At 52.5% G+C, this 57,293-nt stretch carries 56 protein-coding genes (2 of these 56 cut by a window edge); 38 read left to right on the top strand and 18 right to left on the bottom strand.

From position 1 onward, the window contains the following. The 4 genes from Q7T66_RS08990 to Q7T66_RS08975 all read left to right on the top strand — a co-directional run. On the top strand, positions 1-280 hold the end of the coding sequence (locus tag Q7T66_RS08990; protein WP_304932998.1) for a polysaccharide deacetylase family protein. It extends 521 nt beyond the left edge of the window; only the last 280 of its 801 coding nucleotides appear in the window; the start codon falls outside the window, past its left edge; its stop codon occupies positions 278-280. 64 nt (positions 281-344) lie between these two features. Further along, complete coding sequence (locus Q7T66_RS08985; protein WP_304932997.1) at positions 345-1,535, top strand: beta-ketoacyl-[acyl-carrier-protein] synthase family protein; 1,191 nt, start codon at positions 345-347, stop codon at positions 1,533-1,535. Continuing rightward, a complete protein-coding gene (locus Q7T66_RS08980) occupies positions 1,532-2,338 on the top strand; it encodes a beta-ketoacyl synthase chain length factor (protein WP_304932996.1) in 807 nt (268 codons plus the stop codon). Before Q7T66_RS08985 ends, Q7T66_RS08980 begins: the two co-directional genes overlap by 4 nt. Positions 2,339-2,403: 65 nt before the next feature. Continuing rightward, positions 2,404-3,027: a hypothetical protein gene (locus Q7T66_RS08975; protein ID WP_304932995.1), complete on the top strand. Its 624-nt coding sequence runs from the start codon at positions 2,404-2,406 to the stop codon at positions 3,025-3,027. A gap of 85 nt (positions 3,028-3,112) precedes the next feature. On the opposite strand, the gene Q7T66_RS08970 is transcribed toward Q7T66_RS08975, so the two are convergent. Beyond that, positions 3,113-4,108 carry a hypothetical protein gene (locus Q7T66_RS08970; RefSeq protein ID WP_304932994.1) on the bottom strand — a complete coding sequence of 332 codons (996 nt, stop codon included), beginning with the start codon at positions 4,106-4,108 and terminating at the stop codon, positions 3,113-3,115. Positions 4,109-4,280: 172 nt separating this feature from the next. Here Q7T66_RS08970 and Q7T66_RS08965 point away from each other — a divergent pair, with 172 nt between their 5' ends. Beyond that, entirely contained in the window at positions 4,281-4,982 is a 702-nt protein-coding gene (locus Q7T66_RS08965) for an alpha/beta hydrolase (RefSeq protein ID WP_304932993.1), read from the top strand. A 65-nt stretch (positions 4,983-5,047) separates the two neighbouring features. Further along, on the top strand, positions 5,048-6,376 hold the full coding sequence (locus Q7T66_RS08960) for an NAD(P)/FAD-dependent oxidoreductase (RefSeq protein ID WP_304932992.1): 1,329 nt from the start codon (positions 5,048-5,050) through the stop codon (positions 6,374-6,376). Positions 6,377-6,423: 47 nt separating this feature from the next. On the opposite strand, the gene fabG is transcribed toward Q7T66_RS08960, so the two are convergent. The 10 genes from fabG to ilvA form a co-directional block, all read right to left on the bottom strand. Further along, positions 6,424-7,143, bottom strand: a complete 720-nt coding sequence (gene fabG / locus Q7T66_RS08955) for a 3-oxoacyl-ACP reductase FabG (protein WP_304932991.1) — start codon at positions 7,141-7,143, stop codon at positions 6,424-6,426. Next, positions 7,140-7,628, bottom strand: coding sequence for a 3-hydroxylacyl-ACP dehydratase (locus Q7T66_RS08950; RefSeq protein ID WP_304932990.1), 489 nt, complete (start codon positions 7,626-7,628; stop codon positions 7,140-7,142). Before Q7T66_RS08950 ends, fabG begins: the two co-directional genes overlap by 4 nt. Next, positions 7,625-8,356: a cyclopropane-fatty-acyl-phospholipid synthase family protein gene (locus Q7T66_RS08945; RefSeq protein ID WP_304932989.1), complete on the bottom strand. Its 732-nt coding sequence runs from the start codon at positions 8,354-8,356 to the stop codon at positions 7,625-7,627. Before Q7T66_RS08945 ends, Q7T66_RS08950 begins: the two co-directional genes overlap by 4 nt. After that, positions 8,353-10,827, bottom strand: a complete 2,475-nt coding sequence (locus Q7T66_RS08940; RefSeq protein WP_370691634.1) for an MMPL family transporter — start codon at positions 10,825-10,827, stop codon at positions 8,353-8,355. The genes Q7T66_RS08945 and Q7T66_RS08940 overlap by 4 nt, the downstream gene beginning before the upstream one ends. Then, complete coding sequence (locus Q7T66_RS08935; RefSeq protein ID WP_304932988.1) at positions 10,824-11,405, bottom strand: LolA-related protein; 582 nt, start codon at positions 11,403-11,405, stop codon at positions 10,824-10,826. Before Q7T66_RS08935 ends, Q7T66_RS08940 begins: the two co-directional genes overlap by 4 nt. Continuing rightward, positions 11,398-11,688, bottom strand: coding sequence for a hypothetical protein (locus Q7T66_RS08930; protein WP_304932987.1), 291 nt, complete (start codon positions 11,686-11,688; stop codon positions 11,398-11,400). The genes Q7T66_RS08935 and Q7T66_RS08930 overlap by 8 nt, the downstream gene beginning before the upstream one ends. Positions 11,689-11,699: 11 nt before the next feature. Beyond that, complete coding sequence (locus Q7T66_RS08925) at positions 11,700-13,136, bottom strand: AMP-binding protein (protein WP_304932986.1); 1,437 nt, start codon at positions 13,134-13,136, stop codon at positions 11,700-11,702. A gap of 5 nt (positions 13,137-13,141) precedes the next feature. After that, positions 13,142-13,516 (bottom strand): phosphopantetheine-binding protein, encoded by a 375-nt coding sequence (locus Q7T66_RS08920; RefSeq protein ID WP_370691633.1) that lies wholly within the window; start codon positions 13,514-13,516, stop codon positions 13,142-13,144. A 90-nt stretch (positions 13,517-13,606) separates the two neighbouring features. Beyond that, a complete protein-coding gene (gene queF, locus Q7T66_RS08915; RefSeq protein ID WP_304932985.1) occupies positions 13,607-14,446 on the bottom strand; it encodes an NADPH-dependent 7-cyano-7-deazaguanine reductase QueF in 840 nt (279 codons plus the stop codon). A gap of 11 nt (positions 14,447-14,457) precedes the next feature. After that, positions 14,458-15,990: a threonine ammonia-lyase, biosynthetic gene (gene ilvA / locus Q7T66_RS08910; RefSeq protein ID WP_304932984.1), complete on the bottom strand. Its 1,533-nt coding sequence runs from the start codon at positions 15,988-15,990 to the stop codon at positions 14,458-14,460. 173 nt (positions 15,991-16,163) lie between these two features. On the opposite strand from ilvA, the gene Q7T66_RS08905 reads away from it, so the two are divergent. The 21 genes from Q7T66_RS08905 to Q7T66_RS08805 all read left to right on the top strand — a co-directional run bounded on the left by Q7T66_RS08905 (position 16,164) and on the right by Q7T66_RS08805 (position 38,605). Continuing rightward, the gene (locus Q7T66_RS08905; protein WP_304932983.1) at positions 16,164-16,652 is read left to right on the top strand and encodes a YqaA family protein; all 489 of its coding nucleotides are present in this window, start codon (positions 16,164-16,166) and stop codon (positions 16,650-16,652) included. 181 nt (positions 16,653-16,833) lie between these two features. Beyond that, the gene (locus Q7T66_RS08900) at positions 16,834-20,832 is read left to right on the top strand and encodes an FAD/FMN-binding oxidoreductase (protein ID WP_304932982.1); all 3,999 of its coding nucleotides are present in this window, start codon (positions 16,834-16,836) and stop codon (positions 20,830-20,832) included. A 2-nt stretch (positions 20,833-20,834) separates the two neighbouring features. Further along, complete coding sequence (locus Q7T66_RS08895; RefSeq protein ID WP_304932981.1) at positions 20,835-21,266, top strand: HIT family protein; 432 nt, start codon at positions 20,835-20,837, stop codon at positions 21,264-21,266. A 76-nt stretch (positions 21,267-21,342) separates the two neighbouring features. Beyond that, entirely contained in the window at positions 21,343-21,780 is a 438-nt protein-coding gene (locus Q7T66_RS08890) for a DUF971 domain-containing protein (RefSeq protein WP_304932980.1), read from the top strand. 93 nt (positions 21,781-21,873) lie between these two features. Further along, the gene (ubiE, locus tag Q7T66_RS08885) at positions 21,874-22,608 is read left to right on the top strand and encodes a bifunctional demethylmenaquinone methyltransferase/2-methoxy-6-polyprenyl-1,4-benzoquinol methylase UbiE (RefSeq protein ID WP_304932979.1); all 735 of its coding nucleotides are present in this window, start codon (positions 21,874-21,876) and stop codon (positions 22,606-22,608) included. A gap of 8 nt (positions 22,609-22,616) precedes the next feature. Further along, a complete protein-coding gene (locus Q7T66_RS08880) occupies positions 22,617-23,576 on the top strand; it encodes a Tim44 domain-containing protein (protein ID WP_304932978.1) in 960 nt (319 codons plus the stop codon). Positions 23,577-23,705: 129 nt separating this feature from the next. Beyond that, the gene (locus tag Q7T66_RS08875; RefSeq protein WP_304932977.1) at positions 23,706-24,296 is read left to right on the top strand and encodes an SCP2 domain-containing protein; all 591 of its coding nucleotides are present in this window, start codon (positions 23,706-23,708) and stop codon (positions 24,294-24,296) included. Then, on the top strand, positions 24,293-25,855 hold the full coding sequence (gene ubiB / locus Q7T66_RS08870) for a ubiquinone biosynthesis regulatory protein kinase UbiB (RefSeq protein WP_304932976.1): 1,563 nt from the start codon (positions 24,293-24,295) through the stop codon (positions 25,853-25,855). Before Q7T66_RS08875 ends, ubiB begins: the two co-directional genes overlap by 4 nt. Before the next feature lie 10 nt (positions 25,856-25,865). Further along, positions 25,866-26,495 carry a Pr6Pr family membrane protein gene (locus tag Q7T66_RS08865; RefSeq protein ID WP_304932975.1) on the top strand — a complete coding sequence of 210 codons (630 nt, stop codon included), beginning with the start codon at positions 25,866-25,868 and terminating at the stop codon, positions 26,493-26,495. 174 nt (positions 26,496-26,669) lie between these two features. After that, positions 26,670-27,035, top strand: coding sequence for a hypothetical protein (locus Q7T66_RS08860; protein ID WP_304932974.1), 366 nt, complete (start codon positions 26,670-26,672; stop codon positions 27,033-27,035). Positions 27,036-27,153: 118 nt separating this feature from the next. After that, on the top strand, positions 27,154-28,254 hold the full coding sequence (locus Q7T66_RS08855) for an ABC transporter ATP-binding protein (RefSeq protein ID WP_304932973.1): 1,101 nt from the start codon (positions 27,154-27,156) through the stop codon (positions 28,252-28,254). Then, a complete protein-coding gene (locus tag Q7T66_RS08850; protein WP_304932972.1) occupies positions 28,247-29,170 on the top strand; it encodes an ABC transporter permease in 924 nt (307 codons plus the stop codon). Before Q7T66_RS08855 ends, Q7T66_RS08850 begins: the two co-directional genes overlap by 8 nt. Continuing rightward, on the top strand, positions 29,163-29,948 hold the full coding sequence (locus tag Q7T66_RS08845; protein ID WP_304932971.1) for an ABC transporter permease: 786 nt from the start codon (positions 29,163-29,165) through the stop codon (positions 29,946-29,948). The genes Q7T66_RS08850 and Q7T66_RS08845 overlap by 8 nt, the downstream gene beginning before the upstream one ends. A gap of 21 nt (positions 29,949-29,969) precedes the next feature. Next, a complete protein-coding gene (locus Q7T66_RS08840; RefSeq protein ID WP_304932970.1) occupies positions 29,970-31,043 on the top strand; it encodes a PotD/PotF family extracellular solute-binding protein in 1,074 nt (357 codons plus the stop codon). 204 nt (positions 31,044-31,247) lie between these two features. After that, entirely contained in the window at positions 31,248-31,583 is a 336-nt protein-coding gene (locus Q7T66_RS08835; RefSeq protein ID WP_304932969.1) for an FmdB family zinc ribbon protein, read from the top strand. Between the two features lie 48 nt (positions 31,584-31,631). Next, the gene (locus Q7T66_RS08830; protein WP_304932968.1) at positions 31,632-32,273 is read left to right on the top strand and encodes a DUF502 domain-containing protein; all 642 of its coding nucleotides are present in this window, start codon (positions 31,632-31,634) and stop codon (positions 32,271-32,273) included. Positions 32,274-32,392: 119 nt separating this feature from the next. After that, entirely contained in the window at positions 32,393-34,201 is a 1,809-nt protein-coding gene (gene aspS, locus Q7T66_RS08825; protein ID WP_304932967.1) for an aspartate--tRNA ligase, read from the top strand. A gap of 107 nt (positions 34,202-34,308) precedes the next feature. Continuing rightward, the gene (nudB, locus tag Q7T66_RS08820) at positions 34,309-34,815 is read left to right on the top strand and encodes a dihydroneopterin triphosphate diphosphatase (RefSeq protein WP_304932966.1); all 507 of its coding nucleotides are present in this window, start codon (positions 34,309-34,311) and stop codon (positions 34,813-34,815) included. 86 nt (positions 34,816-34,901) lie between these two features. Next, positions 34,902-35,696 (top strand): endonuclease/exonuclease/phosphatase family protein, encoded by a 795-nt coding sequence (locus tag Q7T66_RS08815; protein WP_304932965.1) that lies wholly within the window; start codon positions 34,902-34,904, stop codon positions 35,694-35,696. Between the two features lie 130 nt (positions 35,697-35,826). Beyond that, positions 35,827-36,993: a cardiolipin synthase ClsB gene (gene clsB / locus Q7T66_RS08810; protein ID WP_304933022.1), complete on the top strand. Its 1,167-nt coding sequence runs from the start codon at positions 35,827-35,829 to the stop codon at positions 36,991-36,993. 235 nt (positions 36,994-37,228) lie between these two features. Beyond that, on the top strand, positions 37,229-38,605 hold the full coding sequence (locus tag Q7T66_RS08805) for an MFS transporter (RefSeq protein WP_304933021.1): 1,377 nt from the start codon (positions 37,229-37,231) through the stop codon (positions 38,603-38,605). Here the strand turns inward: Q7T66_RS08805 and Q7T66_RS08800 are convergent. After that, entirely contained in the window at positions 38,592-39,449 is an 858-nt protein-coding gene (locus Q7T66_RS08800; protein ID WP_304932964.1) for an HDOD domain-containing protein, read from the bottom strand. The two genes, Q7T66_RS08805 and Q7T66_RS08800, sit on opposite strands and share 14 nt — an antisense overlap. 250 nt (positions 39,450-39,699) lie before the next feature. Here Q7T66_RS08800 and Q7T66_RS08795 point away from each other — a divergent pair, with 250 nt between their 5' ends. The 4 genes from Q7T66_RS08795 (at position 39,700) to Q7T66_RS08780 (ending at position 45,802) form a co-directional block, all read left to right on the top strand. Continuing rightward, positions 39,700-40,080, top strand: coding sequence for an RNA-binding S4 domain-containing protein (locus Q7T66_RS08795; protein ID WP_304932963.1), 381 nt, complete (start codon positions 39,700-39,702; stop codon positions 40,078-40,080). A gap of 60 nt (positions 40,081-40,140) precedes the next feature. Next, positions 40,141-41,931, top strand: coding sequence for an acyl-CoA dehydrogenase C-terminal domain-containing protein (locus tag Q7T66_RS08790; RefSeq protein WP_304932962.1), 1,791 nt, complete (start codon positions 40,141-40,143; stop codon positions 41,929-41,931). A gap of 106 nt (positions 41,932-42,037) precedes the next feature. Further along, complete coding sequence (locus Q7T66_RS08785) at positions 42,038-44,449, top strand: 3-hydroxyacyl-CoA dehydrogenase/enoyl-CoA hydratase family protein (RefSeq protein WP_304932961.1); 2,412 nt, start codon at positions 42,038-42,040, stop codon at positions 44,447-44,449. 156 nt (positions 44,450-44,605) lie between these two features. Next, complete coding sequence (locus tag Q7T66_RS08780; protein WP_304932960.1) at positions 44,606-45,802, top strand: acetyl-CoA C-acyltransferase; 1,197 nt, start codon at positions 44,606-44,608, stop codon at positions 45,800-45,802. Positions 45,803-45,985: 183 nt separating this feature from the next. Here Q7T66_RS08780 and Q7T66_RS08775 read toward each other — a convergent pair whose 3' ends face one another. Next, positions 45,986-46,690 (bottom strand): hypothetical protein, encoded by a 705-nt coding sequence (locus tag Q7T66_RS08775; protein ID WP_304932959.1) that lies wholly within the window; start codon positions 46,688-46,690, stop codon positions 45,986-45,988. Positions 46,691-47,016: 326 nt separating this feature from the next. On the opposite strand from Q7T66_RS08775, the gene Q7T66_RS08770 reads away from it, so the two are divergent. The 4 genes from Q7T66_RS08770 (at position 47,017) to Q7T66_RS08755 (ending at position 50,558) form a co-directional block, all read left to right on the top strand. Continuing rightward, the gene (locus Q7T66_RS08770) at positions 47,017-47,964 is read left to right on the top strand and encodes an ABC transporter substrate-binding protein (RefSeq protein ID WP_304932958.1); all 948 of its coding nucleotides are present in this window, start codon (positions 47,017-47,019) and stop codon (positions 47,962-47,964) included. Between the two features lie 71 nt (positions 47,965-48,035). Further along, positions 48,036-48,929: an ABC transporter permease gene (locus Q7T66_RS08765; protein ID WP_304932957.1), complete on the top strand. Its 894-nt coding sequence runs from the start codon at positions 48,036-48,038 to the stop codon at positions 48,927-48,929. After that, the gene (locus Q7T66_RS08760; RefSeq protein ID WP_304932956.1) at positions 48,922-49,731 is read left to right on the top strand and encodes an ABC transporter ATP-binding protein; all 810 of its coding nucleotides are present in this window, start codon (positions 48,922-48,924) and stop codon (positions 49,729-49,731) included. Before Q7T66_RS08765 ends, Q7T66_RS08760 begins: the two co-directional genes overlap by 8 nt. After that, positions 49,728-50,558, top strand: coding sequence for an alpha/beta hydrolase (locus Q7T66_RS08755; protein WP_304932955.1), 831 nt, complete (start codon positions 49,728-49,730; stop codon positions 50,556-50,558). Before Q7T66_RS08760 ends, Q7T66_RS08755 begins: the two co-directional genes overlap by 4 nt. An 11-nt stretch (positions 50,559-50,569) precedes the next feature. Here Q7T66_RS08755 and Q7T66_RS08750 read toward each other — a convergent pair whose 3' ends face one another. The 3 genes from Q7T66_RS08750 to Q7T66_RS08740 all read right to left on the bottom strand — a co-directional run bounded on the left by Q7T66_RS08750 (position 50,570) and on the right by Q7T66_RS08740 (position 54,429). After that, on the bottom strand, positions 50,570-51,571 hold the full coding sequence (locus tag Q7T66_RS08750; protein WP_304932954.1) for a GlxA family transcriptional regulator: 1,002 nt from the start codon (positions 51,569-51,571) through the stop codon (positions 50,570-50,572). A 157-nt stretch (positions 51,572-51,728) separates the two neighbouring features. Next, positions 51,729-52,979, bottom strand: coding sequence for a formyl-CoA transferase (gene frc / locus Q7T66_RS08745; protein ID WP_304932953.1), 1,251 nt, complete (start codon positions 52,977-52,979; stop codon positions 51,729-51,731). Between the two features lie 481 nt (positions 52,980-53,460). Continuing rightward, on the bottom strand, positions 53,461-54,429 hold the full coding sequence (locus Q7T66_RS08740; RefSeq protein ID WP_304933020.1) for a GlxA family transcriptional regulator: 969 nt from the start codon (positions 54,427-54,429) through the stop codon (positions 53,461-53,463). Positions 54,430-54,671: 242 nt separating this feature from the next. Here Q7T66_RS08740 and Q7T66_RS08735 point away from each other — a divergent pair, with 242 nt between their 5' ends. From Q7T66_RS08735 to Q7T66_RS08725, 3 genes are all read left to right on the top strand, one after another. Beyond that, positions 54,672-55,367, top strand: coding sequence for a M24 family metallopeptidase (locus Q7T66_RS08735; RefSeq protein ID WP_304932952.1), 696 nt, complete (start codon positions 54,672-54,674; stop codon positions 55,365-55,367). Between the two features lie 216 nt (positions 55,368-55,583). After that, entirely contained in the window at positions 55,584-55,928 is a 345-nt protein-coding gene (locus Q7T66_RS08730; protein ID WP_304932951.1) for a CidA/LrgA family protein, read from the top strand. Next, positions 55,925-56,650: an LrgB family protein gene (locus tag Q7T66_RS08725; protein ID WP_304932950.1), complete on the top strand. Its 726-nt coding sequence runs from the start codon at positions 55,925-55,927 to the stop codon at positions 56,648-56,650. Before Q7T66_RS08730 ends, Q7T66_RS08725 begins: the two co-directional genes overlap by 4 nt. Before the next feature lie 17 nt (positions 56,651-56,667). Here Q7T66_RS08725 and Q7T66_RS08720 read toward each other — a convergent pair whose 3' ends face one another. Continuing rightward, positions 56,668-57,102, bottom strand: coding sequence for an NINE protein (locus Q7T66_RS08720; RefSeq protein WP_304932949.1), 435 nt, complete (start codon positions 57,100-57,102; stop codon positions 56,668-56,670). A 2-nt stretch (positions 57,103-57,104) separates the two neighbouring features. Beyond that, positions 57,105-57,293, bottom strand: the 3' end of a protein-coding gene (locus Q7T66_RS08715; RefSeq protein WP_304932948.1) for a cytochrome c. Its footprint extends 1,101 nt past the window's final position; the window shows 189 of its 1,290 coding nt (coding positions 1,102-1,290); the start codon falls outside the window, past its right edge — the gene reads right to left on this strand; it ends in the stop codon at positions 57,105-57,107.

Here is a 57,293-nt window from a genome sequence, read left to right as displayed (position 1 = left end):
ACGAAATCCTTTTCTTGATCCAGTGTTACACCAGCTCGACCTTCGACTAGTCAGCTGGACCCGTCGTGGATTCGATACGCGGGTAGGTGATGCGCAGAAAGTGGCGCAGCGTTTGCTGAAAAATGCCGGTCCCGGGGATATTTTGCTGCTCCATGATGGCAATGCGGCACCAGGTAGTGATGGCCGTCCTGTGATTCTGGATGTGCTGCCGCAACTGGTCGCGGCATACACGAAACAGAATCTGCAGTTCGTTAGGCTGGAAGAAGGTATGCGCGGTTGAATCGCGCTGCCGAAATTTGAGTTCGTTGAATTATTGAGTAATTACATGCAATCGATAAGATCCCATGCAAACCCTTGAACTAAAAAAATACACATTAAGCACCTGCCTGGGTTTGGGCCTGGAGGCTAACTGGAAGAAATTATCGACTCAGCAGGGAGGATTAAAGCCTTGCGATTTCGAGACAGTCGACTTGCCCACTTTCATCGGCGAAGTGGATGGCGTGGACGATGTGCTCCTGCCGAAAAACTTGTCGAGATTCGATTGCCGTAATAACCGCCTTGCCCATCTAGCCTTGCAGCAGGATGGTTTTGTCGATGCTGTCAACGATGCCATCGCACAGTACGGTTCGGATCGGGTTGGTCTTTTTCTCGGCACCAGTACCTCTGGCATCTTGCAGACGGAGCTGGCATATCGACAGCGTCAGCAGGATGGCGCGCTGCCAGCCGATTTTCATTACGCCGAAACACATAATACTTATTCTGTCGCAGCCTATGTCAGTGCCTTTCTTGGCCTGACCGGTCCGGCGTTGACGGTTTCATCGGCATGTTCTTCCAGTGCCAAGGTATTCGGCAATGCTGCTCGCATGATAGAAGCCGGATTGATCGATGCCGCGGTCGTGGGTGGTGTGGACAGCTTGTGTCTGACGACGCTTTACGGTTTCAATTCCCTGCAATTGCTGGCACCGACGCCAGCGCAACCGTATGGCGAAGGACGCAATGGCATATCGATTGCTGAGGGCGCGGCCTTCGTTTTGCTGAGCAAGCCAACATCGTTGTCGGCTGCCGGTACGATCCTGTTGCACGGCGTCGGCGAATCCAGCGATGCGCATCACATGTCATCGCCGCATCCGGAAGGCATGGGCGCACAAATGGCCATGAAGGCGGCGCTTGCTGCGGCCGGGATTCAGCCGGATCAGATTGGCTATATCAATCTGCATGGCACTGCTACACCAAGTAATGATGCGGCAGAGGGTAAAGCGGTTCACGCTGTATTCGGCAATAGCACCGCGTGCAGCTCTACCAAGGGCGCAACCGGCCATACGCTGGGTGCAGCGGGCGGCGTCGAGGCCATCATTTGCGTGATGGCGATGCAGCACGGCGTGACGCCAGCAGGGATCAACACTACCAAGGTGGATAGCGCGCTGGATGTCGATTACGTGCTGGCCAATCGAGCCGGCTCCATTCATTACGCAGTCAATAATTCATTCGGCTTTGGCGGTTCCAACTGCAGCCTGGTGTTGGGAATCGTGTCATGAGCGTCAAGGTCTATATCGAAGCGATAGGTGCAATCGGTCCTGGTGCCAACAACTGGCCGGAATGGCGCAGCATTTTGCGCAAGGAAGTTGCCTATCAGCCTGCGCGCACTGTCAATCCTGTATTGAATGTATTGCCTAGTGCCGAACGCCGTCGCGTCGGTATCGGCGTCAAGATCGCGCTGGCCAGCGGACTCGAAGCGTTGGCTGCCGCCGGCATCGATCCGAGCAGCATGACGACAGTATTTTGCTCGTCTGGTGGCGACGGTGAAAACTGTCATCTCATCTGCGAAGCACTTGCCAGCAGCGATCGCATGATTTCGCCGACACGTTTTCATAATTCCGTGCATAACGCACCGTCGGGTTATTGGGGGATTGCGAGCGGCGCGATGCTGCCATCAACCAGCCTGTGTGCCTATGACGCGGGCTTTGCCGTTGGTTTGCTGGAAGCCGCAGTGCAGTGCTCTGTCGAAAAGCGGCCGGTTTTGCTGGTGGTCTACGATACGCCTTATCCGGAACCTATTCATGGTGTGCGCCCTGTCGCTGACCAGTTCGCCATCAGCATTTTGCTGACGCCTGATGTGACACAAGGCAGCATCACCGCCATCGATGTCAGTCTGGAAAAAACACCTTCGACCACGATGGAAAGCAGCGAGCTGGAAAACGTTCGTGTCGGCATTCCCGCTGCGCGCGGGTTACCGTTGATGCAGGTCTTGGCGCAACTTCCGGAGCAGGCCGCGGCTGCGGATATTTATCTGGAATATGTCAATCAACAGTCGCTTCGCGTAAAATTTGTCGCAGCTTGAGCATGCTGGCAGCGTATTCATGCCGACCACATGCCAATTTTTAAATGATTGAAGGGGAGAGAATAATGAAAAAACTGATCACGGTTGCGGCCGTCATAGTGTTGCTTGCCGGTTGTGAAACCATGCAGAAGAAGGAAGCCGCGCCAGCACCCGAAGTCAAGGCGACTCCCGCCCCAGCGCCAGTTGTAGCGGCGCCAGCCAAGCCGGCTGCGCCACAGAAAAAACTTGGTCCAAAGGCACAAGCCAAAAAAGATGCGGAAGATCGCAAGGCAGCGCAGCAAGCTGCAGCAGCCGAGAAAAAAGCACAGCAGGAAGCTGCATCGGCACCAACTCCAGCACCAGCCACTGCTTCAAACGGCAAACCGCAAGAAGTCAAAGGTATCAACGACTGGTCCGGCCAGATTATCGGCACGCCTGTCAAAGGCAAATTCAGTGGTCTCAAGATCGGCATGGGCTTGAACGAAGTCATCAGTATTGCCGGTACCCCGACCGATACCAATTCACACATCACAGGCAAAGCCTGGATCCCTTTCTATTTTGGATCGGGCCGCTATGAAACGATCTTTTATTACAAGGGCGTGGGTCGCCTGACTTTCTCCGGTGGCGCGGGTGCGTATGCGATAGGCGTGAATGATGGCAGCGGCCTGACCGTAATTGAATACGACAAAACTGAACGCGGCTTTCAATAATTGAAATGTGCGTTTTAAAAGCGCAAAAAAGCCGGTGAATTTTATGTTCACCGGCTTTTTTTACATCTGAAGCAAGAAGGAAGGTTTAGCTCAGCTCTGCCGATCCTTCAATTTCTACCAACAGATCTGATCGACAAATATCAGCCTGCACGTACGCCGCTTTTAAATTCGGGCCAATGCGGCGCTCCATAATATTTTTGATTGCGGGCAGATCCGTAGGATGGCGGATGTAGACGATGTAATCGAGGCTAGCCAGTTCAAACTGCTTGCCGGTTTTTCGGCATGCCTCATCCAGTACGGCTTCCACGTTGGTGAGGGATTCTTCTGTTTGAGCGGCGACATCATTTGGATGCAAAGTCTCATGGCCGACGATACTCGCCGTGCCTGACAGGAAAAACAGACTCGCATCTCCCAGCGGTGCCACACTTGCGCGCGAAAATAGTGGGCTGCGCGGCCCGTATTGCACAGGGTAATCGTAGGCACTGACTTGTCGCGGATTCTCGATTGGCAGTGAAGGCGTACGTCCAGCCAGGAAAGCAATCGTCAGCGGTCCCTTGCTGGCACCCAGCGCGCAAGCTGCCGGAACGTTGCCTGCGCGTTCTTTTTCCTTGGCGGAAAATGCCTGCTGGCGTCCCAGATTGAATTGGCGATAACGTTCCAGCTCATGACTCACGCTATTGATGTCCGCCATGTAATTCCAGAAGCGCAGTACAAACGGAAAATCATGCGAGTCCAGCAGGGCGAAGATTTGTTCGTAGGCAGACCGGCTGGCAGCCTGCAGTGGCGAACTTTCAGCAGAGCTGGCAAAGCGGGCTTCGTCGAGCGTAACGACACCGAACAAAAGATGTTCATTGAAGCGATAGCAAATATCGCCTTCGACTTGTGTGGTGAGCGCATTGTCGGCATGAAACATTTCAAATAGATGGGTCTGTCCATCCAGTACCGGCATCATGATTTGCATGGCGGTGCCTGAAGCAATCAAGGCTTCAGGAATGTCAGGGACAAAGCAAAGCGTGCCCAATACGCCGGAAAGATCGTGCGGCAATTGTGCGGATGTGTTGCAGTAGGAGACCTTAAGCATGCAAATGATGTCTCACGGTTGGTTGCGGATAAAAGTATGTTGCAAAGATGTTTATGCGGTCGGCAATTTTGGTTAGACACGACCTTGCGATTATTGTTGCCTTGTATAATAAAAACCAATGAAAAATGTCAGCTTAGCAGCTTGTCTCTCATCTCTACTTCTTACTGCGTGCATGTCTACAGGGATCGTTAAAAGCAAGCTGGATGTTATTGAGGATGCCGCGTCTTGTAAAGCGCCAGCCGAGGTATTAATAGTTTTATTGCCCGGTGCATACGACACGCCTGCTGATTTTGTGAAGCAAGGATTCGTACGGGCATTACGTGAACGGCAGATTGCCGCCGACCTAGTGATTGCCGATACACATATGGGCTACTATCCGGAGGGATTGGTGGTGCAGCGTTTGCACGACGACATCGTTGCCCCAGCGCGTAAAAAAGGTTATCGGCAGATATGGATGACCGGTATTTCTCTTGGTGGCTACGGTTCGCTGCTGTATGCGAAAGAACATGGTGCTGACATAGACGGCATGTTTCTGATGGCGCCGTTTTTGGGAAATCGCAGCCTGATTGCGGAAATCGCCAAGACTGGTCTCGCCGATTGGAAGGTCGGTGACATCCCTGCTGCCGATTACGATCGCCTGCTATGGTCTTGGATCAAAGGCTATAGCGATCCAGTCTATGCAGGCAAACCTGATAGACCGCCGCTGTACATTGGATACGGTACCGAAGATCGTTTTGCAGGTAGTAACCAGATTATCGCGAAGGTGTTGCCGGCGGAAAGAGTCACGACCACGGATGGTGGTCATGAATGGCAGCCTTGGCAAAGACTGTGGGCCTCATTTCTTGATCGCTCCGTGTTACCTAGATGTGAGTAACCCAGCAATTCTGCTATTTATAAAATAGTTATTTGTTTCACTAACCCGCTTTGGATGGATATTTTATGACCAGCACTGATACCTTGACCAGCAACGCCGCGCGTATCAAGACCGACATCGTCATCATCGGCGGCGGGCCAGCTGGTTCTACCGCCGCTGCATTGCTGGTTGAAAAAGGTTTCAAGGTCAGCCTGCTGGAAAAAGCGGTACATCCACGTTTTCATATCGGTGAATCGCTGTTGCCGGCAAACATGCCGCTGCTGGAAAAAATGGGTTTGAGCGAGCAGGTCGCTGCAATCGGCATGCCGAAGTGGGGCGTGGAATTCAATGCGCTCGAACACGACGTCCGCACCAATATCGAATTCGCCGAAGCATGGGACAAATCCATGCCGTATGCCTATCAGGTACGACGCGCCGACTTCGATCACATTCTGATAAAAAATGCCAAAGCCAAGGGTGCGGATGTCGTTGAGGGCTGCCGCGTGCGGGATGTCGAATTCCACAAGGACAATGTCAGCATCAAGGCGCAGTGTGACGACGGCAGCATGCAGGAATATGTAGCCGATTACGTGATAGATGCGTCAGGCCGCGACACTTTTCTGGCAAACAAACTGAAAAGCAAACAGAAGAACAAGAAGCACAACAGTTCGGCGATTTACAGCCACTTTACTAATGTCGAACGGCTGGAAGGCAAACGTGAAGGCGATATCAGCCTGTTCTGGTTCGAGCACGGATGGTTCTGGTTCATTCCGTTGGCGGATGGCACAACCAGTGTTGGCGCCGTATGCTGGCCCGCCTATCTTGCTTCGCGCAAGGTCAGTGTCGAGCAATTTCTGATGGATACGATTGCGCTCGCGCCTAAGCTGGCGATGCGCATGAAGGATGCGGTGCGCGTGGGTCCCGTTGAAGCGACGGGAAATTATTCGTACACCAGCAGCAAGAGCTACGACAATCGCTGCATGTTGCTTGGCGACGCGTTTGCCTTTGTCGATCCGGTGTTTTCATCCGGTGTTTTCCTGGCGATGCAAAGCGCCTTTGTAGGTACTGAAGCAGTCACTACCTTCTTGCGCGATCCGGCCAATGCGCCGCGTGCGCTGGCCAAATTTGATCGTCATATGCGCCGTGGTCCTTCGATTTTCTGCTGGTTCATTTATCGTGTGACCAATCCCGCAATGCGCGCGCTGTTTGTCGAGCCGCGCAATTTTCTGCAGGCGAAAGCGGCAGTCATGTCAGTGCTGGCGGGCGATATTTTTCACAACAAGGCAATCTGGCCGTCCTTGTATGTCTTCAAGGGTATTTACTACATCTCGTCCATATTTAATCCGATGCGCACGCTTAATGCATGGCGTCGCCGCAAGATCAATATTCAGGATGCGGTCGATCCTGTCATATAAAAAAAGGGCCGCATCAGCGGCCCTTTTCATTTGTACTTAATAAGAAGCTAGATCATGCCGCCGTTGATCGAGATGATCTGGCCGGAAATATAAGCGGAGTTGGGTGACGCCAGGAAGCCGATCAGGTCTGCGACTTCTTCCGGTTTTCCCGCGCGTTTCATCGGCACGATGGTCTGGATCGCCTTGTCGTCAAACGCTTCTTCTATCATGCCTGTGGCGATGATGCCCGGTGCCACCGCATTGACTGTGATGCCGCGACTGGCCAGTTCGAGTGCCAGTGATTTTGTTGCGGAATGCAGCGCACCCTTGGCCGCCGAATAATTAACCTGGCCGCGATTGCCGGTCACCGCAGCAATCGACGAGACATTAATGATGCGGCCCCAGCGGGTACGTATCATCGGCATCGTCAGCGGTTGCGTCACATTGAAAAAACCATGCAGCGATACATCAATCACATCATGCCACTGAGTACTTGTCATGCCCGGAAAGACCGCGTCGGAATGGATGCCGGCATTGTTCACCAGTACCTGGATAGGACCTGATTCCAACAATGCTTCCAACGCAATTTTGGTCGCGTCAGCATCTGTGATATCGAATACCGCCACTTCCGCACTGCCGCCTGCAGCAATAATTTCTTTGCAAATCAGCTCGGCCTTGTCGCGTCCGCGATTGGCATGCACGATCACATGCAATTCGTCTGCGGCCAAGCGCTTGCAGATTGCAGCGCCGATGCCGCCGCTGCCACCCGTTACCAGTGCGCGTTTCATGATGGGTTTGCTCCTGTGTTGTTGGTGACCAGCGATGCGTCGATGATGATGGTGGCGCGACCGTCCAGCAAAGGCTGCTGAGTGTCGAGGCCGCGCACTGCAAACTGATACAAAATGAGATTTGGCTCGCTATGCGTGCAGGTCACTTCAATCTGCAACGCCTCGGCGATGTCATCCAGCCTAGCTACATGTAATACCGTACTACGCACGCTGGCAAGAAATCCTGCAGTCGGACGCGCCATGTCTTGCATGTCGGGCTGCGACGTTGCCAGCAATGCGCTGTGTACGGCCATTGCCTGAGCAGCGTATTCAATACCGTTGGCTGCACCGAGTCGGTCATGTGCGCGCAAGGGATTGTCCATCTGTAAATGGCTGTGCGCAATCGCGCTCATGCGTTCACTGTCCCATGATTCGACATGATCCAGCAGGCACATGCTGCCCTGATGCGGGATATGCGCAAGGATCCAGTTGCGATCTATGTTCACGCGGCGCCTTTTTTGCAGACCAGCAGGATATTGGCGAAAGGCGTTCCCACGTTCATCGGAATTGCTTGAACGGCAAAGCCGATGGCCGTGATATCACGTTGCCAGTCAGCGATGGTCCGGCAAAAAGTCGGCAGTGTTTTATGGCCGCGTATCGAGGTCACGACATTGTCGACCCAGTTGCTGATCTTGAATGGCAAACCACCGGCAGCATCGCCGACGCGCAGTAACAGCACGCCGTCTGGTGACAGGCACGCATGTACTTTTTTCAGCACGTCATCTTGCGCCGGGAAGTCCACGTAATGCAGCACATCAAGGATGACAACCGCATCCGATGGCGCGAAAGTGGCGGTACACATATTGCCGACTTCAAATGTGGCGCGGTCTGCCACAGACTGTAATGCGCGTTCGGCACGCTCCACATCCCGCGGCATTAATTCGATGCCATGCACATGCGTGATCACTGGTGGCGCGGGCCAGCCGATTGGCCAGTCGCCTTTTGCATGTTGCGCCTCGGCTGACAGCAGCCATGACGACAGCAGTCCTTGTCCACAACCAATATCCAGCACCTTGATAGGATGGCCGCTTGGTAATAGTCCCAGCTGGAGCATGCCCTTGAATACCGGATCGCGACTCAGTTTGCCATGTGCAAAATGCCACGCGAAGCGACCGGCTTGGCGGTAAGGACTGCAGGCTGCAGTAAAAAGATGGTTCATCGCGTCGTTGCTCATGGCGCTTTCGAATCAGTGGAAGCAGCGATATACGTGCTATTGGAAAAAGTGGCGGAAAAGACGAGCGCAAGTATCACGCCGATACCGACGGTAATACCAATCGCATTGAGTACCGGCACGGATGAAAATCCGAGCACACCAAAGCCGATGACGGTGGTGATATTGGCAAAGATCAGTGACGCCAGTGTCGTCGGTTTGATTTGCGCCACCGAGGTTTCAACACCCGTTACAGGATCCTTTACCAGTACCGTTGCCGGCTGCGCAAAGAACAGCGCGTAATTGGAACCCACGGCGACGATCAGCAACAGTCCGACCAGATGCAGGATGGTCATGCGTTGGCCGGTCAGCGACAAAATCGCAGCAACGGTCAGCACTGCAGTGATCAGTGGCACCATGACGCGCGCCAGTCCGGCAAGCGAGCGCAGATTGAAACCAAGCAGTACCGTCATTGCTACCAATCCGCACAAGGCCAGCATGACGGCTTCCTGCATGTAGCCGCTATACAGTTTGCCGGTTTCGGTTTTGAGATCAATGAAGTAGGCTTGCTCCACCCCCGATTTCTGTAACGCAGTCTGGATCAGTGCCATATCAAGAGGCTGATCGCCACCTGCCGTCAGTGGCAGCAGACCACTGACAACGCCGTCCTTCTCGATCAGCAGCGAATCGGTTGCCAGTGCCATCGAGGTGCCGGCCAGATCCTTGCGTGTCAGCAGTCGCGCCTTCAATTCGTCCGGTTGTTTGGCGACTTTCGTCAGCTCATCAATGGAGGCGACAAACGGTGCCAGCAACGTAGCCTGGAATGGCAGGCCAGCGACTGCTTGATTCAGACGTTGCTGCAGAACGTCGGTCGGCGGCAATGCATTCAGACGAGCTTGCTGCGTTGCCAGACTCGGCAGGTAGCGGCTAGGCGATTCAAATGCAGCCAGCGTGCCGGCATTGACCATGGTATCGAGTTGCGTAGAGACTTTTTCGGTGGACTGCAAGACTTCTTCCAGCGTTTTTCCCTTCACGACTATCAGGTAGCTTACGTCTGGCGCGCCTACATCCTTGCGCAGATTTTCATCAAGGTCGATATCAACTTTGCTGATAGGGCTCAAAGCGCCAAGCTCCGGCTCCCACAGGTGATCGCGATTGACCCAAAGCACGGCACATGCGGCCAGCGCAATAATGAAAAATCCTTTGCGCAGCTTTTGCAACTGATGCAGTACTTTTTGCACGACGAGGCCAATATGTGTCAGATCACGCACGACGAAATTGCGCGGCAGCAGCGACGGCAATACGAAGCGGGTGACGAAGGCTGCGGAAGTCAAACCCGCGATGGTGTACAGGCCGAGCTGTGCCAGTCCTGGAAAACCTGAGAACAACAAGCAGCCGAAGCCGGCCATCGAGGTCAATACACCGAGCCGAATTGTCGGCCATGATTTCTTCGCCCAGTCTGCGCTGTTCTTTGCGCTGCCAGACTGTATGAACAGATAGATCGAATAATCAATGGCCTCGCCTATCAGCGTGGTGCCGAAACCCATCGTCAATCCATGCACCATGCCAAAGCCGAGACTAACCGCTACTGTGCCAGCCAGCACGCCGCTGAGCACAGGTGCCAGTCCAAGCAAAACCGCTGCGCCTGAACGATAGACAATGAACAGCAAGGCCATGATCAGCGTCGCGCTGATGATGGAAAACATTGCGGCTTCTGTTGTGATCGTATTGCGTGCATTGACGCCAAAGACGCCGGGGCCGGTCATGACCAGTTTGGCGCTGGCCACCTGTGGCAGTGTTGCTGCGAGTTCTGTTTTTGCTGCTTCGAATTTTTCTTTGATGTGATTGATGGCGGCTTCCTGGCCATCGGTATCGGAGCCGAGCGCGCGGGTTTGCGCCAGCAGCAGAGCACGATTGCCGTCTTTTGCAACCCATACGCCTTGCATTTTTCGCGGTTGCTGGCCGCCATTGAACTGTCCGATCAGTGCCGTCAGTTCACCGGTCGGATCCTGCGGCAAGATGTCTTTGACTATCAGTCCGGCGGGCGAGGCCAGCAGATCTACCGTCTCGCTCAGCGCTTCGTGCAAACCTTCGGTGGTAAAGCGTTCTGGTGTAACCGCAGGACTCAATAAATACCGGTTGTTGAAGAGATAGGTGCGATCTTTGTCTTGATTGACCGGCTCGCCATTGTTGACTGAAATGAATTCATCATTGCTGCGCATCCGCGTCGCAAGCGACTTCGACAATGCAGCTTGTCCTTGCGCATCGGTACCTTCGATGCCGACCAAAATGAGGCGTGACACCATGCCGTCGCGCAGTTGCTCGACCATCAGTTGCTGTTCCTGCGTCGGATTACTAGGCAGGAAGGCGGAAAGGTCAGCGGTAAATGTTGAGCGGAACAGAACGAAGATGCCGATCAATACCAGCACCAGCCAGATTCCGATTGCCGACCACGCGCGTTTTGGCGTTGGCAGCTCTTGCACAGTTTGCGTCATGGCTTGATTTTTTCGATGGTAGTCACGGAGCGGTCGCCATCGCCTTGCAGCACTTCAATTTCGCGAACTTCAAAGTTGTTGCCGGCCAGACGAATCCGTTTGACCTTTTGACGTGCATCCAGATTGCTCGGAGTCAGCATCATGGTCCAGTTTTCACGCGTGCCCTGCAACGCCACAACGAAGTTCAGTTCCAATGTACGGCGGTCGCCGGCCAGCGTCGCCCGTATACTTTCGATCAATGCTGCCAGTTCCGGTGAATCGCCGAGCTGCATCGCGTACTTGTTTTTGCCGCGCTCCAGTACTACCGAGTCTCGATTCAGTGTCATCACTTCCGGCTTTGGCTTGAAGGTACGTTTCTCCAATTTGTCAGGCGGGGTAAAGAGCATTTCGCCGGATGATTCAATCGGACGATCTAATGTGGCGATGTACTTTTTCTCAGTGAAATTAACCTTGGCGGGTTTGGCTTGCGCCAGGCCAGTCATCAATTGTTCCATCGTGATGTCGGCCGCATGGGCCAGGCATGTGCACGACAGCAGAAGTGCAACGATCAGGCCATGCAGGCCAGTTGATTTACGCATTGAAGACTCCCGTGACCGCCACGCGCTCACCTTGTTTGATATCGAATTGAATGCCGCCATTGGCATTGATGTCGTAATGCAGACTCAGTTGTGTATCCGGCAGTACCGGACTGAGAAATTTGACGCTGCTGATTTTGTATTTTTGCATGTCCATCTGCCGGTCTGCCGCTATGGCATGCAGAGCCTCGTCGAGAAGAACCACGCCGGGGGTAATCGGCATGCCGGGGAAATGCCCGGCAAACGCCGGATGATCGGCAGGAATATGAAACGACAATGTGGTCATGGATTGTGTCTTCAACTGTGCGAGGTATCACATGGCGCAGCCGCCAGCGTATGCAGTAATTCAGCAAGTGACGCCTGCGGCAATTTGCCGGTTGCGTTACGGGGCAGGCTGTCGACCTTGTACAAAGGCCTTGGCAAAAAGGCAGGATCGATCTTTTGGCGCAAGGCGTCGATCAGATCGCTGACCGCTAGTGTGGGGGCGACGACAAAAGCCTTGAGTCGAGTCACTTCGCCTGTGCTTTTTTCTGGTGGCATGAAGAACGCGCCATCAACTACGCCCGGAATCGCATTCAAGTGATGATTCAAATATGCAAGCGAACTGCGTTTACCGGCGATGTTGATCAGGTCGGTGATACGGCCATGCAGCAGGAATGTTCCATCACCAGTCATTTCGATGGCGTCGTTCATAGGCATCGGTGTTTCCACGTGGCCGCCGGAAATCCACATACGCTCGTCGCTTGCATCCTGATGTGGACAACGCGTCATTTTCAAGCTTGGAAACAGCATCCATTCTGGAGAGTGCGACGGTTGTCTGCTCGCAATCTGTCCGGTCTCGGTACTGCCGTAAATTTCCTGCAAGGGAGCGTGGAAGGCTTGCTCTGCCTGCAGAGCCAGTTGTGGCGACAGCGGCGCTGTGGCCGACACCATAACTTCTATTTTTGGCAGCGGTAATTCAGAGCCGATCAGCGAACGTAGATGCACCGGCGTCGTCACCAGCACGCGCGGCTCGGGAACTTGTTCTAGCGAACTGCAGATATCGGCCGGGTAAAACGAGAGTGCGCTGGTCAGCGAAAAACCGTTCACTAATGGCATCAATACGGTCGACTCGAAACCATACATGTGCTGCGCCGGCACTGTTCCGACCACACTATAGTTAACGTCGGGCTGCAGGCCAAGTTGAACGGCTTCCATCTGCACATTGCGCACCAGCGTTGCCCAGGTTTTCCTATGCGCTATCGGTAATCCGGTCGAGCCCGACGTAAATACGTAGGCCACCAGACGGTCGTTCTCGATCTGCGGAATCTGGAAGGTATGAATGCCGCTGCTACCGACCAGGCCGAAAAAAGAGGATGTCGGATAGGCCGTCCGCGGCAAGTCGATTGCGCAATGCGCTTGATCGGTCAGACACACGGCATCAGGGGCAAAGCTCAGCAGCTGGCGTATGGTTTCTGCCGTGCGGGTCGAGGGCAGCAGGTTTACCTTGCCTGAAACTAGGATTGCCGAAAATGCGACAAGAAAATGATAGCGGTCATGGCAGTCGTTGAGGACGTGACGACTGGCTGGCAAAAGCGTGGCCAGTTTTTCGACGTCGCTCAGGAATTGCGCTGCCGTGACCGAAATGCCGTCGCGCCATGCGACGATCCGGTCAGGGGAGGTATGACTGAGAAGAGGAATAGTTGAAGTCAACGGCACGCATCCTTTGATGTCAGCGCAAGTAATGCGCGGCATGCAAGTTATTGCGTTTTATTGGCAGCAATATAGTCGGACAGCGAGCGCAGTGAGCTGAAGATTTTTTCGTTATCTTCGTGATCGGCGCGCAATTGAATGCCGTAGTTTTTTGACACGACTAATGCCACTTCCAGGATGTCAATTGAATCAAGGCCAAGGCCGCTGCCGTAAAGTGAATCATCCGGGCTGATCGTGGTCGGATCGACATCAAGATTGAGCGCATGCACAATCAATTTAGCCACTTCTTGGGTGAAAGCGTCGTCGGATGTTGCGGTATTGCTGGTTGGATTTGACATGATGGGAAAGTCTCTAATGTGTTCTTGGTCGGCGCTGATTATATATGCAGCACTATCCAATTTTTCGGAAAATAGTGCGGCCATCTATAAAACAACGTTATTGCAGGATTGACTGTTATAGAGCGCACAGAACGCTGGAAAGTTGCAGCATCCTGTGGTCAATTGCCGACTTATTTATTGACGTGCGTTACGTGCGTTGGATGGTTGCCCAGAACTGAAATTGCTGCGCCACGGATTAATGTCCAAACCACCGCGTCGGGTATAGCGCGCATACACCGCCAGCCTCTGTGGTTTGCATTGACGCATGATGTCCATGAAGATGCGCTCTACACATTGCTCATGAAATTCATTGTGTTCGCGGAAGCCGATCAGATATTGCAGCAAGCCTTCTTGATCAATCGCGCCGCCTACATACTTGATCTGCACACTGGCCCAATCCGGTTGGCCGGTGACCAGACAATTCGATTTCAATAAATGCGAGACCAGGGTTTCCTCAACTGCAGGCTCGTCTTTTGCTGCCGACAGCAAGGATGCATCTGGCGAATATTCGGTTACCTCGATATCCAGTCTATCCAGCAACATGCCATCGAGTTCGCCCATAGGTATTTTGGAAAAATTCTCAGGCATCGTCAGCGAAATTTGTACTGGTGCGCCAAAGTTGGCGGCCAAATCCTCACGCAGCAATTCAAGCAAGGCTTCAGTGCCGCCCAGCTTGGTTTGGTTCAGCGAATTCAAATACAGCTTGAAGGATTTCGACTCGACGATATTTGGCGAGTCGGCTGGCACAATGATTTTCGCCATCGCCACTTGCGGTTTGCCGCGCATGTTCAACCATGAAATTTCATACGCGTTCCAGATATCGACACCGAAAAACGGCAAGGTGCCGGTACTCAAGCCGATTTCATCACGCTTGTACTGACGTGGAATGGCGAACAGTAAAGACGGGTCGTATTGCGTTTTATAGGCAGACGATTTGCCTAGTGGTGAAGCATCTGCTCCGGAAGGGTTGGCCATCACTTAGCCCCTTATAGAAATAATTTATACGCGGGATTATCGTTTTCATCCCAATAGCGGTAGCCGAGTCCTGCCAGCGAAGTACGGAAGGCTTTCATTTCTTTTTTCGGTACTTGCAAGCCGACGAGAATGCGACCGACATCGCCGCCTTGATTGCGATAGTGGAACAAACTGATATTCCAGTTAGGCGCAACGCTATCTAGGAAGCGCATCAACGCACCCGGACGTTCCGGAAATTCAAAGCGGTACAGCAACTCATCATGTGCGAGTTCGCTCTTGCCGCCGACCAGATGACGAATGTGACCTTTGGCCAGTTCGTCATGCGTTAGATCCAGCGCCTTGAAGCCTTGTTTTTCGAAATGCTTGGTGATCTTGCCTGGCTCATCGCGATCGGCGATTTGCATGCCGACGAAAATGTGCGCCTGCTTCGCATCGCTGATCCGGTAGTTGAACTCAGTTACATTGCGCGGACCGATCAATTCGCAGAATCGCTTGAAGCTGCCACGTTCTTCTGGAATCGTCACAGCAAAAATGGCTTCGCGCGATTCACCGACTTCAGCGCGTTCAGCGACAAAGCGCAAGCGATCGAAGTTCATGTTGGCGCCACATGCGACCGTGATCAGCGTTTCATTTTTCAGCGCTTGTTTATCTTGTTTGGCGCGTTCGATATACGCCTTGGCGCCGGCAATTGCCAGTGCGCCTGCAGGTTCCAGAATGCTACGCGTGTCCTGGAATACATCCTTGATCGCAGCACAGACCGCATCGGTATCGACCAGGATGATGTCATCGACTACCAGCTTGGCGATGCGGAAGGTTTCTTCGCCAACCAGCTTGACTGCAGTGCCGTCAGAAAACAGGCCGACGTCCGGCAAAGACACGCGGCGTCCTGCTTTCAGGCTGCGCGCCATCGCGTCAGAGTCGGTCGTTTGCACGCCGATGATTTTGATATCCGGACGCACGGCTTTGACATACGCACCTATGCCCGAGATCAAACCACCGCCGCCGATGGCGACAAAAATGGCGTGGATAGGGCCGGGATGCTGGCGCAAAATTTCCATCGCGATTGTGCCTTGGCCGGCGATCACATCAGGATCGTCGAACGGATGTACGAAGGTCAGCTTGCGTTTTTTCTCCAGGGTCAGCGCGTGGTTGTACGCATCGGTGTACGACTCGCCGAACAAGACGACTTCCACATTCTCGCCGCCGCGTGCTTTGACCGCGTCGATCTTTACTGGCGGCGTGGTGGTCGGCATCACGATCACTGCGCGGCAACCGAGTTTGGTCGCGGATAAGGCAACGCCTTGCGCGTGATTGCCGGCGGATGCGCAAATCACGCCGCGCTTCAATTGTGCCGGCGGCAAATTTGCCATCTTGTTGTACGCACCGCGCAACTTGAAGCTGAATACGCTTTGAATATCTTCGCGCTTGAAATAAATCTGGTTGCCGAAACGCTGCGACAGCGTGGGCGCCAATTCAAGTGGTGATTCCACGGCAACGTCATAAACGCGCGCGGTGAGGATTTTCTTCAGGTAGTCGGTTGTCATAGCGATCAATGTGATTGGCACGGCCATTCAGTTGGAAATAAGTTGAAACGACCTTGTGCAGCCGATCATTATAATGGACGACTTTTTGCGATGCCGCATTCCTGCAGCTTTCTTGTTAAAAACCGATTATTGGGCCGGGATATCCGATTTGAAATATTTACTGAAGCGAACACATGATTGAAGCCAGTGTGCAGTGGTTACTGGCCTTTCTGGCTGTGCCCGAGATCGGGCTGTTTGCGGTATTTATCATCAGTACGGTTTCGGCGACCTTGCTGCCGCTGGGCTCCGAGCCGGCGGTATTTGCCGTCATCAAGGCCAATGCGGCTTTGTTCTGGCCGGTGATCTTGGTAGCAACCGTCGGCAATACCCTGGGCGGCGTGATTAATTACTGGATGGGCGCTGGCGCAAAAACAGTTTTTGCGAAAGAACAGCAAACGCGCTGGTTCGGCTGGCTCCATCGCTTCGGTGCAAAAACCATGTTGCTGGCCTGGTTGCCGGTGATAGGTGATCCGATTTGCCTGTTGGGTGGTTGGCTGAAGCTGCCGTTCTGGCCTTGCGTCGCTTATATGGCGATTGGCAAGTTCCTGCGTTATGTGACTATGACCTGGTTGCTGTTGTATGTGCCCGACGGGTTTTGGCAATATCTGATCAAGTTGTTTTGATTGCTCGTTGATTTGATGCGATGTCTTACCGATAGCTGATTTCTCTCTATCCGAGGAAATAAAATCCCACCGGTTTTGCCATTTTCACCGCTGTTTTCCCTATCGGTAGTTCAAACGTGTTGCACTGCAATCAGCTAAAATGCGTATTTAGCGTGAATGAACCACTAATGAACGCCCATCAATGAACGCTCCAGTACAAATTCAGACTTTACTTGCCGATGCTCCCGGCGGCGCTGTGCCTACGCGTTTGCGCGAAATTCCCTATAACTACACGTCGTTTTCCGATCGCGAGATTGTGATTCGCCTATTGGGCGAAGATGCATGGGCTTTGCTGGATGAATTGCGCGGCGAGCGTCAGACCGGCCGTTCGGCACGCATGCTGTATGAAGTCTTGGGCGATATTTGGGTCATGCAGCGCAATCCGTATCTGCAAGACGACATGCTGGACAATCCCAAGCGTCGTCAGGCCTTGATCGATGCGCTGAATCATCGCTTGGGTGAAGTCGACAAACGCCGCAAGAATGATCTGGCGAATACCGGCGATGTGAAAGCCGAACGACGTGCTGTCGCGGTTGAAGCTTTGGTGCAAGCTGCCTGCAAAGCGGTCGCTGATTTTGCTGAAGAATTCCGTAATACCTACGATTTGCGCAAGCGTACCAACAAAGTCTTGGGTCGCTACACGGCAAAAGACAATATCAAGTTTGACGGTTTGTCCCGTGTGTCACATGTGACGGACGCGACCGACTGGCGTGTTGAATATCCATTCGTCGTGTTGACGCCAGATGGCGAAGATGAAATGGCCGGCCTCGTCAAAGGCTGTATCGAACTTGGCTTGACCATCATTCCACGCGGCGGCGGTACTGGTTACACCGGTGGCGCAATTCCGCTGACGCCGATGTCGGCTGTCATCAATACCGAAAAACTGGAAGGCTTGGGCGCCGTCGAAATGACGATGCTGCCTGGCGTCGACCGCGAATACGCGACAATTTATTCCGGCGCTGGTGTAGTGACCAAACGTGTTTCCGATGCAGCTGAAAAAGCCGGCTTCGTATTCGCGGTCGATCCAACTTCTGCCGAAGCGTCATGCATAGGCGGCAATATCGCGATGAACGCCGGCGGCAAGAAAGCCGTTTTGTGGGGCACTGCGCTCGACAATCTGGCGAGCTGGAAGATGGTTGACCCGAACGGCGATTGGCTGGAAGTCACGCGTCTTGAACACAACCTCGGCAAGATTCATGATGCGCCAATGGCCAAGTTCAAACTGGAATGGACGCATCCTAGCGAGAAGGGCAAAGTCAATCAGCCCTTCAAAACAGAAACGCTGGACATCGTCGGCCGTACTTTCCGCAAAGAAGGTTTGGGCAAGGACGTTACCGATAAATTCCTGTCCGGTTTGCCTGGCGTGCAAAAAGAAGGTTGCGATGGTTTGATCACGTCGGCGCGCTGGATTTTGCACAAGATGCCGAAACATACGCGTACGGTTTGTCTGGAATTTTTCGGCCATTCGCGCGATGCGATTCCATCGATTGTTGAGATCAAGGATTTCCTCGATGCTGAAACCAAAAAAGGCGGTGCAATTCTGGCCGGCCTTGAGCATCTGGACGAACGCTATTTGCGCGCAGTTGGTTACGCAACCAAATCCAAGCGCGGCATCTTGCCGAAGATGGCTTTGTTCGGCGATATCGTCGGCGATGATGAAAACGCCGTCGCGCAAGCCGCATCCGAAGTGGTGCGTATCGCGAACACGCGCGTAGGCGAAGGTTTTATCGCCGTTAGTCCGGAAGCACGCAAGAAATTCTGGCTGGATCGCGCCCGCACTGCAGCGATTTCCAAGCATACCAACGCGTTCAAGATCAATGAAGACGTGGTGATCCCGCTTGATCGCATGGGTGAATATTCCGACGGTATCGAACGTATTAACGTTGAGCTGTCGATCAAGAATAAATTGCAATTCCTTGATGAGCTGCATGCATTTTTCGCCAAAGGCAATCTACCTTTAGGTAAAAGCGACGATGCTGAAGGCGACGATATTCCTGCGGCTGAATTGCTGGAAGATCGCGTCAATCAAGCTGAAGAATTGATCGCGGCGACGCAAGCGCGTTGGACCTATGTGCTGGCAAATCTTGATCGGCCTTTGCTGGCTGCCAAAGATGAATTGCTGGCGTTGGGCATGGAAAGACTTGAGCCCGTATTCAACGAGCGTTTGCAAGTGCAGCCTGATGCGACTGTGTTCGACGTAGTGCAAGATCGCACCGTGCGTATCTCGTGGAAAGCGGAAGCGCGCGTGCCTTTGCGTCAGATTTTTAGCGGTGCTGCATTCCGTCTGATCCTCGAAGAAGCTAATGCGATCCACAAGCGCATCTTGCGCGGCCGCGTATTCGTCGCGCTGCACATGCATGCGGGCGATGGCAATGTGCACACGAATATTCCGGTTAATTCCGATCACTATCAAATGCTGCAGGATGCGCACGCGGCGGTTGCGCGCATCATGAAACTGGCACGTTCACTGGATGGTGTGATTTCTGGTGAACATGGCATCGGCATTACCAAGCTTGAATTTTTGACCACTGAAGAATTGGCCGATTTCCGCTCGTACAAAAAGCGTATCGATCCGAATGGCCACTTCAACAAGGGCAAGTTGATGGATGCGCCTGAGTTGAGCGCAGATTTGCGTAACGCTTACACGCCATCTTTCGGGCTGATGGGCCACGAATCGCTGATCATGCAACAAAGCGATATCGGTGCGATTGCCAATAGCGTCAAGGATTGCTTGCGTTGCGGTAAATGCAAACCTGTGTGCGCTACACACGTACCGCGCGCGAATCTGTTGTACTCGCCGCGTAACAAAATTCTTGCGACCTCTTTGCTGGTCGAAGCCTTCTTGTATGAAGAGCAAACGCGACGCGGCATCTCGATCAAGCATTGGGAAGAGTTCGAAGACGTCGCCGATCACTGCACGGTTTGCCATAAATGTTTGACGCCTTGCCCGGTTGATATCGACTTTGGCGATGTGTCTATGAACATGCGCAATTTGCTGCGCAAGATGGACAAGAAGTCGTTTAATCCGGGTACTGCGGCCTCGATGTTCTTCTTGAATGCGAGCGATCCTGCGACGATCAATGCGACGCGTAAAGTCATGATTGATTGGGGTTATAAGGCGCAACGTTTCGGCCACGACTTCTTCAAGAAATTTGCGAAGAAACAAACTGCAGCTCCGCGTTCGACGGTCGGCAAGCCACCGATCAAAGAACAGGTGATCCACTTCATCAACAAGAAGATGCCTGGTAATTTGCCGAAGAAGACCGCGCGCGCCTTGCTGGATATTGAAGACGATACCGTCGTGCCGATTATTCGCGATCCAAGAGCTACGACGATGGATACCGAAGCGGTGTTCTACTTCCCGGGCTGCGGTTCCGAGCGTCTGTTCTCGCAAGTCGGTCTCGCAACGCAGGCGATGTTGTGGAACGTCGGCGTGCAAACTGTCTTGCCGCCGGGTTATCTGTGCTGCGGTTATCCGCAACGTGGTTCCGGCGATTTCGACAAGGCTGAAAAGATCATCACCGACAATCGTGTGCTGTTCCATCGCATGGCGAACACGCTGAATTATCTGGATATCAAAACCGTTATCGTCTCTTGCGGCACTTGCTACGATCAGTTGCAGGGCTATGAATTCGAGAAGATTTTCCCAGGTTGCCGCATCATCGATATTCACGAATACCTGATGGAAAAAGGCGTCAAGCTGGAAGGCGTGGGCGGCGTGCGCTACATGTATCACGACCCTTGTCATACACCGATGAAGTTGCAGGATCCGTTGAAAACGGTGAATGCACTGATCACGACTGTCGATGCGCAAAAGATTGAAAAGAACGATCGATGCTGCGGCGAATCCGGCACGCTGGCTGTTACGCGTCCTGATATCTCGACCCAAGTGCGCTTCCGCAAGGAAGAAGAGATGGTCAAGGGCGCAGATAAATTGCGCGCCGATGGCTTTACCGGCGAGGTCAAGATTTTGACTTCCTGCCCATCATGCTTGCAAGGTTTGTCGCGTTACAACGATGATTCCGAAACCACTGCCGATTACATTGTGGTCGAGATGGCCAAGCATTTGCTCGGGCCAAACTGGTTGCCTGACTATGTCGCACGCGCCAACAATGGCGGCATCGAGCGAGTGTTGGTATAGGCATGACGGCAGCTTGCGAGTTGTGCGAAGAATCCGGTGGAGAAATTCTTTTCCGCAATGAGCAGTTACGGGTCGTGTTGATCGCAGATGCAAATTATTCGGGCTTCTGTCGCGTAATCTGGAATGCACACGTCAAGGAAATGACCGATCTGGCCATCGAAGATCGTTCGACCTTGATGCGCGCAGTGTGTCAGGTTGAAGCTGCGCTGCGCGAAATTATGCAGCCGGAAAAAATCAATCTGGCTTGCCTCGGCAATATGGTGCCGCATCTGCACTGGCTTCTGATTCCACGTTTTACCGATGATGCACATTTCCCAAATCCGATCTGGGCAGCAGCGGTAAGAGAAACTGCCGATGATGTGTTGTCGCAACGGCGTGCATTGTTGCCGGCTTTGCGCGAGGCCGTAACACGCCACGCATCTTGCGTAGGCTGACCACCAATTTCAGTGACAGATATCCATTGCAGATGCAAACCTAGTTTGCTTTGCACAATTAGAACGAGAGACGATCATGACTGGTTCCAAACAAACACTCCCAACGCCACAGCCAACCGGTTTGACCGTACGCAAGCAATCGCGCGTACTGGAAATCGAATTTGACGATGGTAAAAGTTTTTCATTGCCGTTTGAATTGCTGCGCGTCTGGTCGCCATCTGCAGAAGTGCGCGGCCACGGCCCAGGGCAAGAAACCCTGCAAACCGGCCAACGCAATGTAGAAATCACTGCAGTCGAACCAGTCGGCAATTACGCGATCAAACCTGTGTTCTCTGATGGTCACGACACAGGCATTTTTTCGTGGGAATATTTGCATCACTTGGGCACTGATAAAGATGCTTTGTGGGAAGATTATTTGCGCCGCCTGGAAGCCGCTGGCTTCACGCGCGAAACTGGTCGCGATGTGGCGATGAGCGCGGCCGTAGTTAGCGGCAGCGGTTGCGGCAGTCACTGATTTGACAACTTTTTGCCCGGCCAAAAAATAAATTTCACGCATATTTCACATTTTCTTAACGCATGTATAATCTAGTTAATTGAGCTGCCAGACATGACAAATTCAACACATTTCGGTTATCAAACCGTCGCTGAAGAAGAGAAGGTTCACAAGGTCGCTGAAGTGTTTCATTCAGTGGCAGCAAAGTACGACGTGATGAACGATGTCATGTCAGCCGGGCTGCACCGCTTGTGGAAGACGTTCACGATTGCGCAGGCTGGCATACGTCCTGGCTTCAAGGTGTTGGATATTGCAGGCGGCACTGGTGATTTGGCCAAGGCATTCGCCAAAAAAGCCGGTCCAACTGGTGAAGTCTGGTTGACGGATATTAATGAGTCGATGTTGCGCGTCGGGCGCGACCGGCTGTTGAATAATGGCTTGATCACCCCAACATCCTTGTGTGATGCGGAGAAATTGCCATTTCCCAATAACTATTTTGATCGTGTGAGCGTGGCTTTTGGCCTGCGCAACATGACGCATAAAGATGCAGCGCTGGCAGAAATGCGGCGTGTTTTGAAACCCGGCGGCAAGTTGCTGGTGCTGGAGTTTTCTAAGGTCTGGGAACCTTTGAAAAAACCATATGACGTTTATTCGTTTTCAGTGTTGCCGTGGTTGGGTCAACGCATTGCAGGTGACGCCGATAGTTATCGCTATCTGGCCGAATCGATACGCATGCACCCCGATCAAGAAACACTGAAAAAAATGATGCAGGATGCAGGACTCGAAAGAGTTGAGTATTTCAATTTGACGGCCGGTGTAGCTGCATTGCACACCGGAATAAAACTTTAGGAGACGGCATGAAGAAATTATTATTGGTAGCGGCAGTTTTGGTCAGCTCGATGACTTTCATCGCGACCGAAGTGCAAGCTAAACGTATGGGCGGCGGCGGTTCGATGGGTAAACAATCCCAAAGCTTCCAGCGCGCAGCACCAGCACAATCTTCGCCAACCAACACTGCGAAACCTGCAGCTGCACCAGCCGCGGCTCGCGCGACCGGTGCTGCAGCCGCGGCAAAACCAAGCATGATGCGTAACATCCTCGGTGGCGCATTGCTGGGTCTTGGCTTGGGCGCATTGTTGTCGCACTTCGGTTTGGGTGGCGCAATGGCCAGCATGATCAGCACCATGTTAATGATCGCCTTGTTCGCATTCGCAGCGATGTTCATCTATCGCATGATCAAAAACAGAAGCGCTGGCAATCAAGCTGGTAACCAATCCGGTCTGCAACCTTCTTTCCCGAATAACTTCTCGGAAAAAAGCAGCACACCTGAAATCGGTTCGCGTCTCGACCAATCCTACGGTCAACCTTCGGCTCTGCAATCAGCAGCACCTTTGGCATCCGGTTCGGCGTTTGGTACACCGCATGAAGCGGTTAATGATGCAGATTTGCCGCCAGATTTCGACGTGCAATCGTTTATCCGCAACGCAAAAACGTATTTCATCCGCTTGCAAGCGGCGTGGGACAAAGCTGATGTCAACGACATCCGTGAGTTCACCACACCAGAAATGTTTGGCGAATTGAAAGCGCAATTGCTGGAACGCGGCGCATCGGAAAATCATACCGACGTGATTTCGCTGGAAGGCGTGTTCTACGGTGTTGAAACCGTAGGTGACGATTACATTGCCAGCATCAAGTTCACCGGCCTGATCAATGAAGGTGCCGGCGCGCCGACAGAACCATTCAGCGAAGCGTGGAATTTGTCGAAGCCAGTCAATGGCAACGGCGGTTGGGTACTGGCTGGTATTCAACAACTGTAATCAGAAATTTGCTCTTATGTAGATAGTTAGCCCGCCTTACGGCAAACTGCTAAACTTGAAGCCGCCCGTGAATAGTCACTGGCGGCTTTGTTTTTTTGCGTCACCATTTTTCGCATCACCATTTTTTCTATGACTTCTTTTTCTCCCGCAAACATTTTCCCTGCTGCCATCAATCACCTGCTTGCGCAGGAAGGGTGGGCACGCGCCAAACTGATTCCGCATGCAGGCAAGGTCGCGGTGCTCGACGGTGGCGTTCTGACGGCGCGTTTAAAGGTCACTGCCGACGGGATGCTGGAGTCAGCCACAGCCGGTGAGCTGGCGACAGTTACTATCCGCGTCGCCTTATCCGACCTGCCGGTCATCATGCAAAATCGTGAGCGCGCATTCTCGTATGTGAAGATAGAAGGCGATGCCGATTTTGCGAATACGATTTCGCAATTGAGTAATGGTTTGCGTTGGGAAGCAGAAGACGACCTGAGCAAGTTTGTCGGCGATATTGCGGCGAATCGTATCGTTGGCGGTGCGCGTTCTGCATTTGATACAGCCAAATCGCTGCAGCTATCTGTTAGCGAAAACGTGGCCGAATATTTTCTGGAAGAAAAGCCGATGTTGATTCGTCCGCAAGCAGTAACCGAATTTACCGCCGATGTGACCAGATTGCGCGATGACGTTGCGCGCCTGGCCAAGCGTATAGAAAAGCTGAAGGGCAGCAATAAATGATATTGAAATTCCTCCGTGTTTTTAAAATACTGCGCGTCGCTATCCGCTACGGCCTGGATGACATTGCGATGTCCGGCTTGTCGATTCCACGCACGACAAAATTACTGAATCAACTTTTATTCTGGCGTGATCTGTCCGAGCCACGCGGCGTGCGTTTGCGACGTGCGCTGGAAGATCTCGGTCCTATCTTTGTTAAATTCGGCCAAGTCTTGTCGACGCGTCGCGATTTGATGCCTATGGATATCGCTGATGAACTGGCGCGCCTGCAAGATCGCGTGCCGCCGTTTTCATCCGAGCTGGCGATTGCACAAATCATCAAATCATTAGGTGCGCATCCAGATGTATTGTTTGCAGAGTTTGAAATCGAACCAGTCGCTTCCGCTTCAATTGCACAAGTCCATTTCGCACGCCTGAAAAACGGTAAAGACGTCGCCGTCAAAGTGCTGCGTCCCGGCATCAAGAAATCCATAGATGATGACGTCGCGCTGATGCACATCGTGGCCAGCATGGTAGAAAAACTATGGGCCGATGGCAAACGGCTGAAGCCGAAAGAAGTCGTCGCCGAGTTTGATAAATATCTGCACGATGAGCTGGACTTGATGCGCGAAGCTGCGAACGGCAGCCAGTTGCGCCGCAATTTTGCCAAATCCAATTTGTTGGTCGTGCCGGAAATGTATTGGGACTATTGCTCGACGTCCGTCATCGTGATGGAGCGCATGATCGGTATTCCGATTTCGCAAACCGATCGATTGATCGCCGCCGGCATCGACCTGAAAAAACTCTCGCGCGATGGTGTGGAAATTTTCTTCACGCAGGTTTTCCGCGATGGTTTCTTCCATGCCGATATGCATCCTGGGAATATTCAGGTATCGATCGCCGCAGATACTTTCGGTCGCTACATTGCACTCGACTTCGGGATCGTTGGAACGCTGAATGATTTCGACAAAGATTATTTGTCGCAAAACTTCCTCGCCTTCTTCCGCCGCGATTACAAACGCGTCGCCGAAGCGCATATCGAATCTGGCTGGGCACCGAAAGAAACCCGTGTCGATGAACTGGAATCGGCAGTACGCGCATGCTGCGAACCGATCTTCGACAGACCACTGAGTGAAATTTCATTCGGCCAGGTTTTGCTGCGTCTATTTCAAACCTCGCGCCGCTTCAATGTAGAAGTACAACCCCAATTAGTACTGCTGCAAAAGACCTTGTTGAATGTAGAGGGCTTGGGACGTCAGCTCGATCCAGAACTGGATCTATGGAAGACTGCAAAACCGTATTTGGAAAATTGGATGAACGAACAAGTCGGCTGGCGCGGCTTCCTCGAGAATCTGAAAGCAGAAGCACCGCGCTACAGCAAATTGCTACCGCAATTGCCACGCCTCGCACATCAAGCGTTGACGCAAGCGTCGGAGCCACGCAATGACAATACCGAGTTGATGCGGCGCTTGCTGGAAGAGCAGAAGCGTACGAATCTGCTGCTGGGAATTGCGATTTACTTTGGTGGTGGGTTGGTCGGTGGCGGTTTGTTGACGTTGGTGTTTTTTACTTTTGGCGGTTAAGTAGGGAAGTATGATTCGCAACTTCAGACCAAGCGTTCTTAAAACCATACGCGCAGGTCTAGCGGTAGCGGCCCTCACTGCCATAGTTCAACAACTGATATTGCACGTCGCCGCGTCCTACAGTGTGCTGAATTTCTTCAGCTACTTCACCAATCTCTCCAACCTTATCGCCGCCTCAGTCTTGCTGCTCTGCGTATTCAAGCGGGACAGAGGCGCTATGGACTTGACCAGGTACATATCAGTCGTCAACATGGCCGTAGTTGGTCTTGTTTTCGCCGTGCTGCTTCGCAACGTTGATCTTGGCGCCTTGCTTCCCTGGGTTAATTTCGTCCTGCACTACGTCATGCCCGTGGCGATTGTACTGGACTGGTTAGTCCATCCCCCAGCCGTTAAGCTGCATACAAAGACCCTCCTTTTTGCGTGCGTTTTTCCTGCCATTTATCTCGTATATGTCGTCGTGCGTGGAGCAATGATTGGCTGGTATCCCTATCCATTTCTCAATCCAGCGAACGTTGGCGGCTACGGCGGGGTCGCGATGTATTCCTTGGGTATCACCGTCACATTTCTTCTGGCTGCTTGGGTTTTGCTCGAGGTTGGCAATCGCCTTGCAAGCGCTAGATCACAATATGCAGCGCGCTAGCTTGGGGTAAGGTTTGTCAGTCCAGCAATTAAGAAGGTTGAAGGATATTGAATAGAAAATTTTGTCGATTCAAGAGTGTCATTTTTAGATATCAGGCCCGCTATTTGCTAGAATTTCTTTAGTAATTTGATTCCCGGGTAGTTTAAGTAGCGCCAAGACAAAGCAGCGATGTCTATGAATAACACCGACAGCAATAACGTATTGCCCTTCAAACGTGCAGCGAAACCAGCTTCTGCAAGCGCCGCTTACGAGCTGAGAGAGTTGTTGGTTACTTACGATCACTTGATCGCGCTCTTAAGAGAAACCTACGACGAAGGGCTGGATAATCTGGCCGATGGTGTTGTGGGTTCTGTCGTGCGCTGCAGGGAGGCGCTGGCGAATGAGATAGATGAGCCTGGCTGCCAGAAATTGGTGACTGAAATGAGGGCGGGTTTGCACGAATTCCCTCGGATATTACGTTCGCTTTTGCCCGGTCTGGGCCCTCGTCTTGGCGAGAGCATGGAGCGCAAGTTGGGAATCCAGTTTTCCAAGTACGAATAGCATGAAAATGGCGCTCCATTTTGGAGCGCCATTTTTTTAGAAATCAGCGTTGCTATTTGCTACAATTGCCCCGGTTTTTTTCATTCCCCGTAACCCTTGCAGCCCGGCCCAGGACAAGATGGCGCTCCTCGAAATTCGCAATCTCACTCGCCGTTTTGGCGATAACACTGTAGTCGACAACATCAGTCTTTCGATTGAGGCTGGCGAGTTCTTTACTCTGCTCGGTCCGTCGGGCTGTGGCAAGACGACGCTGCTGCGCATGATCGCCGGCTTCGACGAGCCAGACGAAGGTCAAATCCTGCTGGATGGCGTAGACCTGACCGGCGTGCCGCCGGAGCAGCGCGCGGTGCGCACTGTGTTTCAGAATTACGCCTTGTTCCCGCACATGACGGTGGCAGGCAATATCGCGTTTCCGCTGGAAATGGCGAATACGCCGAAATCCGAAATCAAACAAAAAGTCGATGAAGCCCTGGAAGACGTGCGCCTCACAGGTTTCGCTGCGCGCTATCCACATGAATTGTCCGGCGGTCAGCGACAACGTGTATCGATTGCGCGTGCACTGGTAACGCGCCCTAAATTGCTACTTTTGGATGAGCCGCTGTCGGCACTCGATGCGCAATTGCGCGAACAGATGCAGATCGAGTTGATCAATTTGCAGAAGGAAGTCGGCATTACTTTTGTCTACGTGACGCATGACCAGGCTGAAGCGCTGGCGCTGTCGCATCGCATCGCCGTGATGAATAAAGGGCAGGTCGAGCAACTGGATGAACCTACGCGTATTTACAGTTATCCACGTAGTCGTTTCGTCGCGGACTTTATCGGCACCTGCAATTTGTTCGACGGCACCGTGACGCACATCGACGGCAATATGATGTTGCTGGATGTGCCTGGTATGGGCGCGGTGAAAGCATTGACGGTTGCTGGTGTACAGGTTGGCAGCAAAGGCACGATTGCTTTGCGTCCGGAAAAAATTCAGGTCAGTGCCGAGATCGTGCGCGGTGTGCCGGATGAAAATCACTTCGACGGCTACGTCAAAGAATTGCTCTACATGGGCGGCGTCACCGTGTATATCGTCGAGACCGAAGGCGGTGTGCGTATTGAAACCATGCTGGCTAATTCCGCAATTGGCAGACCGCGTTTCTTTGAAGTCGGCGACACCGTTGACGTCGCGTGGCGCGTCGATGCAGGTCACTTCCTGGCTGAAACTGTTCATGTCTAAAGCAGGTGCAAAATCAGTGAGCAACTCCAGCAGCGGCAAGCAATCCTTGGCGCGCTGGTTGATCAGTGGTCCGCCGCTGCTGTATCTGATTTTCTTCTTCGCAGTGCCGACACTGATCATGGCGTTTGCGGCATTTCGTTATCCAGGTGATTACGGCGGACTCGCGCCTTTGTTTGACGAGAGCGGCGCGCTTGATTTGACGCTGGAAAGCTTCACGCCATTTTTTTCCGATTTCGTTTACACCGCGATTTTTCTGAAATCATTTTTGTTCGCGGTGATTACGACGCTGATTTGCTTGTTGATGGCATATCCGCTGGCGTTGCTGATTGCGCGCAGCCCGCAGAAGTGGCGCAGCTTGCTGGTGCTGTTGGTGATCCTGCCGTTCTGGAGCAATTTCCTGATTCGTATTTATGCGTGGATCATTATTCTTGGTCCGCAATCGGCGTTGACGCGTGGGGTGAATGCGGTGCTCGGCGCGTTCGGTTTTGAACCTGTGACTTTGCTCTACAGCGCTTTTGCGGTGATCGTCGGCCTTGTGTATGTGCATCTGCCGTTCATGGTGTTGCCGCTGTATGCCAATCTGGAAAAGCACGATCCGGCCTTGCTCGATGCGGCGCAGGATTTGGGCGCGAATGCATGGCAACGTTTTTGGCGCGTGACGTTTCCGTTGTCTCTGCCAGGTGTGTATGCAGGCGCGGCTTTAGTCTTCATTCCGGCGCTGGGAATTTTTGCAGTATCGGATTTGCTGGGCGGTACTGGCGGCATCATGATCGGCAACGTCATCAAGCAGCAATTCCTCGATTCGCGCGACTGGCCTTTCGGCAGTGTGCTTTCCATCATGTTGACGGTCGCTGCATTGGCGGCGGCCGGTTTAGCGGCCTTGCTGGCAAGACCGCGCAGGAGGGCGAATGGCTAAGAAAATAGTGAAGCGCCAATCGACATTGCTGATCCTGACAGCAGTGCTGGTCTATGTATTTTTGTATTTGCCGCTGGTGATCGTGGTTGTGTATTCATTCAACGATTCGCGTCTGAATGCGGAGTGGGTGGGCTTTACGCTGGACTGGTATCGCAAGCTGTTCGCCAATGAAGAGATGCTGCGCGCAGCGGGTAATTCGCTGATCATTGCGCTGGTGTCGAGCGCGGTATCCACGGTGCTGGGAACCATGGCCGGCTTTGCGTTGCATCGCTATAAAATCCGCGCATTGCAGATACTGGTGCTGACGCCGATCGCGATTCCGGAAATTCTGGTTGGCGTGTCGCTACTGATTTTCTTCGTGATGCTGAATCTGACTTTGGGCATGTTGTCGGTGACGCTGGCGCATATCGCTTTCAGCATGGGCTTCGTCGCGATTGTGGTACGTTCGCGTTTGAGCGGGATGGATGAAAGCCTGACCGAGGCAGCGCGCGATTGCGGTGCGACGCCGTGGCAGGCATTCAAGCGCGTGACTTTACCGCTGATCATGCCGGGCGTGGCGGCGGGGGCGCTGATGGCGTTCACGCTGTCGATCGATGATTTCGTGATCACCTTCTTTACCGCTGGGGCGAATACTTCGACCTTGCCATTGCAGATTTATTCGATGATCAAGATTGCGGTTACGCCGGAAGTGAACGCTGTTTCTACGCTGTTGATGGCATTGACTTTGCTTCTGATTGTTGTCGCTTCAAAACTGTCACCTAACGCATTTCGTTCCTGATTCTTTTTCTCTGGACTCGCCATGAAAAAATTATTCGCACTTGCTTCGCTGATGTTGCTTGCTGTTTCTACCGCCACTTCCGCGCAGGCGCAAAACAAGCTGCATCTGTATAACTGGAACAATTATCTTGCGGCAGAAACCGTGCAGCGCTTTGAAGCCGCATGCAAATGCCAGCTGGTGCAAAGCTATTACGGCGATAACGAAGAGATGCTGGCCAAGCTGGCTGCTGGTGCGAAAGGTTACGACTTGATCGTGCCGACCGGAAACGCCTTGCAATCGCTGATCAAGCAAAACGCTTTGCAGCCTATCGACAAGAGCAAGTTGAGCAACTTCAAGAACCTGAATCCGCAATATCTGAATACCGATTTCGACAAAGGCAATCAGTACTCAGTGCCGTACGCGTACACGATCACCTTGCTTGGTTATAACGAGCAAAAAATGAAAGAGCTGGGCGTGCCGGTTGACAGCTGGGCCGCGATTTTCGATCCGGCGATTTTGGCCAAGATCAAAGGCAAGGTGACTGTTCTCGATTCAGCCAACGAGTTGATGGCGGCGGCTTTGAAATACCTCGGTTACTCGGTCAACGACACGGATGAAAAACATTGGGCGGAAGCCAAAAATGTCATCCTGAAAGCCAAGCCTTACTGGGCTGCTTTCAACGGTACAAGCTATATCAAAGGTTTGACGGTAGGCGATATCTGGTTGGTGCACGGTTATTCAAGCGATATTTTCCAGGCTGATATCGACGCACAAAAAGCCGGTCGCAAATTCCGCATTCGTCATGCTTTGCCTAAAGAAGGCGCGGCGATGTCGCTGGATAGTCTGGTGATTCCAAAAGATGCGCCGCGTGCGGATCTGGCGCATCAGTTCATCAATCTGGTGCTGGATGGTAAAAATTCGGCCGAGCTGACCAATATGATAGGTACCGGTAATCCAAACAGCGCTGCGCTGGCTTACATCAAGCCTGAGATTTCCAAGAACCCGGCGATCTTCCCGGATGCTGCCAATGCGGCGAAACTGGAAATGCTGAAAGACTTGAACAGCAAGCAGCGTCGTGCTTTGAATCGTATCTGGACCGAAATTCGCGCCAAATAATGGCGCTCCATTTCTTGCGAAGAGGATAATTTTGATGTCATCTTCGCAAGGAATAACCCATATGCAGCTGGCGGCGAACTTGCCACTGCAATTAATCTAGCTTTTTTCGCCTGCTGGGAATGTAGTGTCGCCCAAATCCCCAGTAAATCGGGTCTGAAAACCTTTATAATTCAGGGTTTTGTAAGATTTTCGCGGGAATTTGTCATGCCAATTTATGCGTACCGTTGTGAAGCCTGTGGTTTTGCCAAAGATGCGTTGCAAAAAATATCTGATCCAGTCCTGACCGAGTGCCCACAGTGCGGCAAGTCCACGTTCAAGAAACAATTGACGGCGGCAGGCTTTCAACTCAAAGGTACCGGTTGGTATGTCACCGATTTTCGCGGTGGTCAGGGCGGCACGACAGCGCCTGCAGTGGCGACGACTGGCGGTGATGCGCCGGCAGCCAAATCCGATGCGGCAAGCACATCGACCGCAGCTCCTGCTGCAACTGCACCGGCAGCAACGCCTGCGGCTTCTTCAACCAACAAATCTGATTCTTGACGAATGTATCGCGCCGGAACAATCCGGCCGATTTTAACGGTAACCACCATGCGTAAATATTTCATTACCGGTTTGCTGATTCTTGTTCCTCTCGCGATTACCTTGTGGGTGTTGAACCTGATCGTCGGCACCATGGATAAATCCTTGCTGCTGCTGCCTATGAGCTGGCGGCCGGAAGCCTTGTTCGGCTTCGCCATTCCTGGCCTGGGCACCATTCTGACGCTGTTGATTATTTTCCTGACGGGTCTGGCGACACGCAACTTCATTGGTAATCGTGTGGTCGCGTTGTGGGAAGCAGTGTTGAAACGCATCCCGGTATTCAATACGATTTATTCCAGCGTCAAACAAGTGTCGGATACCTTGTTTTCGTCATCGGGTAATGCATTCCGCAAGGCGCTGTTGGTGCAATATCCGCGTCAAGGTTCGTGGACCATCGCATTCATGACCGGTGTGCCGGGCGGCGATGTGCGCAATCATTTGGTCGGCGATTATGTCAGCGTGTATGTGCCGACAACGCCGAATCCGACTTCGGGTTTCTTCCTGATGGTGCCGCGTGCAGATACGATAGAACTCGACATGAACGTGGATGAAGCATTGAAGTACATTGTTTCCATGGGCGTGGTTACTCCCGAATTTTTTGACAAGACACAGATTATTGATCCGAGTAAATCGTCATCGGACCTTGTGTAATCGAACTATGTACTTGCAGCATTTGTAGCTGCAAAAATTAAATCGAATCACGTAATAATTAAGTAGCGATCGCCGTTTTTGGCGATAGCAAACAAAGAACCTGAAACTGGAATTTGAATATGTCTATGCGAACTCACTACTGCGGCCTTACTTCTGAAGCGCTGCTCGATCAAACCGTCAGCCTGTGCGGCTGGGTTCATCGTCGGCGCGATCATGGCGGCGTCATCTTCATCGATCTGCGCGATCGTGAAGGCCTGGTGCAAATCGTTTGCGATCCAGATCGCGTTGATGTATTCAAAGCTGCTGAATCGGTACGTAACGAATTCTGTCTGCGTATCACCGGCGTCGTGCGTAACCGTCCTGACGGCACCACCAACAGCAATCTGACTTCCGGCAAGATCGAAGTGCTGGCGCATGAACTGGAAGTGTTGAATCCTTCCGTCACGCCACCGTTCCAGCTGGATGATGACAACCTGTCGGAAACCACACGCCTGACACATCGCGTACTGGATCTGCGTCGTCCGCAAATGCAAAACAATCTGCGCCTGCGTTACAAGGTCACGATGGAAGTGCGCAAGTTCCTCGATGCGCAAGGCTTTATCGATATCGAAACACCGATGCTGACCAAGTCAACGCCAGAAGGCGCGCGCGATTATCTGGTGCCATCGCGTGTCAACGCAGGTCACTTCTTCGCGCTGCCGCAATCGCCGCAATTGTTCAAACAATTGCTGATGGTTGCCAACTTCGATCGCTATTACCAAATCGTTAAATGCTTCCGCGACGAAGATTTGCGCGCTGATCGTCAGCCTGAATTTACGCAGATAGATTGCGAAACTTCGTTCATGAATGAACAGGAAATTCGCGATTTGTTCGAAGGCATGATTCGTCTGGTATTTAAAAACTGCCTGAACGTTGATCTGCCAAATCCATTCCCTGTAATGGATTACGCCACCGCGATGGGTACGTATGGTTCGGACAAGCCTGATATGCGCGTCAAACTGGAATTCACAGATTTGACCAGCATCATGAAAGACGTCGAGTTCAAGGTATTCTCCGGTGCGGCAAATATGGACGGCGGCCGTGTAGTTGGCTTGCGTGTTCCAGGCGGCGGCGCAATGCCACGTTCCGAGATCGATGCGTACACGCAGTTCGTCGCGATCTACGGCGCCAAAGGTCTGGCTTACATCAAGATCAACGAAAAAGCCAAAGGCCGTGAAGGTCTGCAATCGCCTATCGTTAAAAATATTCACGATGAAGCATTGGCAAAAATCATCGAAGCAACTGGCGCACAAGATGGCGATCTGATTTTCTTCGGCGCTGATAAAGCGAAAGTTGTGAACGATGCGATCGGCGCTTTGCGCGTCAAAGTTGGTCACAGTGATTTCGGCAAAAAGAACGGTTTGTTCGACGACGAATGGCGTCCATTGTGGGTTGTTGATTTCCCTATGTTCGAATTCGACGAAGACAACCAACGCTGGTCGGCCACCCATCACCCATTCACCGCGCCTAAAGATGGACATGAAGACTTGATGGAAACCGATCCAGGTAAATGCCTGTCCAAAGCTTACGATATGGTCTTGAACGGTTGGGAACTGGGCGGCGGTTCAGTCCGTATCCATCGTGCCGATGTACAAAGCAAAGTATTCCGCGCATTGAAAATCGGTGCTGAAGAAGCGCAATTGAAGTTCGGTTTCTTGCTGGATGCATTGCAATACGGGGCTCCACCACACGGTGGTCTGGCCTTCGGTCTGGATCGTATCGTCACCATGATGACCGGTGCAGAATCGATCCGCGACGTGATCGCCTTCCCGAAAACGCAACGTGCGCAATGTCTGTTGACACAAGCACCGTCGGAAGTCGACGAGAAGCAATTGCGCGAATTGCATATTCGTTTGCGCAATGTAGAACCACCCGCAGTAAAAGGCTAAGTCCATAGACTTATTGCTTTTTACGGCATAATAAAAAGGCGCGGAATTCCGCGCCTTTTTTTCGCTCTGATGCTGTAGTAGTTTGTACTTTGAAAGACACAATTGGTATGAGCCGGCCTTACAAAATTCCTGAATCGGTTTTGGTGGTGATCCATACCGCCAAACTGGAAGTGCTGTTGATCGAACGCGCCGACAGGCCGGGTTTTTGGCAATCGGTGACGGGTTCCAAAGACAGCGTGGATGAGCTTTTTCTGGAAACTGCGGTGCGTGAAGTCGCAGAAGAAACCGGCATTGCCGTGCGGAATTTGCCTTCAGAGCAAGAGCTGGCATCCTTGTCTGGCCATGTTTCGCTGGAAAATCTAAAGGATTGGCAACTTTCCAATGTCTATGACATCTATCCTGTATGGCAACATCGTTATGGACCGGACGTGACCCGCAATACCGAGCACGTATTCGGTTTGCTGGTGCCACGCGACATTCCGGTTGTGTTGGCACCACGTGAGCATTTGAACTTCATGTGGCTGCCTTACCGCGAAGCTGCTGATAAATGTTTTTCTGCATCGAATGCCGAGGCAATTTTAATGTTGCCCAAGTATGTTGATGCGAGGGGATAAGGTTCTATAAAGAACACTTGCAATTGATACCCTGGAACAGATTTACTCGATCATCGATACAATTTAATTAGCCAGGTACAGACTGCATGAAACTACGTATTACAACTTACAACATTCACAAGGGCGTGTCTTCGTTTGGTGCCCGTCCGCGGATACACGCTTTAAAACAAGCCATCACTTCGATGCAATCCGACGTTCTTTTCTTGCAAGAAGTGCAGGGACGTCACGATTTGCATGCGCTCAAACACGCCACCGATTGGCCGGAATTATCGCAGCAGGATTTTCTTGCCGGCGATTCGCATCAGTGCGCGTATGGCATGAACGCGATCTATGATCATGGCCATCACGGCAACGCCTTGCTGAGTTGCTTTCCGATCCTGTCCTCGCGTAATCAAAATATTTCTGATCACAAGTATGAGTCGCGCGGCATTCTGCACTGTGTAGTGCAGGCGCCAGAAGCAGAAGTGCATTGCTTCGTGATTCATCTCGGTTTGTTTGCGGGCAGTAGAAAACGTCAGACGGATTCCCTGATCGAAGCGGTGTCCAATTCTGCGCCTGCTGATGCGCCATTAATCATCGCCGGCGATTTCAACGATTGGGGTAATCATTTAAGCGAAGAGTTGCGCGCCAAGTTAGGCGTGACCGAAGTGTTTGATGAAAATCTTTCGCGTCGCGGTTTCGGCTCGTACCTGCGCCAACTGAGTGGACGCGGCACCAAGATTCAACCAGCGCGGACTTTTCCGGCGGCGATGCCTTTCCTGCAGTTGGACAGAATTTATGTGCGTGGATTCAAAGTGGAATCTGCCGAAGTCTTGCATGGCGCGATGTGGGCCAAGCTGTCCGATCACGCACCTATCGTGGCGAATTTAGTCCTGAAATAATTGAAGCTGAAATAAGATGACCTGAACGGTCATCACTAAAAAGTGGGCATGTGCTTGAGATGCACATGTCCCAAAAAATCGGCATAGGTAATTCCGCATCCTTAATCATTCATTGCAAGGTAAATCCCCTATGCGCTCGGTCAGCTTTATCGGTCAAAACGATATCCAGCTCTTGCATTGCGGTGCGGAATATTTCCCTGCAATGGTGGAGGCGTTCGACGCTGCGCAAACGGAAATTTATCTAGAGACGTATATTTTCGCAGCGGATAAATCCGCAAACGAAATCAAGGCAGCGCTGATCCGCGCAGCGCAACGCGGCGTCAAGGTTGCTGTCACCGTTGATTGGATAGGCACAGGCAACCTGGCATCGCGCACATTGCAAAGCGAGTTCGAGGCTGGCGGTGTGGAATATCGCAGTTTCAATCCGTGGTTCTTGCGTGGCATCGCGCGCATGCATAGAAAACTCTGTGTGGTTGATCGCACGGTCGCTTTTCTTGGTGGCGTGAATATCGTCGACGATATGCACGACGATGACGATCCGAGCATCATGTTGCCGGCTCCGCGTTGGGATTTTGGCGTGCGTATCGTCGGCCCGCTGGTCGCCACTATTCATTGGGAAATGGCCGTCAACTGGGCGCGTCTCGGCAACATCAGTTTGCGCACGCGCTGGGCGACATTCAGAGAGCAGCGTTCACGCAAGTCTACCGATGCGCGCGAACCTATCGTTGCCGGTTTGGTGGTGCGTGATAATTTACGTAATCGCCGCACGATACAAAATGCTTACTTAAAAGCGTTGGGTGGCGCGCGCGAGTCGGCATTGCTGGCGAATCCGTATTTCGCTCCTGGACGCAAGTTGCGTAAAAGCTTGTGCTCAGCAGCCTTGCGCGGTGTTGATGTGACCTTGTTACTCGGTGTAGGCCAATATCGTTTTCAAGATGTGATTGCGCGTTCGTTTTATCCGAAGCTGTTGAAATGCGGCGTCAAGATAGTCGAGTACAGAAAAACCCAATTGCATGGCAAGGTCGCCGTCGTCGATGATCGTTGGGCCACTGTTGGTTCGAGTAATTACGATGGCTTCAGTTTGTTTGTAAATCAGGAAGCGAATGTGGTCGTGATCGACACTGATTTTTCCGAACAGTTGCGCGCGCATATCGAGCGCGGCGTGGCCGAAGGTGTCCCAGTCGAGCTGGCCGAATTCGACAAAATACCTTGGTACAAAAAAGCGTTTTATCGCTTCGCTTATTTGATCTACAAAAATGTGCTGCGCTTGATCACTTGGGGCAAGTCGGCTGAATAACGGAATCATGTATGCATGAGTGAAGGACATCAAGCTTTTGCATGAATGGTTTTGTATAGCTTGCTTTGTCAGCAAATGACTGCTCGAAAATGATGCTCGATCACGCGCCGTAAAAATTCCCACTACACTAGTCAACTATTCAACTATTCATGACGCCCGCGAGCTGGCGTCATGTCATTTCCACGTCTGATTAGCAAGTGCGGAGAAAATTCTGAAGCCACAGCCTGTTAAGCATATTGAAGATAGTGAACAGGACGGTTTGCCGCTGGAGCAACGCCGCTGGGCGCTTGTTGCTGTCTCGATAGGCGTGGCGATGTCTTCACTGGACACCGCAATCGCCAATACCGCCTTGCCGGCAATGGCGAGTCAGTTGCATGCGACGGCGGCTGATTCGGTTTGGATCGTCAATGCCTACCAACTGGCGATGGTTGCAACCTTGCTGCCGTTTGCCGCTCTGGGCGAAATACTCGGTTATCGCCGCGTCAGTATCTTTGGATTATTTTTGTTCACGCTGGCGTCGCTAGCCTGCGCTTGCGCGTGGAACTTGCCCACGCTGATCATTGCGCGTTTGTTTCAGGGCGTGGGTGCGAGTGCGATCATGGGCGTCAACACGGCGATGCTGCGCGCGATCTATCCGTCGCGCATTCTCGGGCGTGGCCTCGGCACCAACGCCATGGTGGTGGCAGTGGCGTTCACCGCAGGCCCAAGTGTGGCATCGCTGATTCTGTCTGCCTGGTCATGGCCATGGTTGTTTGCCATCAATGTGCCGCTCGGTGTGATCGCTTTGCTGTTGGCCCGCAAGGCTTTGCCAGTGACCCCGCAGGCCACACACACGTTCGACGTGCTGACCGTAATCTATAACGTCGGTGCCTTCGGCATGCTGATTCTGACGATAGGCGATGCGGCACATTTGGTAGGGTGGAAAAGACTGATTATCGAAGCGACGATCACTGTTGCGTTCTTCGTCCTGCTGGTGCGTCGGCAGGGCGGGCATCAGGCGCCGATGTTGCCGGTGGATTTATTTCGCCGGCCGCTGTTTGCGCTTTCTTCACTGACCGCCGTGTGTACGTTTGCCGCTCAAAGTCTGGCCTTCGTTTCGCTGCCGTTTTACTTCCAGTCTGTGCTCGGTCGTTCAGCCGTGGAAACAGGTTTTTTGATTACGCCATGGGCAGTGCTGGTAGCCGTCATGGCGCCGATTGCAGGCCGCCTGAGCGATCATTATTCGCCCGGTCTGTTGGGTGGCATCGGATTGGCGGTACTCTCGGGCGGGCTGGTTTCATTGATCCTGATGCCGGTGGAACCATCGACATTTGCGATCTGCTGGCGCATGGCAGTGTGTGGCATAGGCTTCGGTTTTTTTCAGGCGCCGAATCTGAAGGCCATCATGCACAGCGTACCGCCGGAACGTAGCGGTGGCGCCAGCGGCATCATCGCGACGTCTCGTTTGATCGGACAGGCATCGGGTGGCGCGCTGGTGGCGTTTTGTTTTACGATTTCGATTAATAACGGCGAGTTGTACGCATTGATGCTGGGCGCTGGTTTTGCCGTTGCCGGTAGCATTGCGAGCTTTTCACGTTTGTTTGTGACGCCGCTGCCGTTTAGAAAACCCTGAATCGGCTAATCAGCGTTTCGCATAAATTGTCGACTTCTCTATGCGAGATGCGCAAAGCCTTGGAGGCATGCAAGCCTGCTGCGACCCATTCCAGCGAGCCGGTCTGGCCGCGATATTCCTGAATTGCTTTTTCGACGACGTAGTTGAGCGCGATCAAGGTACGTACTACCGGCGAGTACGCTTTGTCGAACAACACCTGATGCGAGTGATGCACGCGTATCGCTGCAACGACCTCGGGCTCAAGCGACCAATGTTCCGCGAGTAAGGCACCGACGACCGCGTGATTCACACCATGTTTGTCGTTTTCTACTTGCAGAAAATCGCTGGCAGCGGTGAGGTTGGCTTCCTTCAATGTTTCCAGATAGGTCGGAAACGCATTTTTCAAAAGCGGAATACCCGCATCGCAAAACAAGCCAAAACTGTAGGCAATATCGGATGAAAGAATGCGCGATCTTTTCGCCAGCATGCTGATGCCGATCGCACGCTTTTCCGAACCGTCCCAGAACCTTGCCATCATCTTGTTGCCGAAATTGAGCGACTTGCGCAGGATCAGGCCGGACATGACTGCATTGCACTGATTCAGTCCGAGCAGGACGATCGCGTCTTCTATCGTTGTAATGCGCCGTCCCGCATTGAAGTAGGCGGAATTGGCGATTTGCAACAAGGTACCTGTCATCGCAACGTCGCGCCGTATCAAGTCAGCAAATCGTTTGGTATTCGGATTGTCTTTCCGGATCTCACGTTGCAATGCCATCAGCAGCGCAGGCCTAGGCGGGATATTGTCCAGTGAGAAGTCCGGGGTCACCAAGTGCGGTGGCGCAAGACCGGGTGGAGGCGTTGCCAAACGTAGTCCCTTGATTTTATTGACTTAAGGCAATATTTCGTTGTGTTATTTATACTTTCTTGTGTGAAAGGAAAATAACATCTTTTTAACAAATTAAGGGAGTTTGGCTATTTCTTTTAGGCCATATTTTCAAAAGTTCACAATCAGGTTTTGCACCTATGCTTCCTCGTCCGCATAAATTGCTTAAAAACGAGATCTTTTGCTGCCATCGCTACAATGGTGTTTCGTAATCAAGTGATAATTTATAAATATGGCAACAGAAAACGTACGTATCGATAAGTGGTTGTGGGCTGCGCGCTTTTTTAAAACCAGAACGCTGGCAGCCGATGCTGTCGATAACGGTAAAGTGAAACTTGATCGCGATCGCATCAAGCCGGCACGCAACGTCAAGATCGGTGAGGTTTTACACATCGATAACGGCGCGACCGAATGGGAAGTGACTGTGATGGCTTTGTCTGATGTGCGCGGCTCGGCAGAAATGGCGCAGAAGCTTTACACAGAAACAGAGCAAAGCATCGTCAAGCGACAGCAGGATGCGGAGAAAAGAAAGTTCTTCAAGGAGCCGGGGCTGACGCTCAAGGGAAGGCCGACAAAACGTGATCGACGTTTGCTCGACAAGACGAATCAGTAATTGATTTCAGGTGATAGTATTCAATAGCATTCAAACCAAAACAGCTGCCAGGAGACATTCATGGGTCAATACGTTGCGCCTCTGCGCGATATGCAATTTGTACTGCACGAACTGCTGCACGTTGCAGATGAATTGAAGCAATTACCTAAGCATGTCGATATCGACGCCGACATCATCAATCAGGTACTGGAAGAAGGCGGCAAGTTCACTTCAGAAGTACTGTTCCCACTCAATCATTCAGGCGATCGCGAAGGCTGCAAGCTGGACACGACGACGCATGAAGTTACTCCACCAAAAGGATTCAAGGCTGCGTATGAACAATACGTTGCGGCTGGCTGGCCATCGCTGACCTGCGATCCGGAATACGGCGGCCAGGGTTTGCCGATGGTGGTGCAAAACTCTTTTTACGAAATGTTGAACGCGTCGAATCAGGCGTGGACCATGTATCCGGGTTTATCGCATGGCGCGTATGAATGCCTGCATGAACACGGCACGGATGAGCAGAAAGCGCTGTATCTGCCGAAGCTGGTTTCCGGCGAATGGACAGGCACCATGTGTCTGACCGAAGCACATTGCGGGACCGATCTAGGCTTGCTGCGTTCGAAGGCTGAACCGCAAGGCGATGGCTCCTACAAAATCACCGGCAGCAAGATTTTCATCTCGGCTGGTGAGCACGACATGGCGCAAAACATTTTGCATCTGGTGCTCGCGCGTTTGCCGGATGCGCCTGCAGGCACTAAAGGTATTTCACTGTTCATCGTACCGAAATTTTTGCCGAACGCAGATGGCAGTATCGGCGCGCGCAATCCGATTTTCTGCGGTGCGCTGGAAGAGAAGATGGGCATTCATGGCAACGCCACCTGCCAGATGAATATCGATGGCGCGATAGGCTGGATGATAGGTGAGCCGAACAAAGGTTTGAATGCGATGTTCGTGATGATGAATGCTGCGCGCCTCGGTGTTGGCATGCAGTCGCTGGGTTTGACCGAAGTCGCGTATCAAAACGCCTTGATCTACGCGAAGGACCGTTTGCAAATGCGCAGCCTGACCGGCCCGAAAGAAGCGAGCAAACCGGCTGACCCTATCATCGTGCATCCCGATGTTCGTCGCATGTTGTTAACGGCCAAAGCCTATGCCGAAGGTGGTCGCGCATTCAGTTCGTATGTCGCGCTGCAGATCGACAAAGAACTCAATCATCCGGATGAAGCGATACGCGCGGAAGCGGTCGATGAAGTCGCTTTACTGACACCGATCATCAAGGCCTTCCTTACGGACAATGGCTGGATCTCGACTTCGGAAGCGATGCAGGTGTACGGCGGTCACGGCTTCATTTCCGAATGGGGCATGGAGCAATACGTACGCGACTCGCGCATCAACATGATTTATGAAGGCACCAACACGATCCAGTCGCTGGATTTGCTGGGCCGCAAAATCCTGATGGATAACGGCGCCAAGTTGCGCAAGTTCGGCGAAAAAATCCGCGTCTTCATCGAAGAGAATGGCACCGATGAAGCGATGTCGGAATTTATTACTCCGCTGGCTGACCTTGCAGAAAAAGTGCAAAAGCTGACCATGGAAATCGGCATGAAGGCCTTCCAGAATCCGGATGAAGTCGGTGCCGCTGCGGTGCCATATCTGCGCGTGGTGGGTCATCTGATCTACGCCTACTTCTTTGCGCAAATGGCAAAGATCGCATTGGCGAAACAGGATGGCGGCGACACCTTCTACAAATCCAAACTGGGAACCGCGCGTTTCTACTTCGGCCGTCTGCTGCCGGAAACCGCGATGCTGATTCGTCAGGCGCGTTCCGGCTCTGCCAATCTGATGGCACTGGATGCCGATCTGTTTTAAAACTAGACCCAACATTATTGCGATTGAAACGGTGCGCCATTGACTATGTATTAGTTAATACGTTGATGGCACACCATTCATCAAAAGTTTATCGAGAGGTTGAAGCATGTCAAATTTCATCGTTAAAAAAGTAGCGGTGCTTGGCGCCGGCGTGATGGGTGCGCAAATTGCCGCGCACTGCGTGAATGCCAAAGTGCCGGTCATCTTGTTCGATCTGCCCTCCAAGGATGAGACGAAAAGTGTGGTCAAGAATGGCGTCGTATTACGCGCCATCGAGAATCTGAAAAAACTCAATCCCGCGCCGCTTGCCAATCCCGATTACGCAGCGTTGATCGAAGTCGCGAACTACGAAGATCATCTTGAATTGTTGCAGGATTGCGATCTGATCATCGAGGCGATTGCCGAGCGCATGGATTGGAAGCACGATCTGTATAAAAAGGTGGCACCGCATATCGGTCCGAATACTATCTTTGCGTCGAATACCTCCGGCTTGTCGATCACGGCTTTGTCGGAAGGATTCGATGCTGATTTGAAGTCGCGTTTCTGCGGCGTGCATTTCTTCAATCCGCCGCGTTATATGCATCTGGTGGAATTGATTCCGACTGCTGCGACCAAGCCAGAAATTCTCGATCAGCTCGAAGGTTTTCTTACATCGACTTTAGGCAAAGGCGTAGTTCGTGCATTCGATACGCCAAACTTCATCGCCAATCGCGTCGGCATCTTCGGCATGCTGGCAACGATGCATGAAGCTGAAAAATTCGGACTGACAGTTGATGTCGTGGATGACCTAACTGGCAGCAAACTCGGTCGTGCCAAATCCGGCACTTTCCGTACCGCTGATGTGGTCGGGTTGGACACGATGGCGCACGTCATCACGACGATGCAAAACACCTTGCAGGATGATCCTTTCTTCCCTGTATATCAGACGCCGGAAATTTTGACCAAGCTGATAGGTGGCGGCGCACTGGGTGCAAAAGCGGGCGCCGGGTTTTACAAGAAAGTCGGCAAGGACATTCTCCGAATTGATCCGGCAAAAGCAGATTACGTCGCCGGTGGCGGCAAGGCAGATGATCTGGTCGCGCGCATCCTGAAAGAAAAAGATCCTTCTAAGCGCATGAAGGCTTTGCACGATTCGACCAACCCGCAAGCGCAATTCCTATGGGCTATTTATCGCGACATGTTCCATTACATTGCCGTGCATCTGGAATCAGTCGCTGACAACGCACGCGATATCGATTTCGCTTTGCGCTGGGGCTTCGGCTGGACTAGCGGCCCGTTTGAAACATGGCAAGCCGCAGGCTGGGAACAGATCGCAACGTGGGTCAAGGAAGATATAGACGCCGGTAAAGCGCTCAGCAATGCGCCGTTGTCAGCTTGGGTTTTCGAAGGTCAAGTTGCGAAGAATGCAGGCGTGCATGCACCAGATGGTTCATGGTCGCCTGCGCAGAAAAAGAATGTGCCGCGTTCCGACCTGGCTGTGTATCAACGCCAGGCATTCCGCGCGAGTATCTTCGGTGAGCAGGCTGCGAATGGTAGTGCAGCCGGCACTACGGTATTCGAAGATGAGTCGGTGCGCATCTGGCATCAGGACGATGAAGTACTGATCTTGTCGTTCAAAACCAAGATGCATGTGATCGGTGCCGGCGTGACCGCAGGTATCGCGAAGGCTATCGACGAAGCAGAAAAGAATTACAAAGGTCTGGTGATCTGGCATGCGGATGCGGCCGAAGGTGGCGCGTTCTCGGCCGGTGCTGATTTGCAATCGATGCTGCCGCTGTTTATGTCTGGCGGCGTCAAGGCGATCGAGCCGGAAGTCGTCAAGTTGCAGCAAGCGCATCAGGCTTTAAAATATGCGAACGTGCCGGTTGTCGCAGCAGTTGCAGGTTTGGCACTGGGCGGTGGTTGTGAATTGTTGTTACATGCAGCCAAGCGCGTCGCGTCTATCGAATCGTATATCGGTCTGGTGGAAGTTGGCGTCGGTTTGATTCCAGCCGGTGGCGGTTTGAAAGAAGCTGCAGTGCGTGCTGCGAACGAAGCCAAGGGCAACGACATCCTGCAATTCCTCAAACACTATTACATGAGCGCAGCTACGGCGGCCGTTTCCAAATCTGCACTCGAAGCGCAGACCATGGGTTATCTGAAGAGCGATGATGTGATCGTCTTCAATCCGTATGAGTTGCTGCATATCGCCAAGGTGCAGGCACGTGCAATGTTCGACGCCGGCTATCGCGCACCGCGTAAAACGTTGGTGCCCGTCACCGGAAAATATGGTTTGGCGACTATCGGTGCGCAGCTCGTCAATATGCGCGATGGCGGTTTCATCTCTGCGCATGATTACAAGCTGGGCATGATGATCGCCGAGATTGTCAGTGGTGGTGATATCGAGCAAGGTTCGCTGGTCGATGAGCAATGGTTGCTCGATCGTGAGCGCAAAGCGTTCATGGAATTGCTGAACAATCCAAAAACCCAAGAGCGCATCATGGGCATGATGCAAACCGGTAAGCCCGTTAGAAATTGAAGTGGGGTAAAGCTACTGCGCAAACCAATCTCACTGCTGTGAATGCTCGCCGTACTCGCGTACGACTGCACTTCTCGCACTGACCTTGAACCGCTCGCTACGCTTACTCAACCCTTTTGATATCTAATAAGTTAAATCCTATTTCAGGAGCACAAGATGAGCAAACAACTTCAAGATGCCTACATCGTTGCCGCGACCCGCACACCGATCGGCAAGGCGCCGCGCGGGATGTTCAAGAACACGCGGCCCGATGATTTGCTGGTGCGTGTGTTGCAGTCGGCTTTGGCGCAAGTGCCTAACCTCGATCCGAATGTGATTGAAGATGCGATCGTCGGTTGCTCTTTTCCGGAAGCCGAACAGGGTTTGAATCTGGCGCGTATGGGCGTGCTGCTGGCGGGTTTGCCGAAGACAGTTGGTGGCGTCACCGTCAATCGTTATTGCGCATCGGGTCTGACCGCGATTGCAATGGCGGCAGATCGTATCCGTGTCGGTGAAGCCGACGTGATGATCGCGGCCGGTGCCGAGTCGATGTCGATGGTGCCGATGATGGGCCATCATCCTTCAATGAATATGGGTATTTTCAAGGATGAAAATATCGGCATGGCTTACGGCATGGGTTTGACTGCTGAGCGCGTCGCTACGCAATGGAAAGTTTCACGCGAAGCGCAAGATCAGTTTGCGTTGAATTCACATTTAAAAGCTTTGGCGGCGCAACAGAGCGGTGAGTTCAACAATGAGATGACGTCTGTCGATATCGTTGAGCGATTCCCGAATCTTTCCAGTGGCGAAATCGATATCGCCACGCGCATGGTGAATATGGATGAAGGCGCGCGCGCGGATACCAGCCTGGAAGTGCTGGCAAAACTGCGTCCGGTCTTTTCACCAAAAGGCTCAGTCACTGCTGGCAACAGCTCGCAAACTTCCGATGGCGCAGGCGCATTGATTCTGGTCAGCGAAAAAATTCTCAAGCAATTCAACCTGACGCCATTAGCGCGCTTCGTCTCATTTGCAGTGCGCGGCGTACCGCCGGAAATCATGGGCATAGGACCGAAGGAAGCGATCCCTGCCGCCTTGCGCGCCGCCGGATTGAAACAGGATCAGATGGACTGGATCGAACTGAATGAAGCCTTCGCTGCGCAAGCGCTCGCAGTGATTCAGGATCTCGGCCTCGATCCATCCAAGGTCAATCCTATGGGCGGTGCGATCGCACTGGGTCATCCGCTAGGTGCAACTGGTGCGATTCGTTCAGCGACGGTGCTGCATGCCTTGCGTCGTAAAAATCTGAAGTACGGCATGGTCACTATGTGCGTGGGAACCGGCATGGGAGCTGCGGGGATTTTCGAACGTATTTAAGCAGTATTGTTTAGTACTGTTTAAAAGAGCCGCACGGTTTATACCGTGCGGCTCTTTTTGTTATGAATTAGTGGGATAGACCAAGCTATCTCTGTCATTCCCCCCGCAGGAATGACAGCCTTAATGTGGCGCACACCTGCGATGCACGTTTGCACCTGCCCGCACTCATCTTGCAAGCGCACATTATTTCCCTAACAGCGTCAGCGTTTGCTCCCACTCCGCATTCCATGCATCCAAGAACGCATGCGTATTGAACGATCTTTTCAAGTGTGACATCGGTACTCGGTACACATCATTCAAGCCCAGCGCCAGCGTGATCGGATTCCACATCGCTTTGTTCTTGGCCTTTTTTCCGCTGCCCTTGATCCTCGCACCCTCATCGCCGAATATGCCGCCGCCGCTAGCCAGTGCCTGTTCCAGATCAATTTTTACGAAGCTGGAAAATGCGGTCAACACTTCGTCCTTGTTGATGCCGACTTGTGATTCCTTGATTTCCTCGACTTTGACTGGTTCCGCCTCGCGCTTGAGTTTTTTTACCAGGTGCTCGAGATCCTTTTTAAGAAAACGCAACTCATGCAACTCCCTGCGAAAACCCGGTGGCGGCAGTTGCGTCACTATCTTGTAGGCGTCTTTCGTGATCGTGATGAGGACGTGTTCGCTACCAGCGGCAAGTCGCTGCGTGTCTTCTTCGAAAAAAATCGGCGCCGCATAACCACCGTTCGCATCACCGAACAGCGCCGGGTGGTCGGCGTCATAATCCAGCCAGACGTAGGGCGTCAAGCCATGCTCCAGCATGCGCGCCAAGCTCCATGGCTTGTCGGTTTGCTGCGCCAGCCAGTCACACGCCTGTTCGGTTGTTGCGCGAAACGGTAGTTCGATGATCGTCATTTTGTTTTACACACGCCAAAAGTTAATTGCCTGCATGCACGCTTGATGCTGCTTACAGGAAGCTGCACATCATATGCGAAAGCGCTTCTGTTCATCATGGCGCACACATGAGGTGCACGTTTGCACCAGCACGATACCAACACTTTAAGTGGTCCCGTTTACCTTTCTATCCCGCGCAGACCTTGGCTCTCACTGGCGATCCAGCCCTATTGTTACCTTCAGACTGACATGGCACAGACCTTGCAATACAAAACTTGTACACAAGAAGGTATTTAGCCGCCGGCTCGCGTCGACACCTGTTAATCCGTTCACTCTAAGGAACCGCCATGCAAACACGCAGAACATTCATCGCCACCTTGATTGCCGCTTCATTCGCGCTGACCGCAGGAGCCACTTCTGCCTTCGCAGCAGATCAAGTCATCAAGGTCGGTACGCTCAAACTGATGCACGGCATCACCCCTTATTTCTACGATAAATTTACGCCACCTGGTTACAAGATCGAAGTGATTCCATTTGAAACGCCAACTGATGGCAAAAATGCTGTTGTTACCAAGTCAGTTGATTTCGGCACCTACGGTCTCGCAGCAGCAACACTCGGTGGCGCTGCCGGTGAACCAGTCGTAATCATCGCCGCACAATGCAATCGCGGTATGGCAGTCGTCGCACGTGCTGATAGCAAGATCAACACAATCAAGGATTTGAAAGATCAACGCGTCGGCATTCTTCCTGGCTCAACACAAGAAGTCGTGATTCTCGACCGCTTGAAACAAGAAGGCATGACCATCAAAGACATCAAGCCAGTACGCGTTTCTTTCAGCGAAATGGCATCTGCATTGGAACGTAGCGATATCGATGCATTCGTCGGTGCAGAACCAGGCCCATCGATCGCAGTCGGCAAAGGCGTAGGCAAGATTGTTGAGTATCCATATTCAACACCAACCGGCACCGTCAACATGGTGATGACCACGCATGCGGACAACATCAAAGACAAAGCTGAATTGATAAAGGTCTTCCTGAAAATCCATAAACAGGCGACCGAATACGCAATGTCGAATCGCGCTGAGTTCGTGAATATGTCGGTACAAAAACTCGGCTTGCCTGCGAAAACTGCTGAACTGGCTGCTCCGAATGTGGAGCTGACATGGAAACTGGATGAAGACTGGATCAAGCGCGCTAAATACTACGGTTCGCAAATGCTGGATAAAAAACAGATTCGCCAGTTGCCTGATTACAGCGTGTTCATCAACTCCAGCTTCGTGCAGCAAATCAAGTAACTGCTGAAAATTTATAAATAAGTGAACACGCAAGTGCGCAGGAATGTGCACTGCGTAAGGAAGGAAACATCGTGGAACATACCGCCGAACTATCGACCAATAATGTAGGAGGGGCTGCTGAAAGCAGTCCACCTGCAGACGTGGCGAAGGCAATAGACAAGGCCGTTGCCAAGTCAACTTTTTTGCCGCGCGTTAAACGCATACTCACGCCGTTAGTGGTGCCATTTCTATTGTTGCTGGCCTGGCATGCAGCGGTACGCATCTCAGGTACGCAATTGATTCCAGCACCTAAAGAAGTCGGCTTGATGTTGTATGACTTCGCATTCGGCGGTATCTACGATGATGCATTCAGTGAAACCCTGTGGCTGCATTTATGGAAATCAGTGACCCGCGTTTACGGTGGATTTTTTGCCGCAGCGCTGGTTGCGATTCCTTTGGGTTTGCTGATTGGCCGTATCAAACTGATCCGCGATTTGCTGGATCCGACTTTGCAATTGTTGCGTCCAGTGCCGGTGACGGCGTGGTTGCCGTTGTCGATGATTTTCTTCGGTATCGGCCCTAACGCTGCCATTTTCCTGGTGTTCCTGGGCGCGTTTTATCCTATCGTCTTCAATACGATTTTTGGCGTGAAAGCTGTCGACGGCCGTTTGTTTGAAGCCGCGTTGATGCTCGGCTGTTCGGGTTCTTCGCTGTTCCGTCAGGTGGTATTACCGGCCGCGATTCCATCGATTCTGAATGGCTTGCGTCTTGGTCACGGCTTCGCCTGGATCTTGATCGTGGTGGGTGAAATGACTGGCGTGCCGGAAGGCTTGGGCGCGGTAATCATGGATGGCCGCATGCTGTCGCGTACCGATCTGGTGATTGCCGGCATGGTCGTGATTGGTATCGTTGGTTACTCAACGGATCGCCTGCTGGTCTTGCTCAATAACCGCTTGCTTAGATGGAGCCCGCAACATCATGTCTGAAATCAAACCTGTAGTGTATGCAGATCGCCAGCCATTGCCGGCGATCGAAATCAAGAACGTCGGCAAGGTTTTTTCGGTTGGCAATCAAACCGTGCAAGCTTTGCGTGACGTCAACCTGACCATCAAAAAAGGTGAATTCGTTTGCCTGATCGGTGCCTCCGGTTGCGGTAAATCGACGCTGTTGCGCATCATGGCCGGCTTTGAAACTGCATCGTCCGGCATGGTCAATATGTACGGCATGCCTATCAATGGACCGAGTCCCGAGCGCGGCATGGTGTTTCAGGATTACGGCCTGTTCCCGTGGCTGACGGTGAAAGAAAACATCGGCTTTGGTCAGCGTCAACGCAATCTGCCGAAAGCCAAGCTGGGAGAAATTTCCGCGTATTACACAGAGATGGTCGGCCTCACGAAGTTCGCCGATTACTATCCCGGTCAATTATCAGGCGGCATGAAGCAACGCGTATCGATTGCGCGCGTGCTGGCTAACGATTGCGAAGTCCTGTTGATGGATGAACCGTTCGGCGCGCTCGATGCATTGACGCGCGAAAAGCTGCAACAGGATTTACTGGAAATCTGGGAGCGCACCAAGGTCACGATCGTCTTCGTCACGCATGCAGTGGAAGAAGCGGTGATGTTGTCGGATCGCGTGGTCGTCATGACCGCAGGACCAGGCCGCATTGAAGAAGACATCAAGCTTGAGCTGGAGCGTCCGCGTGACATCACTGCGATTGAGTTCAATCAAGTACGTCGCGATATCACGCAATATTTGACCAGCCACGTTTCTACCAAGGTTGCTGCATGACGACAGGTGTGACTGCAATCTATCGCGGAATGGATCAGGCTGCGCTGGACGCCGGCTATAACAATACGCTGGCGGTCCGCGAGAGTTCTGCCTTGCTGCAGGATTTCGATGAGCGTAGCGCTGCATTGCGTGACGCGAATGGCGAACACCTGGACTTACGTTACGGTCCTGCACCGCGCAATCGTATCGATTATTTTGCTGCTGATAAACCGGGTCCGCTACTGATATTTATTCACGGTGGTTACTGGCAAATCCGCGCCAAGGAAACCTTCAGTTTTCTGGCTGCCGGTCCGCTCGCTCATGGCGTCCATGTCGCGATGATCGGCTATACGCTGGCGCCCGACGCAACGCTGACCGAGATCGTTGCCGAAGTGCGCGCAGCGATCGCCTGGTTGAAAAATAATGCTGCTGAATTTGGTGGCGATACGGAACGCATGATCGTCTCCGGCTGGTCGGCTGGCGGCCATTTGACGGCAATGTGCCTGGACGAGCCAGGTGTAATTGGTGGCGTTGCCATCAGCGGCATCTACGATCTGGAACCGGTACGACTTTCATACCTGAACGATAAATTGCGTTTGAGCGGTGAAGAAGAAATGGCGCTCAGTCCTTTGCATTTACCTTTGAGTGCAAAGCCGCTGACGATTACTTATGGCACTGGTGAGTTACCTGAACTGCAAAGACAATCTGAACAATTTGGTGAGGCGCGACGTAGCCTGCCGGGTGAGGTAGTGCCGCTGCCGCAGCTAAATCACTTCACCATCCTGAAAGAACTGGCGGCAATGGATGGCGCAATTACGCGCGAAGTGTGTGCGATTGCAGGAATCTAAAATCGCAGCGATCAAACTTTTTCTGCTTTTGAATTCTTTTGCACCGGATCATCGGTTTTAAATCGTTCGCGATAATCGATAGGTCCGATCCCCAGCCGTTTCGCAAACACGCGGCGCAAGGTTGCTGCATTGGTAAAGCCGCAGCGTTTGGCAATTTCGGTCAGGCTGATATCGGTAGCTTCCAGATGACGACGCACTGCATCGATGCGCGCATCGTTGACGAAAGTCATCAGCGTCATGCCACATTCCTGCTTGAAAATACGCGACAGATGACGTTCGCTCATCTGCATTTTTTCTGCGATCGACGGCAAGGTATGTTCGACATCCAGATTGGCAAGGACGTAGCCCTGGATCGCGCCGACTGGCGAATCGGTTTCCGCCTGTAGTTCGAGCAGAGGACTGAACTGCGATTGCCCACCGGCTCGACGCAGATACACGATCAAATACTTGGCAACATCCAGCGCCATTTTCTTGCCGAAATCTTCTTCAATCAAGGCCAGCGATAAATCGATGCCTGCCGTGACTCCGGCGGTCGTGTACAGCGCATCATCCTTGACGTAGATGCGATCTGGTTCAACGTTCGCTTTGCGGAACATCGTGCTCAAGCGTGCTGCATCCATCCAGTGCGTGGTGACGGTTTTGCCATTGATCATGCCGGCTGCACCGAGTGCGAATACGCCATTGCAGATGGCACCGACGCGGCGGCAGTTTTCGCCTTGCTGTAACAACCAGTCTATCAGCGGTGTGTCTTCCAATAGCTCGAAAACACCGAGTCCACCCGGCACGATCAATGTGTCGAAATGCGGAGCAGGATCGAAGATCGTGCGGTCTGGCGTGATGGTTAATCCGCTGGATGACTGTATCGGTCCGCGCGTGGTCGCGATGGTCAGGATTTCATATTCGCATTCGCCATTGCTGAGCACCTTCACTTCTGCAAACGCATCACTGGGAGCAGCGATGTCGAGCATCTGGAAGCGCGGGAAAACCAGCAGGGCGACAGTAATTTTTCGCATGGATGATATGGGCCGTGATGGTGATGAATACAGATTGAATTGTGCATCGATCATATCAAGTTGTGCGCCATAGAGGAATTGTCGTGGGAATAGCAAATGCAGCGGTGGAAATAAAAGAGCGCCACCCGGCGCTCTTTTTCACACTAGTTACACAACATCAAACTGCTTCTGCTGCGTGCAATGCTGCAATCTGTTGCGCGTTGTAACCGAGCTTGGCTAACACTTCATCCGTATGCTCGCCCAGCAACGGCGACTGAGTAATTTCCACTTTGTTGGCGGACATCTTGATCGGGCTGCCGACGGTCAAATATTTGCCGCGTACCTTGTGATCGACTTCGACAATGGTTTCGCTTTTGCGCAAGGACGGATCATTGGCGATTTCCTTCATCGATAAAACCGGGCCGCATGGAATATCGAATTTGCGGAAGATTTCAATCGCTTCGAATTTGTCTTTGTCTTGCAGCCATGTTTCGATGTACGCAAAAATGTCGAAAATTTTGTCCTGGCGTGCGCGCGCTGTCATGTACGCAGGATCGTCTATCCATTCTTCCTTGTTGATGGCGCGGCAGGTTTGCGGCCAGGCAGTGCCTTGAATCGTGAAGTAGATGTACGCGTTCGGATCTTTTTCCCAGCCTTTGCATTTCAGGATCCAACCCGGGTTACCGCCGCCACCTGCGTTGCCGCCGCGTGGTACGACATCACTGAACGTGCCGTGCGGATATTGCGGATATTCTTCCAGCACGCCGGTGCGATCAAGGCGTTGTTGGTCACGCAATTTGACGCGACACAGATTGAGTACGGCGTCTTGCATCGACACCGCAACTTTTTGACCAAGGCCGGTGGTATGACGCTGCTGCAGCGCTGCCAGAATGCCGATCGTCAAATGCATGCCGGTGTTGCTGTCGCCCAGTGCCGCGCCGCTGACGGTTGGTGGGCCGTCCCAGAAACCTGTTGTGCTGGCTGCGCCGCCCGCTGCCTGCGCGACGTTGTCATAGACTTTCAGGTCTTCATAAAAGTGGCCATCGTTGAAGCCTTTGACCGATGCCAGAATCAAACGTGGATTCAGTTTTTGAATCGTTTCCCAAGTGAAGCCCATGCGATCGAGTGCGCCCGGCGCAAAGTTCTCGACCATGATGTCGGATTGCTTGATCAGTTTTTCCAATACTTCCTTGCCTTCCGGTTTTTTGGTATCCAGCGTCAACGATTTTTTATTGCAGTTCAACATGGTGAAGTACAGCGCGTCGGCACCGGGAATATCCTGCAGCGAGGTCCGCGTTGCGTCGCCGGTACCCGGGCGCTCGACCTTGGTGACGTCGGCGCCAAACCAGGCGAGTTGCTGCGTGCAGGAAGGGCCGGCTTGTACGTGGGTGAAATCGATAATCTTGATGCCGTCTAATGCTTTGCTCATGATTGATGTTCCTTCGTTTCTTCGTTAGCTATGTCCGTATTGGCTGTCTTCAGCTGGACTGAAAATATTTGAAACAGCTTTTTTGCGGCAGAAATGTGACCTGCTTTTCAACGACATTGCGTGGCCGGCGCAAGGCCGTTTTCAGCAGGTTCGAAATGATTCTGCCTCGGCTTTTTTGCCATTTCCACGTCTATTTTTGACTTGGCTGGGATACGCAGATATGCGTCAGTGCATGCATGTGCACATGTCTTAATTTGCTAAAAATTATTTAAACGGACAATGGCTTGTGTGGCCTGAATCGGACAGAAGGCATGCGACGGCCATGACATCAGCTATTCGAAATCTTAAAAATGCTTACTGAAACGCGTGCTTAAAAGGCAGGATAAATACGCTCGGTTGAAACGCAGAAGCGCAGATGCGAGGAGGGTGCCGCGAAGGTAGAGGAGGGAAAATCAATCAGCAAAAATCAATGACGCGGCCGCTAAGCTTTTTGAAATCCCGCAAAGTTGGCGCGATATTGCATCGCAGTGACGCCTAGTCGTTTGACGAATACCTGGCGCATCTGATTCGCATTGTTGAAGCCGCAGCGATAGGCGACGCGCTTCAACGGATCGCTGGTCGCTTCCAATAGTGCGCGTGCCGCATCCAATCGCGCGCTTTCAATAAAATCCGCCGGCGTGATCTTTGTATCGCGCACAAATATACGTGCGAAGTTGCGCGCACTCATGGCCACCACGGTCGCCAGATTTTCGACGTTCAATTCTTCAGCCAGATGCGCCAATACATATTGCTGCGCGATGCTGGCGGGTGAGGTTTCTTCCACATACGGTGTTAAGTAAGGACTGAACTGCGATTGTCCACCGCGTCGCTGCATGAAGACGACTAGTCGCTTTGCTACATTCAACGACACTTCGGGGCCAGCATCATTCGATAGCAAATACAGCGACAGATCGATGCCCGCGGTTACGCCCGCCGATGTATACAGATTGCCGTCTTGCAGAAAAATGCGATCAGCATCGACTTTTATTTTTGGGAACATCACCGCAAGTCCAGGCGCATCGTTCCAGTGTGTAGTGACATGTTTGCCGTCGAGCAGGCCGGCATGTGCCAATAGAAATGCGCCATTACAGATAGAGCCGAATTTCTTCGAACGCTTTGCTGCATTACGTAACCAGTCCAGCAATTCTTCATCGCGCGGCATGCGCGGCAATTCGGGCCCGCCAGCTACCAGTAGCAGATCGAAAGCTTCAGTCGCTACACCGTAATGTCGGTGCGCCATGATGGGTAAACCGTTCGAGCAGCGGATCGCGCCGCGTTCTGTTCCCAATACTTCGAGTTGATAGTGCTGTTCGCGCGGCAAAAAGCGATTCGCTTCGGCGAACACATCCAGCGGCCCCGATACGTCAAGCGCCTGCACACCGGGGAAAACGAGTATTGCAATTGTGGGCACGATTGTTCCTTGCTGATGCTGCGAATTGAATAGCGCTGCGTTGACCGACGCATGCGTCAAAGGACTCAGCATATAGATTTTTGCGTGCATTGCATAAGCAAGGTACAGCGCTTTGGCAGAATTTCCACCATCGTTGTCAGTTTGCAGTGCCATGCCGCGCTATGGTTTGCTGCACTTGTTCACCATAATTTGTCGCAAGACGTAAAGGCATCTCGCCTTCGCGTAAATGTGGAGAATTGATGATGAACGATGATGGAGTTTCCAAGCTTGCTCTCGCCGAACGTGTCGGACCGGCTTTCTCGGTAGATGGCATGTTGCAGGCAAGAGCGGCAACCCGCGATGCGATCCGCACTATCTCGGCACTGGTCAAACCAGGTATGCTGGAGGAAGACGCAGTAGACATGGCAAAGCGTACCTTGATCGCATCCGGCCTTGATCTGACGTGGCATCCAACCCGCGTGCGTTTTGGTAGCAACACGATGAAGGCGATGAAGCAGGCGTCAGAGCCGGGAATTATCTTGAAAGAAAACGATATTTTCTTCATCGATATGGCTCCACGTTTTCAAGCGTGGGAAGGCGATGGCGGTGCTTCTTTTACAGTTGGTAATAACGAAGAATATGCGCGTTGCGCCGCAGATGCAGAAACCTTATTCCATGATGTACGCGCACTGTGGCAGGCAGAAAAATTAAGCGGTCACGACTTGTATCGTTACGCTGATCAAAAAGCCAAAAGCATGGGTTGGGAATTGAACTTCGATTTGCCCGGCCATCGCGTATCGGACTTTCCACATGCGGCGCTGCACACGGGCTCGCTCGCTGACTACGATCTGCCACCGTCCGCGATGCGCTGGATACTGGAAATCCACATTCGTCACTCCTCAAAGCAATTCGGTGCTTTTTTTGAAGATATGTTGCTGGACGATGACAGTTACGTCTGATCGTCGCACTTGATAGCCAAGGCGGAACCTTGGCAAGCAGGCAGGCGTAGTCTATGTCCAGATGCGCGCGCAACAAGCGCTGAAAAGTTTTCATCTGTTCTGCACCGCAAAATTTGGCGACGACTGATACGATACGAAAACTGCCGAAGCAGGTATCTTCCTGTTTCGGCAACTGCATTTTCTCCTTGCCTCTACCTCCTTACTTTCGATTTCGCCATGCTGAATACATTATTGATTCTGCTTATTTTCCAGACCATGGGTGAAGGGCTGGTTTATCTCTTCTCGCTGCCCATTCCCGGCCCGGTCATAGGCATGCTCTTGCTGCTGGTATTTTTGATCATGAAGAAAAACATGGCAGCGCAACTTGCACCTTCCAGCTCACAACTATTATCGAATATGGCGCTGCTGTTTGTGCCTGCCTGCGTCGGCATCAGCGTGCATGTACATCGCATTGCTGAAGAATGGCTGCCGATCGTTGTGGCGCTGGTGATTAGTACGGTGGTATCGATCGTGGTGACGGCGCTAGTGATCAGCAAGCTCAAACGCAAGGTGCCCGAATGATGCCGCACCTGAATACCGTGTGGGTTTATTTGGCCGGATCACCGTTGTTATGGCTGACCGCGACCTTGGTGGCGTATCGCATCTCGACGCTGATTTACGAGAAAACCAACCGCAGTCCTTTGGCGAATCCGGTCGGTATATCGGTCGCGATTCTGGTGCTGATTTTATATGTCAGCGACACGCCTTACAAAACCTATTTTGACGGGGCGCAGTTTGTGCACTTTTTGCTGGGACCAGTGACGGTTGCGCTGGCAATCCCGCTTTATCAGCAAATGGAAAAACTGAAGCGCAACTGGTTTGCTTTGCTGGCCGGTGCCGTGATAGGCGGCACGGCTGCAATCGCTTGCGCGATGAGTGTGGCCTGGGCATTGGGCGCATCGCCGTTGACGATCTTGTCGATGGCACCGAAGTCGGTGACGATTCCGATTGCGATGGGCGTCACGGAAAAAATCGGCGGCTTGCCGACCTTGACCGTTGTGATGGTCATGTTCACTGGAATCTTCGGTGCCGGTGTCGCACACTATATTTTCAAGTGGATGAAGATAGAAGACGACTTGACCTGTGGCTTTGCGCTCGGCGCAACAGCGCATGGCGTCGGTACCGCACGCGCGTTTCAGGTGAGTGAAGAGATGGGTGCGTTTTCCGGCTTGGCGATGGGGGTATCTGGCATCCTCACCGCCTTGTTACTGCCGCTCGTGTTGAAACTGCTTGGATACTTCTAGCGCAAGCTGAAATGCGATCAGCCGAAAGCGCCGCCGGTCAGGAATAAATCAGTGGCGCGTGCGACGCAGAAGATGAAGGTGGTGATGCCGAGTGCAAACGTCAACACCAGCAATACGATGAGTGGCCAGCCCGATGCCGATTTGCGCGGCGAATTGGCATTGTGCTTTGCATCCCATTTTGCATCCGGTGTTAAGCCTGTGACCATGGCTTCTATCCAGCCTGCGAAAATCGACACAGGGAATAGCGCGATGATGCTGATCACCAGCGAGTGCGGTGATTGTGCGAGGAATACCCCGCACGAAAACAGAATGAATGCCATCACATAATTCCACGCCCAAAAATCTTTGGCGCCGTATAAATAAAAACGATGTGCTCCGACTCCACCCAGAAAAACCGCCAACAACGTGGTTAGTGTTTTGTTTTTATGTTTGCTTGCAATTGTTTGGTTCATATTCAAGGGCGCGAACGATAGTTGTTAACTTCATTGGATGAGATCGCGTTGCCTTGGTTGCCCCAAGAATTTCTGACATAGGTCAACACGGCTGCGACTTCTTCATCCGACATGGCTTGACCGAATGGCGGCATGCCATACGGTCGCGGGTTACCGACTGTACTAGGAGCGTAGCCGCCATGCAAGACCAT

Source organism: Herminiimonas sp. (assembly GCF_030655415.1).
This window is presented reverse-complemented; position numbering and strand designations above follow the sequence as displayed.

Excerpts from the sequence above, each read along its gene's own strand:
- Q7T66_RS08935 (WP_304932988.1), bottom strand. The coding sequence starts at position 11,405 with ATGCGTAAATCAACTGGCCTGCATGGCCTGATCGTTGCACTTCTGCTG.
- Q7T66_RS08920 (WP_370691633.1), bottom strand. The coding sequence starts at position 13,516 with ATGGCCGCACTATTTTCCGAAAAATTGGATAGTGCTGCATATATAATC.
- nudB (WP_304932966.1), top strand. The coding sequence starts at position 34,309 with ATGAGCCGGCCTTACAAAATTCCTGAATCGGTTTTGGTGGTGATCCAT.
- Q7T66_RS08930 (WP_304932987.1), bottom strand. The coding sequence starts at position 11,688 with ATGACCACATTGTCGTTTCATATTCCTGCCGATCATCCGGCGTTTGCC.
- Q7T66_RS08890 (WP_304932980.1), top strand. The coding sequence starts at position 21,343 with ATGACTGGTTCCAAACAAACACTCCCAACGCCACAGCCAACCGGTTTG.
- Q7T66_RS08780 (WP_304932960.1), top strand. The coding sequence starts at position 44,606 with ATGAGCAAACAACTTCAAGATGCCTACATCGTTGCCGCGACCCGCACA.
- Q7T66_RS08940 (WP_370691634.1), bottom strand. The coding sequence starts at position 10,827 with ATGACGCAAACTGTGCAAGAGCTGCCAACGCCAAAACGCGCGTGGTCG.
- Q7T66_RS08970 (WP_304932994.1), bottom strand. The coding sequence starts at position 4,108 with ATGCTTAAGGTCTCCTACTGCAACACATCCGCACAATTGCCGCACGAT.
- Q7T66_RS08840 (WP_304932970.1), top strand. The coding sequence starts at position 29,970 with ATGAAAAAATTATTCGCACTTGCTTCGCTGATGTTGCTTGCTGTTTCT.
- Q7T66_RS08845 (WP_304932971.1), top strand. The coding sequence starts at position 29,163 with ATGGCTAAGAAAATAGTGAAGCGCCAATCGACATTGCTGATCCTGACA.
- Q7T66_RS08755 (WP_304932955.1), top strand. The coding sequence starts at position 49,728 with ATGACGACAGGTGTGACTGCAATCTATCGCGGAATGGATCAGGCTGCG.
- Q7T66_RS08905 (WP_304932983.1), top strand. The coding sequence starts at position 16,164 with ATGATTGAAGCCAGTGTGCAGTGGTTACTGGCCTTTCTGGCTGTGCCC.
- Q7T66_RS08795 (WP_304932963.1), top strand. The coding sequence starts at position 39,700 with ATGGCAACAGAAAACGTACGTATCGATAAGTGGTTGTGGGCTGCGCGC.
- queF (WP_304932985.1), bottom strand. The coding sequence starts at position 14,446 with ATGGCCAACCCTTCCGGAGCAGATGCTTCACCACTAGGCAAATCGTCT.
- fabG (WP_304932991.1), bottom strand. The coding sequence starts at position 7,143 with ATGAAACGCGCACTGGTAACGGGTGGCAGCGGCGGCATCGGCGCTGCA.
- Q7T66_RS08855 (WP_304932973.1), top strand. The coding sequence starts at position 27,154 with ATGGCGCTCCTCGAAATTCGCAATCTCACTCGCCGTTTTGGCGATAAC.
- Q7T66_RS08725 (WP_304932950.1), top strand. The coding sequence starts at position 55,925 with ATGATGCCGCACCTGAATACCGTGTGGGTTTATTTGGCCGGATCACCG.
- Q7T66_RS08895 (WP_304932981.1), top strand. The coding sequence starts at position 20,835 with ATGACGGCAGCTTGCGAGTTGTGCGAAGAATCCGGTGGAGAAATTCTT.
- Q7T66_RS08785 (WP_304932961.1), top strand. The coding sequence starts at position 42,038 with ATGTCAAATTTCATCGTTAAAAAAGTAGCGGTGCTTGGCGCCGGCGTG.
- Q7T66_RS08750 (WP_304932954.1), bottom strand. The coding sequence starts at position 51,571 with ATGCGAAAAATTACTGTCGCCCTGCTGGTTTTCCCGCGCTTCCAGATG.
- Q7T66_RS08865 (WP_304932975.1), top strand. The coding sequence starts at position 25,866 with ATGATTCGCAACTTCAGACCAAGCGTTCTTAAAACCATACGCGCAGGT.
- Q7T66_RS08925 (WP_304932986.1), bottom strand. The coding sequence starts at position 13,136 with ATGCCGCGCATTACTTGCGCTGACATCAAAGGATGCGTGCCGTTGACT.
- Q7T66_RS08735 (WP_304932952.1), top strand. The coding sequence starts at position 54,672 with ATGAACGATGATGGAGTTTCCAAGCTTGCTCTCGCCGAACGTGTCGGA.
- frc (WP_304932953.1), bottom strand. The coding sequence starts at position 52,979 with ATGAGCAAAGCATTAGACGGCATCAAGATTATCGATTTCACCCACGTA.
- Q7T66_RS08975 (WP_304932995.1), top strand. The coding sequence starts at position 2,404 with ATGAAAAAACTGATCACGGTTGCGGCCGTCATAGTGTTGCTTGCCGGT.
- Q7T66_RS08945 (WP_304932989.1), bottom strand. The coding sequence starts at position 8,356 with ATGAGCAACGACGCGATGAACCATCTTTTTACTGCAGCCTGCAGTCCT.
- Q7T66_RS08790 (WP_304932962.1), top strand. The coding sequence starts at position 40,141 with ATGGGTCAATACGTTGCGCCTCTGCGCGATATGCAATTTGTACTGCAC.
- Q7T66_RS08880 (WP_304932978.1), top strand. The coding sequence starts at position 22,617 with ATGAAGAAATTATTATTGGTAGCGGCAGTTTTGGTCAGCTCGATGACT.
- Q7T66_RS08835 (WP_304932969.1), top strand. The coding sequence starts at position 31,248 with ATGCCAATTTATGCGTACCGTTGTGAAGCCTGTGGTTTTGCCAAAGAT.
- Q7T66_RS08760 (WP_304932956.1), top strand. The coding sequence starts at position 48,922 with ATGTCTGAAATCAAACCTGTAGTGTATGCAGATCGCCAGCCATTGCCG.
- Q7T66_RS08965 (WP_304932993.1), top strand. The coding sequence starts at position 4,281 with ATGTCTACAGGGATCGTTAAAAGCAAGCTGGATGTTATTGAGGATGCC.
- Q7T66_RS08860 (WP_304932974.1), top strand. The coding sequence starts at position 26,670 with ATGAATAACACCGACAGCAATAACGTATTGCCCTTCAAACGTGCAGCG.
- Q7T66_RS08815 (WP_304932965.1), top strand. The coding sequence starts at position 34,902 with ATGAAACTACGTATTACAACTTACAACATTCACAAGGGCGTGTCTTCG.
- Q7T66_RS08980 (WP_304932996.1), top strand. The coding sequence starts at position 1,532 with ATGAGCGTCAAGGTCTATATCGAAGCGATAGGTGCAATCGGTCCTGGT.
- Q7T66_RS08720 (WP_304932949.1), bottom strand. The coding sequence starts at position 57,102 with ATGAACCAAACAATTGCAAGCAAACATAAAAACAAAACACTAACCACG.
- Q7T66_RS08775 (WP_304932959.1), bottom strand. The coding sequence starts at position 46,690 with ATGACGATCATCGAACTACCGTTTCGCGCAACAACCGAACAGGCGTGT.
- clsB (WP_304933022.1), top strand. The coding sequence starts at position 35,827 with ATGCGCTCGGTCAGCTTTATCGGTCAAAACGATATCCAGCTCTTGCAT.
- Q7T66_RS08985 (WP_304932997.1), top strand. The coding sequence starts at position 345 with ATGCAAACCCTTGAACTAAAAAAATACACATTAAGCACCTGCCTGGGT.
- ubiB (WP_304932976.1), top strand. The coding sequence starts at position 24,293 with ATGATATTGAAATTCCTCCGTGTTTTTAAAATACTGCGCGTCGCTATC.
- Q7T66_RS08830 (WP_304932968.1), top strand. The coding sequence starts at position 31,632 with ATGCGTAAATATTTCATTACCGGTTTGCTGATTCTTGTTCCTCTCGCG.
- Q7T66_RS08850 (WP_304932972.1), top strand. The coding sequence starts at position 28,247 with ATGTCTAAAGCAGGTGCAAAATCAGTGAGCAACTCCAGCAGCGGCAAG.
- Q7T66_RS08960 (WP_304932992.1), top strand. The coding sequence starts at position 5,048 with ATGACCAGCACTGATACCTTGACCAGCAACGCCGCGCGTATCAAGACC.
- Q7T66_RS08730 (WP_304932951.1), top strand. The coding sequence starts at position 55,584 with ATGCTGAATACATTATTGATTCTGCTTATTTTCCAGACCATGGGTGAA.
- Q7T66_RS08770 (WP_304932958.1), top strand. The coding sequence starts at position 47,017 with ATGCAAACACGCAGAACATTCATCGCCACCTTGATTGCCGCTTCATTC.
- ilvA (WP_304932984.1), bottom strand. The coding sequence starts at position 15,990 with ATGACAACCGACTACCTGAAGAAAATCCTCACCGCGCGCGTTTATGAC.
- Q7T66_RS08900 (WP_304932982.1), top strand. The coding sequence starts at position 16,834 with ATGAACGCTCCAGTACAAATTCAGACTTTACTTGCCGATGCTCCCGGC.
- aspS (WP_304932967.1), top strand. The coding sequence starts at position 32,393 with ATGTCTATGCGAACTCACTACTGCGGCCTTACTTCTGAAGCGCTGCTC.
- Q7T66_RS08875 (WP_304932977.1), top strand. The coding sequence starts at position 23,706 with ATGACTTCTTTTTCTCCCGCAAACATTTTCCCTGCTGCCATCAATCAC.
- ubiE (WP_304932979.1), top strand. The coding sequence starts at position 21,874 with ATGACAAATTCAACACATTTCGGTTATCAAACCGTCGCTGAAGAAGAG.